This is a genomic window from Candidatus Omnitrophota bacterium (assembly GCA_021735655.1).
Classification (GTDB): Bacteria; Omnitrophota; Gorgyraeia; order Duberdicusellales; family 4484-171; genus JAHKAJ01.
Genome location: JAIPGM010000001.1, coordinates 57,672 through 115,342, shown reverse-complemented (window position 1 = coordinate 115,342; position 57,671 = coordinate 57,672). Strand labels below are relative to the sequence as shown.

Genomic DNA, 57,671 nt, shown 5'->3' with positions numbered 1-57,671 from the left:
ATCGCTAATTACTCCCGATACCCTATGAACAATTCCAGCAGACTCCCGATTAACGGTAATAACCTTGGTATAAGTCAAGCCATGTTGATTAGCAAAAGAAACAAACACGGCTTTTCCTTCGGCATCATCATCTAATTCATCAAGTAAAATAGTTATATCAACCATTTCATAATAAAAAGTTTCGGCTGGCATGGCGTTGCGATAATCCTCAGGTGAGTTAGCCAAAACCGCATCAGCTAAGAGCGGATCAACCGCAATGCTTTCTGATATTTCAACTGGTTGCAAAAATTCCCGGGCCTTTTGGTTTCGTTCAATAACTTCTTGAATCAATCTTTTTTCTTGATCGGTTCTCTGTCTTGTGCTTGGTAAATCTTGCACATCAATGCGTCGAACGAGGCGATTGCGCCATGTTCGCTTCGGCCTTATGCCTAAAGAATTATTTTCAAGGAAACGAAGATGGCTAATTAATAATCTTGGTTGGTTAACTGCGGTTGGAGTTGAAACTAAATACTCAATAGTTTTATTTGTAGCGACATTCTCATCATCACCATCTAAATGATATGCTTCATGCTGCTCAAAAATTATTTTAAGTTGTGAATCATACTGCGGTGGCCCCCGAATAACATTAGGATTAATTAATAAATACTTCTTGGGTTGTTCTCTTAGAATGTCAACCTCAGCAACCCATTCTAATCTCGGAGCAATTCTTACAATCAAATCTGCTTGATCAAATACATTTCTTCCGCCAAAAAGTGCGATAATTCTTCCACGTTCTTCATCGTCTGGTTCACGTTCGTCTTGATCAGCAGTTGGTGCGTAGGCCGGGTAATGATAACGGCCGGGTTTTAAATTTACGGATAAATCTACGATGGTCTTCTCTCTACCGTTATCTAACGGTCTTTTTCGATCATTCTCAGTATCTGATTGTTCTAATCTTCGTTTGAGCTCTTCACGTCTAGGGTCATCCTGCCTATCTCCTTGCCTTCTACTATCAAAAGACTGATTGTTCATAAAAGAAATTAATTCAATAATTGAATAGTAAAGACTAAAAATCACAGCTAGGGCGGATATTCCTATTGCAAAGTAAGTAAAAAATCTTTCTACTCCAACTAAAAATGATAAAGCCACTGCCACCGCAATGATAATTGTCGGTGTTATACATGCTCTATTAGATCTGAACGTCCGTTGATTGTCTAAAGTTTGTTTACCATTATCCAAAGGACTTTGATTCTTAGTTAAACCATCTTGAGTTAAGGTATAACTTCCTGGTTCGGTTACATTGTATCTTAAGCCACCATCTCTGATTAACTGATAACCTCTGATCAGTTCGTTATCTCCGATAGCTGGGTTACTTAGTTCCTCAAGGCTTAAATTTCTAAAGCGCCAGGTACCAACAGTCTCAAAAGACCCGTCTACGAGTATAGTTACTCCTTCACCAGCATGGATAGTTAAAGTTCCGTTTAGTTCTAGGTGGTTAAAGTTTACTCGTCCCTCACCTTCAACGACCAAAGTTGATTCTTCGCTGAGTGAACCACCGTTACGGAAGGCTTCGACTACTGAGGCCAGAGTCGGATACATAAACGGATCAAGATAGATCTTGGCTCCGTCCTGGTAGGGTACGCCTTGAGATTGAGTTTGGTGGCCATTAACATTTACTTGTAAACCGGCAACTGCAAGAGCAATTCGATTATTACGATAGAAGTCAGCTTCAGCTGAAGCCATGGTCTCAGAAGGAATACCTTTAGCTACAGCTTGCCTACCTAATTCTTGGCTATTTTTGGCAGCTGAGAAGATCCAGGTTCCATCTTCAAATTGGATTACTCTTACCGGACCTTTATCACCCATAATCTCAGCAATATCCTGCATATTATTTTCAGCTCGAGCTTCTGATTTAAGTTTATGAGCTGTTGAGCCATCAGGCAAGGTGATTACTTTTAAAGCTTCTAGATCACGCTCAGGGTCTTTCGGATTGATTAATTCTGGTACTAAGCCATGAGCTTCTTCAAGAGCTTGATGATAAGGCTCAAGAGCTAAGACTAGACCGTTTAAGTTACCCGGGAATGGAGTAAATTCACTACCTTTGGCGGCTACATCCATATCACCTAAAAGCATATATTCAACGTTCATTACGGTTTCATCGCCAGTTTGCTTATGCGTTAATTTAGCTAAAGCTCCGACTGCTGAACCAGGGTGACGCGGTGAAGCAATAAAGCTTAAAACATAACCTTCTCTTTCAGTTATGGCTAAAGTAGGTAGAAGAGCTCTGAATATCGGTAAGTTAGTATCTTGATAGAAGACGATATATTTTCTTCCCCGATCGAGGGCATGTTTAGCAACCTCTTGTTGATGAAAAACCATATGGATATCACCATGGCCATGAGCTTTTTCAACTAAACGATAAGGATAAGCATCGTCTTCAACCGCAAAATGACCTTCGTAGGTGTTTACAGCAAAGACTAATGGTTGTGGATGTAGGTTAACTGAATCGGGTTTAGCGCCAAAGTAATTATGTTGTTCATAAAGACGACGTAGATCTTCATGGTTATCTTCTGAACTCATGATTGAATTAATTAGGTCTAATTGCCCTCCTTGAGATTGATTGGCTAATCTCTGCCAACCCATAATCTGACGAGTCTGGAAGCTGGCAAATTGAGAGTTTTGACTGATTAAAGCAATAAGAAGAGCTGGTTTAATGCCTCGATAAGGTATTGGTTGTTCTTTGCTGAGACGTTCACCTCTACCACCGGCAGGTTCAGCCCAAACTACCTGATTAGCTAAGCTTAAACCTTCAGCTTCTAGAGCTAGATAAGCAGCTACCGCTTGTGGGATTAATTCTCCTTCTTTAGTTACTAGACTTGATATTTCAGTTGTCTCTGGAGTGCCTACTTCGTAGTCATCGAATCTTCCTTTACCAGCATAATAACCTTCAAGTAGTTTTCTTGAGTTATCAGCCAAGGCTTTTAGGTTTCCTGGGTATTGCTTACTACGACGACGGATCTGACCCAACACCTGAAGCTTCTGATTATCATGTATCCCTGGTTGATCCCAACCAACAAAGATATGGCTTTGGCCGATAGCAAACATATCAGCTACTACGGTTAAGTCTTTTTGGGTAGTAACTACATTTTGTTCAATATTTAAAGCTAGATTTTCCAAACCAAGCTCGCGAGCTCGGGCAGCTAAATCAGCCGGGTTTTGATAGCCGTTGTCGAGGGGGGTGTTCTGCGTGAAATCGAATTTATTAACTGCTACTAATTCCCAAACGAATTGACTACCAGAATCTAGAAATCCTTGATAGTCACTGACGCTATCAGTTATAACGATAAACTGTAAAGCCGGAGTATTGTGATTAAAATTACTTCTTAAGAAATCTGCTATAGACTTATAACCAAATGATTCTGGGCTATCTAGGCCTGATTTAATAATTAAAGGAACGAATACTGATTTTTGACTCTGGAATTGATTTACTATTCTATCAAGAGTTTGGCCTAACTCTCTTCCGGCTGTAGTTTTTGGATTAAAAGTAATTACTTCAGCTACTCTCTCAGCAAAGCTTGTAGGGCTAAAACTTTGAGCGAATGCTTCTGGGTTAAAATGTAACACTATGCTTTGAGTGCTGGCTGAATGAGGAAATCTATCCATTTGTCCTAAAATATGTTCTGCCCTTGAGACATCTTTGCCATTATCCAAAGGCTTAGAAGTAAAATTCGCTTCCGGAATGCTCGCCTCCTGCAATGGTGAGATTCCAGCATCTTCAATTTGTTCAAGTGAAAGCATCTGTCTAAAGGGGAAAACTTCTTTCCACAGCTGTAAGCTTTCCTGCTCATTACCCAATCTGATAAACTCGCTAACGAATCCAGCTTCATGAAAATATTTCATATAATCATAAACACTAGCGTAAGGATAAACTTGCCGCATCTCGTCTTCTACCGGATAACGATCATCCCAGGCTCGTTGTTGTATGAATTTAATTTTGGTTAAAATTTTAGCTAAGTCTCCGAATCTTAACACTACCTCATCCTCATCAAATCCCAGAAAAAGAGGTATTGGCCAGTTAAAATTAGCGATAAAATAAAGGAAGGCTTTTTCATACTGTTCCGATACCGCAACCCGAACATAGGTGTTTCCGTTGTGCGGATACAATCCATCTCGAAAGACTATTCTTCCGTTTGGCTTTAAAAACTCATTAGCCAATCGTAAAGTTTCTCTGACGCCTTCTTCACCGCAGAAGGCAAAAAGTTCATGTAAAACATTATTAAGGTAAATTACATCAAATTGGCCCTGATATCTTTTACGTACCTCAGGATCTAGCTTTGAAAGATCGCATTGAACATAATCATCATCGGGGTTAAGAACCTTAGATCGATCTATACTTCTCGGATCAATTTCAAACTGGGTAATTTTAGGAGTTACTCCTTGTATTCTCATTAAGGTTCTATTCTGATAAATCGCTAAACCATCGCCTGAGCCCAAAGATCCGATTCTTAACTCTTGATCACCTTGATTGCTATGCTGATGCTCTAAGGCAGCGTTAGCAAACCATTCAAAAGAATAAGAACAGTAACCTTCGCCCTTGATTGTATTAGGCATAAATTTACTCCAGGCAGAAATTGTAAGGAATGCTTCGCGCTTTTCAGCCGGATTAAGAACTTCAGAAGCTACGATACCTTCTACTAGATAAAAGAATTCAGCAGCATCATTAGTCTCGATAGCGGCTCTTACGATCGGAAAAAGATCGGCTAACGGCCGGTTAAAGTCTACTTGACGAGCTGAAAGTTCTGCCGGAGCTCCGGTATAATCACCTTCAAGTACCGACCCGATGATCCGACTTGAAAATGGCCTTAATTCAATAGGCTCAACCTGTAAATCTTGAGCTTGGCTTGATTTAGTTACCGTCATAAAAACAAACTGAAAAGGTAAACTATCGTTACGTTGCGGTAAATTTGGAACAACTGGAACCGCCGGAAACCATAGCTTAACTATCTGGCCTCCAGTAAACTCTAAATCCGGAACAATGAAATCAGCCCCAGCCTCTTTTAACTCTTGACGTTTCTCAGGGCTGCTGGCAATACCGACTGAAACAAACTTAGATCCTTCCGGTAGAGACGGATGTCTTGCTGCTGCAACATCACCTGCCGAATCACCGACAATAGCAATCTGACTGCTGGAAATTTCTAGCTCAGTCTCTATTTGTACTAAAATATCTGCCTTTCCATTAACAAAAGGATAGGGACTATCAACTGGTACACCATATATACGTCTAAAATAATTATCAAGGCGTAAGTTTATAGCTATAGCTTCAGCTACCCTTTGCGGTGTACCCGTAGCAATATAAAGTAATACTCCCTGTTGATTAGCGTTATGTATTAATGCAAAAGCTCCTGGAAATAAGGCTGGCGGATTATGTTCAACCTCATCTAATAATACCGCCTCGTAAATCTTAGCAAAACTAAAAACTAATTCATCAGCCTGATTCATTGCTGGAGCTTGATAGCGTTGGCCTAGCTCTTGTGCGACCTGAGCTAGCTGAGCCTGAGAAACATGATCCTGTTGAGCTTGAGCTATAACATCAACTAAATGATCAGTTAAGGCCTTCCAAGGCTTATGCTCGAAATAATCTTGAGCTATTTGGGATTGTGACTGTTGTGGTTCAATCGAACTGGCCGTCCTGATCCAATATATTACCTTTCCGAAACTCTCTAACACCTGTGGCATGGTATTGACTAAGGTGCCATCTAAATCCCAAAGTATTGCTCTGGGATGAGGATAAGAAGACACGCTAGGTTCTGTGCCGTTGTCGAGAGGGGTGGGTCTTCTTTGTTCCCTGCTTGCACTATCATCTAATAATCGATCCAACCTAGTAGCTACTTCTGCTATCTCCTGTTCAAGCTGCAAATACCTTGGATTCACTACCCTTTTCATTTTTGAGTGAACCCAATCACCAATTTCTTGACCATATTTATAGTCGAAGTCTCCACACCAAACTAATTCACTATCTAAGTCATATACAAGAGTAGTAGTTAGGGTTGAGGTTAACTCTTTTTGCAATTGGTCTAATCTTAACCTTAATGCTGCTTCTTCCCAAGAAGTCAACATACCTTCCAATTTAGATATTTGTTTAGTTATGAGTTCTTCCCTTTCCCTTAATCCCTTTATCCTGGAATCTAAATCTTCACGTTTAGGATTAGGAACTAATATTTGTTCCATGTGGCCTTCGATAATTGTAACCCCATTTACATCAGACTGATAAGCAAAATCCTCTACAAAAGTAGACTCGGAAACCAGTTCGGGAAGACGCTCTTTACGATTGTGCACTTTATTTATTTTTTTATCAATTTTTTTAAGCTCTGCCCTGAAGTTGGCTAAAATATTTTGTACAAGCTTTATAGCTTTATCCCGATCTAAACGAACAAAAAACTCATGAATCTGCATCTTAGCCTCTACCTTCTCCAATCGTCGCAACCACCAACTTACTGAAAAGAATATGCGCCAGATGGCTAAGAATAAACCAATGCTAACCGCTACTAGCACCGTGGCAACTAATAAGCCAACAATAATAGAATGAGCACTTACTAATTCCTTAACTCCCTCCAAAGCAGTCCCTATTTGTTCTAATACATGTTCTGCTCTTTCGACATCCTTACCATTATCCAAAGGTTTAGAAGCAGGACCAGTCACGGCCACGTCATGACTAGCCCTTCCTCTTACCTGATCCCTTAACAGGGATCCATCTATATCGCTGGGAGGCGATTGTCTATTTTGTTTTCCGTTATTTAAAGGTTTTCTATTTGCTCTGGTTTTATCTTGATGTCTTGATGCTACTGTCACAGTCATTAGTTTACCTTCTTCAATTAAAAAACTAGTTTGAATGTCAGCAACAACTATTCCGGCTTGGGCTAAACCAGCGATGAATTGTGATTGTTGATTTAACCATTGAGCGAAGTTAAGGTTTTCTCCACTAGGAGTTGATAAGAGGAATTTACTACCACTTAGGATACTTCTTTCGATAAAGGTTTTTATTACTGCATGGTTAAGCTTTTCAGCTACTGCCAAAGATTGACGGTCACTTAAACTAACGACTACCCTGGCTGGTACTTGATCCTCATCAGCTGGGACATCAATCCAAGCATAGCCAACCACACCATCAGAATCAGATACGGTTATTAATAATCCGGAAGGACTATCAAACAATTCTTGAATACCCTCCGGTACTGAATTAGTTTTTATGTAGAAGCTACTTAAGCCTTCTAAGGCCCGCGTTCTTGATCCACCCGATAATTGATTTAAGTCGGTCCCTGAAACGCTGAGGGAGGATTGATTATCTCTTCCATTATCAAGCGGAGTTAAAGTAACTCCGGCAAGATTTAATTCACCGACTATTCGGAAAATTCTTCGTGAAGTTATCTGGCCTACGCCATTAACATTAACCAGTAGTTCTCCGGCAGTTAAAGGAGCTGTTCTTGTTCCGGCATCGATTTCTTGATCAACTCCTACTATATAAAGCACTACGGCTATTCGTGCATCTTGCCTAAGGCCATTTACCCGATCAACGCGATTCATTAAATCGCTCCATTCGGTCTTTCCTGGTCGACCATTATCCAAAGGCTTAGAAGCAGGACCAGCCACAGCCACGTTATGGCTAGCCCTTCCTCCTAATCTATCATCGCTGGGAGGCGATTGTCTATTTTGTTTACCATTATCAAGAGGCATATGGGTATAAACGATTAAAGAACTAGCCCTCTCAGGCCCAGGTTTATCCACTATAACATTACCAAAACGTAAATCACCCACATCTAAACGAACGGTCATCCCTTGATCCACTATTCCGGCCTTAATTAATCCCTCTTTTTGAGCAATAGTGGCAGCTTCTCTTACAGTGACACCAACCTTACCAGATTTACCATTAACTACTATCTCCTTCACCAATCCATCACTTGTAACTCCAATAATATGAAAAGGATAAACATTTTCTCTAAGCTTTATAGTAATTACACCTCTTCTTTGATCAATAGAATAGTCATCAGGTAAGTATCCGGCTTCAAACAACCTAGCTTCTAATAACTCTGCTGGTATATTGATTAATCTTACCCGATCTTGGCCATCGGCACTTCTGCTAAAAACGGTGCTTGTTAAATTAAAATCCTGAACAGTTTTTGGATTTTGTGAATCGTAATAGTCGATTACACGCTGGGCATTTTCAGATAGAAGTTGATCAGCCATAAAAAATATGGCTCCGCTCATCAAACCCTTGGGTAAAGTTCCTGGAAAGTCATCTGAGCTGAATCGTGGCATCGCAAATAAATGTTTGATATCATCAAAGAAATATAACTGGGATCCCGGATTAACAACACCTTGTTTATTTAAAACTAACTGGATAACCGTAGCATAGCGTATATCTTCTTCTTTCCCATTAATCAACACTCTGACTTCATTTTGATCAAAATCAGTAAACTCGAAACTAACACTTTCCTCGATAGTTACTGCACCGTCAGCCCAAATTACAAGCATAGGATAATTACGATTCTCTATGTCAACGCCGACAGCATGGTAAGCTTTATTGGCTATAACTGTAACTATCGGCTTGTTATAGAAAAGGTTTTCGTTACCAGTAATAATCTCTATTCGTGAATCTGGATGAAGATCCTGGAATCTTTCAATTAAACTAGTAACCGTAGATACTTTTAGGCGTGATTCAGGAAAGCTATCTAGACGCTCGCCAGTCTCATGATCATAATACAATACATAGTTAGAGCGACGATCAACCGAATGCAACTTACCTTCCAACTCACTGGAAACTAAAATATGCGGCTGTAAAATTGACGGATCTATCTGAGCAACAGCAACTTTTACTCCTGGCCTATACTTATAAACTTTAAGCTCAATTCCGTTATCCAAAGAAACTGATTTCTGGCTCAAAGCCTCTAACCATTCCTGATCAGCTACAAGACCAATAGAATTATTCTCTAAGAAAGCAATGTGGCTCTCAAGTAAACCATTCGCTAAAAGATAGTCGATGGTATATTGTCTGGCTTGAATTTCATCCATTCCTAAAAAATGAGCTAATTCATGGCCTTCAAATATCACTCTTAGCTGTTCTGGTGGACCTCTTAAAGTATTAGGATTTATATATAGAACTCCGCCTCTTACTTCAGCTGGAGCTGAAAGAGCCGGACTCATTACTAGATTTTGATCATTCAACTCTATACCATTAGTTGCCAAGGCATCGCTTCCGCCAAAAGCTAAAATAACTTTTTCTTTTTCACTTTCAGTAAGCGAACGATCTAATTTATTAGTTATTGGCATAGTTGCCGGGTAAGGTAATGCTTGGTTACGTTTTAATCTCTTCTCTTTAGCCTTTCTTGGTAAATCCTGAGCAACTATTCCATTAACAAACGAACCCACTGCAATCGCAGCAAATATAGTAAGGGTATTTATCACTATTGGTACCCCTAATGTTGTTAGTAGCAAACCTAAACCACCCATAATAACAAACCAAGCCGGTACTGTAGGATGAGTTTGCATACGTCTCGGTAAAGCAATAATTACAATTGCTGCGACTGCAAGGACCAATAAGACTGCAGCAACCCAAGGGCCAATCGGACTAGCTAACAAAGCTGGTAACCAGCTAAACCAGCCAACTACTAAAGCCTTAAGCGCTAAACCCCACTTCAACCCAGCAAGAATAATTCCAGCTAAAGTTAAAGCCGCTACTGCCTCACTTACTCCCTGATGAGAACGGGCAGCGATCAAATTATAAAAGTAACTTCCAATGTAAAGAAGGACTCGAGCAATAACTATAGCCGCAACTATTGCCGCAGCCATCGGTGAAGCTTCAATGATGTTGCCCAATTGAGGTAATTTATCAACCAACATATTGGCTAAGTAAACCACACCAAACACCGCACCAATCAAATTAATAGCCCAGGTCGAGATTACATGGCCTCGGTCAGAAAATTGAGAATTTAACCAACGGCCTACGGTAACCGGTAACTTAATAAAGAGAGCTATAAAACCACCGACTATTAATAATACAGGAAATAATATTGCTCCGTGAAGCACTACGTCTAATTTCTTACCTTCCCAAAGAGGATTATCAGAAGCTATGGTTTTGCGCCATAAAGAAAGATCAGATTTATATATCTCAAGCCATCTACCGACAGTAACGCCTATCGGTAATGCTCCCGGGTTAGACATATTAGGATAAAAGTAAGCCGCAAAAGGAAGCAAGATAAATAAGGCTGACCAAAGAATCGGCGGACTCTGCCAGATAACTATACCGGCTATAATAAATACCATATTAACAATCATCATTTTCGAAAGCTGTTTTCCTTCTAAAAATCCATATAAGCTTAACTTAAAATTAGGATAGAAAATCGGAGTATGATGTAACATCGGTCCACGACCACTTCCTAAGTATCCAGCAATACCGGCCTGAGCTTCAGAAAACCCAAAAGCATTGGTATAAACATGAGCCATATAAAAAGGAACATTTCCAGTAGCCATCATCGCGATTAAATCAGAAGTTCCTCGGATTACGCCCTTGCGCAATATCAATTCAAACCAACCGGTAGCCACAATACCCTGAGAAGCTAAAACACCCAAGACTCCAAGAAAAGCTTCTAAAGGAAAAGAAACAAAACCACTTAAACCCATAAAGATTAAGGTAAAGATGTAACCCTGGACAGCTAAGACAACAGCCGGCTTCCTGATATAAAAACCAATTGAGCTGATCAAGAAAAACATTCCTTTGGTGAAACCAAAGTTCTGACATTCATAAAGTTCATATAACATAAAATCATGAGCTTGTTCACCAGAACCACGTCCGAATTTCTGAAATAAAATTACTGAAGTCGCGAATTTAACCTCACGGGCCTTACCGACTCGGCGATATTCAATAAACTTAATTCGTTTACCGTAGCGTATTGCCCGATATCCAGCAAAGATATCTTCGTTCAATTTGCTTGAAGAAGCTGTCCAGCCCATACGTTTAGCAAATCGTTTACGGAAACTATCCGGGTGACCATAATGCATACGTGTACCGCCCATAGCAATTACCCTCTGAACCATGTTCGCAAAGGTGCTATCAGAGAAGGCAAGCAGTTTCCCCTCATTACCAAAGCTAGCAGTAAAAATATGCTCAGGAATACCAACAATAGCAACATCAGGGCTATGCTCCTGTAAGACTAACGGATGCTTTAAAGCTTCTTCAAAGTAATCATCCTGGTTCATATCCACTGTATCAACATGATCATAATTACCGCCGTCGTGATCAACCCAGATTGAAAGAACTTTTTGATGTTCAGGTTTACCTTGAGTAACTTCAGGACCTAACCAAAAGAAATCCTTCTCATTTTTGCTGCCTATTTCTTCGCCGCCTTGCATGCAAATTGATATTCCGTCTTTAGTTAAGTTAGCAACGAATATATCAGGGAAAAGTTCCATTATTTTTTTGACGCCTTCTACGCGAGATCTAGCTGCAATTCGTTCTGAAAGTTTCTTCTCTGGATTTACCATATCCGCTTGTTGTCGAGCATAGCTTTGGTATCCAAGCACAAACCGAAACTTCTTATTAACTTCCTCTCTGATTTGCTCATCAGTATAGCCAAGCCCCCTGAAATAAACACTATTAGCAATCAACTTTAAAGCATCTCGACGATATTCAATTCCCCGAACAGTTCGAATAAGCGGCTGGAACCTATAAGAGGCCCAAAGACGAACTTCGTCCTGCAAAGCTTTACTTAGCCTCTTTCTTCCATCCTTTAACTTTAATTTATAAGTAAGGTCTCCGTTAACAACTGCATCGTATATGTTCTGTAACTCCTGAATTTCAGTATTCCTGAATTTTCCTGAGGCCTGCATTCGGCGTTTAAAATTTAACCACTGGTTAGAATAAAGATAAATCTCATAACACAAGAATGTTTTCTGTACACCGGGAAGAGAATCATCGTCAGGATCTACCCTTGCTTCTTCATTTAAACTAGTAATTGTCCCTTCAAAATTATAAAAGACATCTTCATCATTAGCCGGATCAACAACAGCATGGGAACGTAAGTCTGCCCAGGTCTTGGGCATACGCGGTGTATGCATGAACATGGAAGTTGCAAAAAAGATAATTCGATCGAAAGCCTCATCCTCTTCCGGTGCTTTTATGAGATTGGGACCACCATCAGCCGTGTAAGAATATCGATCCCTTTCTTCCTCGAAAAGTCTATCCTCCTTAAAAACATGCTCTATTATTCCATTCCAAATCTCCTCAACTATTGAGTCTCTTTCTTCTTTAGTTAGGCGTGACCCATCAGCCTTGCGAATTCCCCGATGAGCATAATTAGCCCTAATGGCCTGTTTTAAATGAGGAAAATTAGCCACTAATTGCGGCCAATTCCTTATTCGGTTTAAACCAAGGTAGCTGCCACGCAAGTATCCGGCTATACCCTCTAAAATATAGAAAACAAAGAAAGTATCCAGTATATAAAAAGCAGCAAAAGGAAGCCAAAGGACAATTACTAAAAATACTTGCCCATAGAAATAAAGCAACAAAGGCAAGCCAATTAAACTAAACCACTTAAAGGCAAATCCTATCCAATCGCCAATGTCGCCTCTTCCTAAAGATCTGATATCACTCCATACTGTTGCCATAACTGAACCCGTATCCGACTTTCTAACTGCATTAAGCTTTCTAACATAAGCAACAAGTTTTAAAGATTTGATATCACTCCATACTGTTGCCATAACTTTACCCGTATCTGACTTTCTAACTGCATTAAGCTTTCTAATATAAGCAACAAGTTTTACAGTAATTACAATAACAATTACAATAGCCATTATAGCCAAATATGTTTTAAAAGCCCAAGCTGGCGGAGCATAAGAGCTCGCCAAATAACTGCTAGTTGGAACCATTACAAATTTAAAAGTAAAGTAGTTTAGGACAAATTTTATACCAAAGGTAAGCAACATCATTCCACCAGAAAAAACAATTTCACTAAACCACTTTGCGTCTCTCAAAGGTGCATAGCCGAACTCTTTCTTGGTTGGGTTATATTTAACTGAAATCATATTATCCAAAAAGCCAAATATCCCAAACAAAGCAACTAGCATCAATATAAAGCTTAATACATAAGGATCACTTAAGGAAACTGCTTTTAAACTACCTAAAGCTGCCTCAGAAAAAGAAGCTAACCCAGTTACACCACTGAAAGCTGCCGCATCATTCATTAATACTCCACCGGCAAATATGGCAGCTATGCTTAAAGTATAGGCATTCAACACGCTTCTAACAATTGAAGCAACTAAAACAAAAGGATAAGCTAATGCTCTTGAGGCCGGACCCATATGACTTACCTTGTCGTAATTTCTTCTTAAATAAGTATATATTCCTAAGCTAAGGGCAATAGCAATTAAAGCTAAGATAATCCAAGGATTACTAAAAAGGAAGGCTACAATTTTTGCTAACGGTAAGTATTTAGCTAAGAATACAAAGAAACTTATAGCAAATATCGAGCCTTGTCTGAAAAGTATTCGAGCAATGCCCAACCAACCAAATAATCCTGAAGGTCCACCGTCAAGGGTGCGAAATGTTTTCCAAAGTATTGCTTCGCTAGGTAATCCAAACTCAGAATGTCGACCCCTATACTTTAATGAATTAATTAAACTGCCACTATAGTGGATTATTTCAAGTAGCTGACGGCGCGATAAGTTGATAGCGCCAAGATCGCTGTTTAATAAATCAACATACTTTCGGTAAGGGTCAAGATTTCCACTTTCTCTGTATTGTTCATAACGATCAATGAACTTACGGGTTCTGAACAAATTACCAAGATCGTCATAATGAAAACGATGCTGCATGGTAACTGTACCCTTGCTTTTTTTTGTAAAGTTCTGGTTGGCTACAATAATATCAAACCAGATGTCTTTATGCTCCTCCATTTCAGCTTCAGTTGCCCCCATCCTCTTTCTCCAAACAAGATACAATACAAAATCAGGGGCGTCTTTAAGTTTAACTGAGAACTCATACATCTCCTCAAACAATTTAGTAATCTCGGCTTCAGTGGTATCAGTAGTGTCGGGGTTGTTAATGCCTTCAGTAAATTTCTCGTCGGTTTTTCCGCTAATAGCTAGCCAAACCTTATAAGCATGAACATAAGGATTAGACTCCTTTAAGCCAAACGGCCAAAGCCAACGTCTAAAGAAATCTCCGGTACTGCTGCTTCCGTATTTCCATATTTTATAAAGATGAGGAATTAAAAGTATCGGTCTAATGACGACATCAAAGATTAATCCTAAAAGCTGCAAGGCCCTTCTTAGAGTAAAGCCGACCTTAGATAAAATAAAACCTAAAAGCACAATTGCCGCAAGCACAAGCGGCATAAAAGCTATATATTTTGCACTAGCTTTTAAATCAGCCTTCCACTCATCAGTTATGTTTACGCGATATTTAGTTATTGCTTTGTCACCGATGAATTTTGACTCTTGCCAAAATCTAGTATGGATTGCTGAACCTTCACTCTCTAAAGCAACAATATAGGTAATCTGTTTACCTTCTTCTATTTCGTAGCGTACGCTATATTGATCTTTAACCACAACCCTAACCGCCGGCTTAATGCCTTTATCGGTTTGAATCAACACTGTTTCGCCAGGCGGAGTAATCCAATGTTGATCATCGATCATCTCAGGAATTATAATTTTATTAGCTAGCTCTTGTTCAACTGTTAACACTGATCTGACCGGGCTGCGTAAAGATGAGTTGGGATTAAAAAACAAAGTCTCAACCGCTGGTTTGTTTAAAGTTGAGGTTCCTAAAATCTCCTTAGCCGGCCTGCCAGTTACAAAAGCATAACGCTCGCCTAAAAGTTGAGCCTGTGAAGAATAAATTACATTACGTACAACAGCGGAATTAAATACTTCATATTCGTAAGCCTGCAGGCCACTATATAAATTCAAACCTGATTCAGCATTTAATTCTTCGCCGCTAATTGATTGCTTGAAGCGGCTAAACTCATAACCGCTATATTTACCATTTTCATATTTAATAGTTATGCTGGCCGGCAAAACTCCTAACGGGGCATCGGTGCCCTTAAGCCCCCACATATTAATAACCCAGTTATACCCTTCTTCGGTAATAAATCTAGTTGCCAATGTCCGGCCTTGCGGATCATTAGGCACAAAAAGCATCTCAATCTGTTTAGTTGAATCACGATATTGCGGATCAATCTCAACCCTACCGTTATTTTCAATAAGCGGTGAAGTAAAGCTGGTTGAACCAATATTACCACTATGCGGATATTCATAAAGTACGCTGCGAGTAATCATGGTTGACGGAACAATTCCCATTTTACCCATCGCTTCCCAGAGATCTCCGGTAACCGTTACCCCATGTTTCTCTTTCAAGCTAGCGGCAAATTCCTGAAATGCCCGAGCAGTCTCCGGAATATCCTGTTCAAAGATAACTTTAGCTTCAGAGCTATCAGCTTCATCAGAAATTTCACCATCACGCTCGGCCATCGGAGTTTGGCCCCAAGCAATTACTTGTGAGCCAACCTGACGGTCTGAATGCTCGCTTTTTGAAAGCTTAAAGGTTTGAACTGGATCACCTCGGTTATTAAACGCTACATTAACTGCCAATTCCTGACCTTGTTCAAAAGCAATTAGCCTGGCTAAACGATCTTCTTTAAAACGATACTCACGCATAATATTCCCATTGAGCTGTAAAACCAAACTAGGGGTAATAGTCAACGCTGCTACTCCGCCGCGTGGCATCTGTCGGCCTAAACCTTGGCTAATCACCTTAAGTCTATTATCAATCTTAGCGCGGGCTATCGGATCATTACCAACAGAACCAATGATATCGCTAATTGTTCGTGGTTTTTCCGCAAGTACAATTTTATGCAATTGACCAAGCTTATAGTATTTTTTAGCCACAAAATCAGCCTGAAAACTTATTCGCGAAATCAACTGAGATACTAGCTCTCTTTCGCCATCGGTAATCGGCACTGCCCTTAGATCTCTTTCTAAAATATCGTTAGCAACAACAATTATTTTCTGCTTTTCACTATCCGATACATTAAATGAATCAATACCATTTATGTCAATATATTGAGCAATCCTAAGTATGGCCTCATCGGGGACAAGACCGGTTTCCGGTTTAAAAATAGCAGCTATATTACCGCTTTCTGGATCCTTAACAATAGTTGCCAATTCAACATGATCAATATGTACGCGGGCGATTTCAAAATTACCTTTTCTATCAACCTCAATGGTATATTTAAGATCCTTACCATTTACCTGGCGTAACTCTTTTCCACCAACAACGATAGCATGGTCAACTTCGATAACATAGCCTTGCAACCAAGAATCAGCCCTACCGCCGGGCTGACGTACTTCATCGTATTTATTACCGTCTTGCTTATAGAAGTGACGATGGACTATCGCTGCATCCGGAGCAATTGGTCCATATTTATCAGTAAGAGTCTGCTGTAATCCAACTGGCAAATCTTTAAAGGTTTGACCTTCGTCAACGGTCATCATCCCTGAAACAGTTAAAAGGTCTTTTCGGCTAGGATCTAATAGTTTTCTTTCCTGAGTGTAGGGATAAAAACGAGCCTCAACTTTACCTTCAAACTCAGAAACTTTAGAAGTTTCGGTATTGGAAATTACTTCGTATAAAGGTAATAACCCGGGAATATATATCCGGTTCAATACTGCCGGGGTTCCCTTAAAAATAATATCTTGGCTGACGATTAAAGCGACTAAACCAGTATCGGGAGTATTATCAAGAAAATCTTTTACTTCTTTAAAGGTGGTGGCTTCTCTTATCTTTGCCTCAAAAGCCTTAGCGTCAACTGCTCGTTCTTTTAAATAATGCATTTCCGATCCATCAACGATTACAGTTTGTGAAGCATCCTCTCCCCAAAGAACTCTGATGGTTCCATCTCTTACTCTAAACGGTAGCGGCTGATCAGTTGCCGTAGGACCGACCTCTTCGAGTAAACCTCGAGATAGCTTTCCTTCGCTGTCAAAAGCAAACAAAATTATATGCTCATTGTCATGAAATACCTTTCCAATTGTACCAGTTACCTCTCCGAGTAAAGCTTTACTCTCCGGATCACGTAAAGCCTTAGCAACTTTTTCTAACGACTCAGGAGAGCTTAAGTTAATTTTAAAAACTTTACGAAAACCATCTTTGTCGGCATTTTCCTCTGCATCAAGCAACATTAATGCGCTTGAGTCTTTACCGGTAACAATATAAGTTTGACTGTCGCCATTTATATGGATTTCGCTGCTAAGGCGCTTTCCGGTTTCATTAAATACGTCAAACCAGATAGCGCTATCGCTTCTTTCACGGACCATAATAGTTACGCCTGATTTTTCTAAGGTATCAATTTTGCCAGTTAAAATCGCCTTGGCAACTTCACCAAAATTATCTTTATCAACAGCCACAGTAGCAATATGGCGATTGCCAAAATCAGCCCGATCTACTGACCAAAGGTCTTCTAGGGTTATTTTATCGTCTTTTAGATATAGTTTTTTCGGCTTAGAGCCAGCTTCAATTAAATGGATTTCACTTGATTCTGGTTGGCCGGTAAATGTTTTGGTAGTAGCATCATAATTCTTAGCCTCATAAACTTCAAACCAAACGGCTTTGGTAGTAACACCATCCACCCCAACTACCCCTCTAATCTTAAGTATTACCTTGGCCCCTCTAGCTTTATCGGCCTCAACAGTATCTGGATCAATCGGATAGATTGGGATAATCTGGCCTGGCCTTGCATTCAATAACTCTGTGCCATATAAAAATAAATCGCCGTTTTTATCCATCTCTCCATAACCATCACTTCTAACCTCACCGAGAGCATCTAAGGTATTAAGCTCATTTCCGTTTACTAAAATAACTATTCGGTTAGAATGGTCAGTAGCCACTACTTTTGCACTTACCGGTGTGCTATTTACATTTTGATCAATCTTTCTTCCAGTTAAAGGATCGCCAACGTTAACTAAAGTTAAATCTTGCATTGAGAATAAAAACATTCCAAATCTATTTTGATGACCCCAATAGATTTTTCGGCCTGAAGATTTGTCTAATGAAACAAGCTTATCGCCAATTGGATTAATTACTACCTCTGAACCATTAGAAGCAACTACAGTTATTGTTTCAGTATCAAGTGTGCCTACCTTTTTATCAATCTTGGTAGTAGTTAAAGTTCCTGGTCCTCGAAGAGCTTGGAATGTTTCAATCAAATCAAATAGATAAAGGCTATCATCACTCAAATCTTTATAACCGTAGCGTACTTTTCTACCATTATCCTTGCTTATAACATTAAGAGTTTTTGAATTTTCATAGTCAGGAGCTGGTCGATCAATTAAGATTACCGCCACCTTATCATTAGCAGCAACTACTGGTACTTCTTTAGTTTCAAGCGTGCCTATCTTTTTGTCAATCTTAGTGGTAGTTAAGCTTTGATCGGCCTGGACAGCTTTAAGTGCTTCAATTGAATCAAACAACCAAAGACTATTATCATCTAACTCTTTATAGCCGTAGCGAGTGACTAAACCGGTTTCTCTATTTATAAGATTAAGAGTTTTAGTATTTGGATAACCCGGCGCTTCTTTGTCGATCAGAATGACGACTTCCGCATCATTAGAGGCAACTACTGGTAATGTTTCAGTACTAAGCGTATTGACTTTTTCATCAATTTTAATAGTAGTTAAGCTTTGACCAGCTTGAACAACCTTGATCTTTTCAACTAAATCAAATAAATAAAGACTATCATCGGCTAAGTCTTTATAGCCGTAGCGTGCTTTTCTACCAGTAGCCTTGCTTAAAGCATTAAGTGTGTGTGAATTCTCAATGCCCGGGGCTTCTTTCTCAATTAAGATAACGGCAATTGTTTTATCTGCAGCAACTACTGGTACTTTTTCAACTATCTCTTCTCCGGTGGCCGGATCTTTAACCGGTTTAAGGTTCTGATCAACTTGTTTGGTCTCTAAAAATCGACCGGCTTCGATTGCCTTAAGCACATCAATTGATGCATAAAGGTAGAATTTTTTATCTTTAACATAGCCGTAGGCAGTTTCTTTACCTTTCTTTCGGTCTAAAACGACTAGTTCATCACCGTTAACCAGGATTGCTACTTCTTTATCATTAGCAGCAACAATCGGAGCAAATTGGGTGCTCGGTTTCTTAGTAGCTTGATCAATTACTATATTAATATCTGAATCAATCTCAGTAGAAATAAGCTCATAGCCGATAGTTACGACTTTTGTATCCTTTAAATCAACCGGTGATTTCTTCAAATAATATTTACCATCGTCTTTTATCTCATAAATCATATATAAATACAGTTTTCCATCTTTAGGATTTTTCTGGCCATAACCGATCGTTTTCCCGTCATCTCGATTTAAAACATTAAGCTTATTATCTTTAACTAAAATTACTACCCAATCATCATTGGCAGCAATAATCGGAGCAATTTGAGTGTATGGTGTCTTGGTGTCTAGATCAATAAGCGGTTTCATTTCTTCATCAATCGCCGTAGAAACAAGCTTAAAACCAACAGTTATCGTAACAATATCTTGTAACTTAACACTCGATTTATTTAAAGAGTAGCTTCCGTCATCGTTACGAGTATAACCAGTAAAGATATACAATCTCCCATCTTCCTTATCTTTAAGACCGTAACCGATCCTCTCCCCATTTTTGCGAGCTAAAACATTAAGCTCATTGTCGCCAAATATGATAACTACTGCCTGGCTATTGGCCGCGACTACAGTTACGGTTTGGGTAAAAGGTTTTTTGGTGGTCTGATCAATAACTGGATTGAGTTTCTCATCTACCTGAATTGATAGCAGTTTATTATTGCCATCTTCGGTTGTAACTGTTTTTAAATTTCCGCGGTACAACCAATATTTACCCTCTTTATCAATATAACCATATTCCAAGGCCTTAGCGCTAAAGACATATTCTTCATCATTTTCGGTTTTTGACTGAACCTCTATTGAATATTCTCCATTACTATCCATTATAATGTAACGACGGTCTTTACCCACTTCAACGATCTTAATCCGTGTGTCAGTTTTCTCACCCAGCTCGCTATAATCATTATTAGTAACTGCTCTCTTTAAGGCTTCAGCTAAATCTTTAATCTGATTGGCATTATCAACCTCTAACCTTCTAACTGGACGCCAACCATCTTTGTCAGCTTCTGTTTCCGGCAGAGAAATCATTAATACTGACTTACCTTGATCATAGCTGGTAACCTTAAACGATATAAGGCTTTTAGACATATTAATAAACCAGTAATAATCATTAGTTTCATCTTTGCCATCTTTCCCTTGACGCAATTTAGCTTCAGTAGTCTCAGCCTGGAGTACACCTTCAGCCAAAGAATCTTTCATAATTCTTCCTTGATCATCTAACTCAAACCTGAAAAGTAAAGTATGAGTTACTTTAACTTCCTGGCCCTGGTCATCTAAAATAGCTTTTCCATCACCATCTCGTAAGGTAACTTCAGTCTGATAAGCTCGGAAACCAGTTTCCCGGCCTCTAATATTTCTTAATGATCCATTCTGACGGAAAGCTGAGACTATATCGCCAGCCTCAGCATCAACCACATACCAAAGCCCAGGAACATTAGGATCCTCGCGATTAACAATTATGATGCGTCCAGAATCTAACGGTATAGCACCTTCAAAATCAAACGGTTTTGGCTCTCTGACATCGCGGACAAACCAGTAATAATCATCATCAGTAATTCTCTGGCCCTTTTGACGTTTTTCAAGGCTATCCGGACGCAATCTATCAGTATTAGGATCCTCAGTTTGAACAATTCCTTCAATTAACTTTTTAGTTTCTAAATCAAAGCGTAAGAATAAGCTACGAGTAACTTCTTGGGTTGTGCGACGCCCTTGAGCGTCAACTACAATCACATTTACTTCTTTTTGTAAGGCTCTTAACCCACTATCAACGCCGTTTATTCCGGAAAGTGTGCCATTTTCAGTAAAAGCAGCAATAATTTGCCTAAGAGTTACATCTTCAACGATATAAAGCCCAAACCAGTTTGCGTCAGTCTTATCAGTTATTAGTCTTGCCACATCGCTGCTTCGACCAGTTCGCGGGTCAAGTTTTTCCTCAAAGGTAAAGGTCTTGTGTGATTCAGTTTTACCGAAAAGTCGCGAGGCTGCTTTTAAGCCTTTTGCTGATTTCTCAATTGCTCCCTCAATCGGGTCTCCGGTATTCTTATCAAGACGAATAAGTAAAGAATACTTACCCTTGGTAACGATACGTAAGCCAGTGTCAACTCCCTCTATAGCCTTCTTAGTTAAAGTAGCTTCAACTAATTTGGCCATATCTTCAGCAGTCTCAACCTTAACGTCTTTTATTTTTCTTAAACCGGGATATACCGGATCAACCTCAGCCATCACCCGATAAGTATTAGGCCCAACTCGCTCAAAATTAATTTCAACTAAAGGCACCTCACCAAAAAGATATTTCGAACTTGCGCCGTCACGCTTAACTAAATTATTGAATTTCTCTTTCCAGTCGAGCTTGGCCTCGCCACCTTCCGGCGGAGTAACGCCAACTAAAATCTTAATCGATACTTCACCACGATCACGATCGTGAAGCATTACCATAGTTACTGCCTCACCCTTAGAAACTAACTTCTCGCCCAAAAATGTTAAATTATCACCGTACCAAGGAATCTCGGCACTTAAAATATCCATTCCTTTTTCAGGGCTTTCACCAACTATTCTTGCTCCTGAAAAATTAATATTCCGTAAGGCCCATCTCAAATCCGATACTGAAGGCAACTCAACTAACTTACCTTCCAAGTTAAATTGAACTCTTCCGCTAGGGGTAAATCTTAAATCATAATTACCAAGTATTTTTGCTTGAAGATTAGCGTCAGTCGCAGTATCGGAAAGGAATATTACTTGTCCGCGTGATCCGGCTCTAGTAATAATTGCAAAACCCTGGATTGGATTAGGTAAGCCAACTTCCCAGTAATTCATGCCAGTATGTCTTCTTAAATCCCAATCAAGCCAATTGGCTCGTAACTCACGATTATGGGCTGCGCGACTACCCCGTTGTTTTGATATTCGATGAAACTTGCCATCATGTATTAATTGTAACAACTTATCCAGCATATCCTCAGCCGGTTTCATATCTGTAGCGGTGACGGCTTCAGTGCTTTCTGCAGTGGCAGTTAAACGACTAATTACCGTTGACCAAGTTAGAGGAACCTGTTTACCGCTATTAATTCTCGTGTAATCAATAATTATATTTTTATTGGCAGAATCAATCTCAACACGAACAAACTCTACATCAGTAGTTCCCCCAACGGATCTAGCTAAGTTATACTGAGGGAAATTTCCTCTTATGGCTAGCCATTCATCAATATTACGTATATTTAAATTCTCTAAATGCAGATATTCAGATTTGTCAGCATCAAAAATATAGTACCCATTAGTTACAAAACCTTCAGCTGTTTTAACCTGTTCAAGCATTACAAAGCTTCCATCTCTTTCAGTCTTTTCATTTACTAGCTTGCCATTTTTAACTACTCTGCTCTGATCGCTAATTTTCCAACCCGATTCAGTAATAAGCCTTGCAATAACTTTTCCGTCAAGTAATACTCTCGCCTCAAACAAACCTTCTTTAAGATTATCAGCACCGAAATCTCTAATAAGTTGCGGATCATCCCCAAAGAATACTCTTCCAATGCCAGAAAGACTACTTGCTATGACCTTTGGATCAAGACGAGCAACCCCTTTAGTCAATAAAACAACTGTTGGCTCTTTAGGATTGTCTTTAGAATATTGGATTGCTTGAGACTCACGAGAAATTTCAACGACAGCCGCAGCATCAAGTGGCCTGGTTATTTCGGCTTCCGGTATTTCGTGGCTTCGGTCAACCTTAGCCTTTGGCTTAGCGGTAAATTCAGGAACCACTACCTGCTCAACTGCCAACCCTTGGACCATGCGTTGCAAAAGATCATTTATCTTTGCAAGTTCAAAAGCAAACGGTTTTACTCTTACAGTTAAAGGATCTGAAGCGTCAACAACTTCGGTAAATGACAACCCTGGCTCAGCTGGATCTAAGGTGGCCTGCCAACCTTGTTCGTAAGCACCACTATAGACGATCGCACCAACTATAACTTTCGGAAATTGAGTTCGATCAGCATATTTAGGATCACTATTTCCGGCAACAAATGGTAGAATTCCCTGATAAAAAGTTCGGGCAAAAAGAGCCTGACCAACTTCACCAATTCCTATAGCTTTAGCAATGCCGGCTAAATATGAAGACTCGCCCCACTCTGAAATTATTACTGGAACTCTTAAACTTGCTGCTGCTTGCATGCTACCAATGATTCCACGGCTATAGTTTATCGAACTAAATAATTGATCGGTTTCACGTGAGCCGCCAAATTGAGGATCCCAGTTAGGATAAAGGTTTAAGGCCAACCCTTTGAAATTTGAAAGATTATCTTTTAAGAATGGCTCATCTTCAAAACCAGGAACATCTAACCTTCCTAAGCTTAAGAAAACTTTATCCTTATTAAACAATACTGCTATTTCCTCGTTTAAAAATTTATATAACTGATGAGGAAACAAATTGACCATTTGGTTTGGATTTATCTTTGCAAGATCAAGAACCGGACCATTCTTATCATAGTAGTTAATTTCATTAGCAATCTTTACAAAAACGCCAACTTGATTGGCCCATTCGGCAACCATCTTTGCCTGATCGACAATATACTTTTTATTTTCAGCGGTAGGATTATAAAGAGTAAATAGACCTGATTCAATCTGCATGATATCGGTGAGTTTCTCGGTAGCCTCAAAGCCTAAGCGTCCTCTAAACTCTGCTTGCTTAGCTACCGGCAAACTTTGCCAAAGATTGATAAATAAAAGCGTATCTATCTGGTCTATACTTAACTTGGCCGCTTCGCTGATACCAATCTGGGCTCTAAGCTCTTTTTGCCGAGCCGCTGGTATTTGACTCCAGCTTTCAAGCATTAAAAGATTTTGAATCTGTATTTCATTTACAGTTTCAGTAGCAGCGATACCCAATTGGGCCTTTAATTGATTTTGCTTAACTTGAGTAAGCTTATTCCAATCCTCAACCGGCCTTAAGTTAAACTCAGTCAAATCTCTCTCGGCCGGAATATTTAAAGCCTGCTTAATTTCAGCTTCTAAAGAAATGTTCTTAGTATGCTGACCAGCCCAATAGGTAACCATAGTTTCAACACCCCTTGCTCTTGCCTTTGTTACTATCCCTTCTAGTATCTTTAACTGCTCAGCAGTAGGGTTAGTCATCAGGTAGAAGTGCTGAAAGTTTAATCCGATTTGATCTAAAACACTAGTCAGATTTTTCCCATCTTCAGTTTTTACTCTGTCAGTATCGTGTAAGTTACGATAAGGTAACTCTGGCTTATTTTCACCATAGGCTGAAGGTGGGTTAGCCCCTTCGGCGACCTGGATAGATGCTCCAAATATAACAGTTTCTTTTCCATCTTTACCTACAGCAACCCAATCGCCATTAGGCTTTTCGATAATCGCTATGGTATTTCCTGGTTTAAGTTTAACAACTTCTCGAGATACCGGATCCATCTCTAAAGCAATTTCAGGAACTTTTCCTTCAGCTACCAAGAACTTATACTCCATAGCTTTATTTTGAGCATGAGTTCTTTTAGCGAAAGCTCCAATTTCATGGACTAGGGTAAGAGTTAACTCTGAAGAATCATCTAAGGTATCTTCAGATAGATATAATTTGCCATTATAGACTGATCCGGTAAATCGATCATAATCACCTACTCTAATCTTACCAGGTTGTCTGAAATACTCGGCAAAACTATCCGAAGCAGCCTTTAGACCTTGGGTCTGGTAAAATCCTCGAGCTTTATCCAGTTCACCGCCGCGGTTAATCCGTTCAAAATCAACTGCTTCACTCGGAGTTGATTCAACTTCAGCTTTAATCCTTGCTTCATTCAGTGCGCTTCCGTCTCGACTACGGCTATAATCAACTACCGTCCCTAATGAGTCAACTTCCTGGACTTGAACTGCAACTGCTTGATTTTGATTTTCTAAATAGCTAGCTAAAGAGTACTCAGTTATCGGTGAAAAAGCAATATGCAAACTTAATAAGACCGGAGCTACTTTGCGGAAAATTCCTCTATTTAAACGAGTTAATAGACCTTCCTTTGATTCCTCAGGTGGCGCTCTGGACTGTTTGACCTCTCTTGTATCTGAAGCCTTAGCCTCTGAACTATCTTCAACCGTAGAACCCTCTGCCTGGTTTGGTGAAACCGAATCTACCTTTTCTGAATCAACAACCGGTCTTTCGCTTGGCTTTCCATTGTCTAACGGAGCAGCTACTACTTTTGGTTCTGATCCAACCACATCAGCGTCCCCATCAACCACAACTTCTATTTCGCTACCCAAGGAACTGCTGCCACCAAATTGACCCATTGAAAATACTCTACCTAAAATACTACCGGTGACCCTAGCTGCAACAATCTCTACTGCTAAATCAAGTTTTAGCTTTCCATCTTGATCATACACATTATCGTGCGCTTCTTTACTAGCAGCAGCTTGATAAAGGAGACTGCGAGCATGGACTCTTACCGATTCTTCTAATTCATTCCGTTCTGCCTCAAAGGAAAACATTTGCTCTAGGGCATCAGCATTCTTCAAAACTTCTGCATTCGCTCTAGAATGTATTCTTTTAAAATCTTTAGACGACTCTATTGTGTCAATTTGAATCTTGAGTTGGTTGCTTTGTTGCCAAGCTACAACATCAGTTTCACCACCTAAAGCATTATGGGCAACCTGAGCCAAGCTTATGCCTAAAGAAGATTCTACTAATCCTAAAATATGGCCACCCCAAGAAATTGCTCCATTTTTACCTTCTAAGAGATGAGCAATCTGACCTATTTCTTGACCACCAACATGCTTTAAAACTTGATGTCCGGCAAGATAATCGCCGCTATCGACAACTGCTTCAATCTCAGCTGATATTATCCACATATGCCCAAAACTTACCCAATACTCGCGGCCCTGCATAAGCCATAAAGAATAATAAGGATGCGCTACACTGAAATCATTGTTTAAATTCTTAAGTACTCTTCTATGTAAAAAATACAATAAACCGGATATCGGCGAAGAAATAACGACTAGAAAAGTTATTGCATCGGGAATAAGGTAATAAAAGAACTGATGGAATAACTTCCCGGAAACTGAAGGATTAACAACGTTTATGCCTTCAGTTCCAAGCATTTCGCGTAATAGCGCCTTAGCTGCCGGAATTCCTGAAGGATTAATTAAACCCCGCTCAAGCGCTAGCTTTATTGAATCTTTATCTACTCTATCAAAATTCTTAATTAAGTACCCAGCGCTCAAAGAACCTAATTTGATATCCTTACCATTGGCTAGTCGGTTATTTTGAATATTATTCCTAAGCTGAGAAAATCTACGGCTAAAAATCTTAAGCAACATTACAATTATGCCAGTTCTTATTAAGCCACCGATTGTATGTGAAAGACTCAAGCTGGCAGCGCCATCTTTAACGCCATCATAACCAATTAGGTTGAGCAAAGAAAATTCAGCCCCAACTCCAAAAATATTTAATAACCATTGATCAACAAAAGGAAGAACTCCTAGAGCTATTACTGAACCCCAGAAAACTAACTGTAACCTACCTATCAAAAATTTAGCTGGTCCGGTTAAGGCTGGAAGTCTTACTGATCCTATTATCCAAAAGCTCTTTAGCCTAAACCAAACTCTTTCAAAATTATTTGCCTTAGCTAAACCATCCTCAAAAAGCTTAACTAACCTATCTAGTTCGTTCAAATTATTAGTTGAAAGTGTTCTAGCTTTATAACCTTCGGCTATTTTTTGCAGGTAATCATCCTTCTGAGCATGATCCCAGAAAAAATTCCATAACACATTAAACAAATAAGGAGCAAAGACTCCAAAAAGAGCACCTTGCAATACAGCTAGACTGAAGAAACTTGCTCCGCCAGTTAACGGTACCGAAATTCCTAATAAAACAAAAGCTACTACTAAAACTGGATTAGTAACTACTCGAGAGACTGAATCAATTAAGCTTCTATCGGCAAACCCAACCCTTTGGCTTTGAACACCACGGGCTGAAACAAATGTGCCAATGGCTAAACTTTCAGCTTGAGTCAGTAAAACCCGAGATTCATAGAAAAGTTTAATTGGCTGACTATCCCTTAAGGAATTTAAATCTTTCCATAGGTAAAAAACAGCAACCAAGACCACGAGAGCTGGAACAAATACATTAAATAAACTACCGAAACCAGTTATCCAAACTAATTTAGTAGCACCGATTAGTAATCCAAGATGAATTAAAACTTTTATTCCTTTAGCCAAGAAATCTTTTGCTTGAGCAGAATAAGCACCAAGCTCATCTTTTCCATCACGATGGGCTTGTTCATGAACCTGGTTAATGGAATGTCTTAGAGCTAAAGGCATAATTGATTCAGGAATTTTTCTTGAAACATTACTGCCCGGAGTAGCAATAGGTTCAGTTAAAGCAGTAGGGCCTCTTATGCCGCCATGAACAACATTAGCTATGGCAATTCTTAAGCCTTGTGACAAAAACATTACTGAGATATAGGCAAAAGGAAGCGATAGGATTCCTGCTGCCGCAATTACTGCGATTACTACTACTGCGGTCGTTGTTGTTATTGCCGGCGGAAGTACAACTACTAAAGCTAAGGCGCCCGCCACCAACCCAACAACTGGAAGTGCAGCGACTAATCCGGCAATTAGAGAGCCTAAGGTATTAGCCGCTAATTCAGACTGTCCTTTTGGGCCATTATCAAGAGGAATCTGTAAATCACTCTCTTTACCATTATCTAACGGTCTTTTATCTTCTGATAAGCGTAAATGAAATCTAAATTCTGCCTGCCTATGCGACAACCAATAATCACTAGATGTTACGCTAATATCTGTTGCGGTCATCCCCTGTCCGGAACCTGCCGGATCTGGCGTATATTGACGGGTATTTGAAGAAATAACTTCAAAGCCTTTGTCTCTGGCCAACTGCTCTAACTCATTAATGCGCTCGGTACCACTAGGTAATACTCCGACTAGACCAGCTGCGGCGACTTGTTGATCCCAAGTCATAGCTGAACTATAAACTGGCCCTCGACCATCCCCCATATAATCCGAAGTTCTAAACAACCTTCTATTAAAAGTAATTGCATCGTAACCAAATCCATCTAAACGTTCTTCCCAACCAAAAGCAATTCTTAAGCTATCTTGATCAAAACCATTTCTGGAGTCGGTAAAATAATCCAACACTCTAATAAGCTGCCAATAAGCAGTATCGGCCGTTCCCTGTCTTGGAAATATATGGGCATGAGCAATAACCGATCCGTCTTCTAATTCAATAATCGTGAATTCACCCTCAGCGACTTCTACTTTAACTATTCTTTGAGACCTATCTGAAGATTCCGATCTTTCTACAGTTCGTACATACCTAGGATCTGTACTTTCTCCTAATGAATCGCTACTATCTTCAATACCTGCTATATAAAAAGACTCTCCCTCTGAAAAATAACCATCCCAAGCCTCAACTCTCTTAGCCCAAATAGTCACAGCAGAACAATTACCATGGCCATCAGCATCAATCCTTGTGGCTCTTTGTCTAAACATTACTCCGAATATTCCATTATCCAAAGGTTTAGAAGAAGTAGGGCTAGCAGCCACGGATGAGCTAGCCCCATCAACTTCTAATCTATCGCTGGGAGACGATTGTCTAGTTTGTTTACCGTTATCAAGTGGTGTTTTTTTAGATTTAACACCATTTATTTTAGTTAATTCGTTATTACAAGACTTACAAAATTGTTTCGTCCGGGCCACTTCTTCGGTTGAGTCAGCTTGATGCATAATACAGGTTTTACAGCCACACTCATGATTTATTCCAAAAAGATGGCCGAGTTCATGTAATATGTTATTGCGATTATTTCTATCTGATAGACCTTGGTTTGAACTGCGGAATTTCCAAGTAGTGGCCAGTGCTATATTCTGCCAAGCATAGGTCCTGCCCATAAGGCTATTATTTGTTGATCGTTTTCCAGAATCATCTTCAGATGTTCCGCCCAAATCAGCATCAGTAATAACTAAGGTAGGTACGTTAGCTTTAGTTTTTAAATTTGGCCAAGGAAGGATATACTGACCAACGCTAGAATCTCTGGTTGCGCCTAAATGACTTTGGTTATATTTATCTAATTTAGTTAAGACTACTGTTTCTTCAATTACAACATCAAAAGGTAATCCATCAATTAAATCCTGCCTAATACGCTCGACTAAAGCCTTTAATGCGGCTATGTTACCTGCGCTAGCCCAAGCTATTACAATTCTTAAAACTGGTGGTGCACGAGTTTCTCGAGATGTTCTACTAGCAGAGCTAGAAGCTGAAGAGCTATCTGCTGTTCCACCGAAAAGAGATCTTAAAGAAAATCTGCTTCGTTTTTCTCCAGAGTTGTTGTCAAGAGGTCGATGAGGCTCATCCCTATGGCTAGAAGAAGTAGGGCTAGCAGCCACGGATGAACTAGCCCCATCAACTTCTAATCTATCATCCCCTATCGGGGAGGTTTCACTCTCGCTGGGAGGCGATTGCCTGGTTAATTTACCAAAATAATAATCCCAATCTATAGCAAATAAGAATACAACAGCTGCTACAGCTAAAGGTATAGCAACTATTAAAAATAAAGCAAATAGCGGATTATCTGAATTAGTTGCTTGCCCTTTTTCGGCAGCCGAAGCAATATTTGTTAAACCCAAAGTTAAAATTCCAGCTAAAAATACCGGTATAGACAATCCTCTATGACTACTTCCGTTGTCTAAAGGAACTGCTGCTGTCGAAGTCTCTTCTATACTTACCTTAAGGTGTTTCTTGGCCTTCGCAGCTAAAGCATCAGTAAAAGTAGCAGTATAACTACGTGCCGGAGCCTTTCCTGAACGAGCAAGTTCTGATCTGTGCTTCTCAGTACCAAAGATTTGAGCTGAACGACGACCATTCATCTCGACGAGAACCGGCTTTCCGGTTGTTTCATCGATAATCATATCGGTCGTAATCCAAGCCTGACTGACACCACGTGGATTAACCGTTGAGGCAACTGCAGTAACTGCATCAATGAATAACTGCTCAATGCTGCTGCGTAAGCTTTCCGGATCCATACCCCACATAGCAGCAACTTCTTCAAGTGTATAACCGTGGTACTTATCAGCAGTCAAGGTATGACGGGTAGCGTTAACTACAATACTATCGGCTCCGCCGATCGGCATATGTCCTGGATCAAATCTGATGGCAAAAACAACTGGTTTCCCAGTTACCGGATCAATCATACCGAAGGCTCGTACCAAGTGTCTAGTTTTTCCGATACCATATAAACCATCGATTGATCTTGCTAATTGTGTTTCCTGGAGAATAAGACTTTCGCCTTTAAGCAAACGAGCCATAATCATATCAGTAATAGCATCGATGGTTGCTTCGGTTCCAGTATAAGGGATTGCTTCAACGCCTTCACTACGTGAACGGTTAGCCGGCTTAACAATAGCGCCAGTGGTGAATTCTGAAAGTTCACTTACGCGTTGACGTATCCTTACTCGAACAGCAGCTTTTCTTCTACGTAAATCATTCTTAGATACAATAACTGTATCGGGGTCGTCGCGTAATAGAGCTGGCCCTCTGTTACTACCCGGCAAGAAAGCAAGTGTTTTCGGCATTGATACGCCAGCTTGACGTAAAATATAAGCAGTAGCTGCCTTATGATGCATATAAAATTCAACACGTGTATTCCAAGTACGTGGTGTTATGCCTAATCTACGTAATTGTTTATTGCTGACAGTGCCAGCAGCATGCACCATACCTACAGCAATAGGTGCTGCATAGTGTACTGCTTCTAATTTGCCCTCGCGATAGCGAACGCCATCCTGAACATATAATACACCTTTCCGACGACGAAGCTCACCAGACCAACGAACCCAAACAAAAGCAACTGCAGGATCACTCTCAGTCGCTGCTTGTAAAATAGCCAAGGCCTGAGAATCAACATAGCCTCCGATAAGAACAACCGCTGCATCATATTCGGCTTCATCAACTGCAATATCTTCAGAAACAGCCAAACCATTGCCATCTTGCACAGCGGTAGTCATAAGATGTTCAAGGTATGCTGCCCCTTCTTTCCCTTCAAGGCGTTGACGATAGGCGCGGGCACGAGCGGCTATGGTTTCAGCATATTCTTTGATAGCTAAACCCCTTTCGGTTGTTTGACGACCCTTACTGCTATAACTACTGTTATAGTATTCATCAAGATGCCAAAAACCACCTGAATTGGTACCATTGCCTTCAATAATCTTAGGATGGAACTGCTTAACGCCGTTAGCATCTTCAATTTCAACAACAATTATATCGGCACTTGCAAAATCTTGTTGGCTACGTTCTGTTTCTTCATAAAGAGCATCATTATCAGCCTGTGCATCTAAAGCCTTAAACATTGCTAAAGCTGCTGACTCAATAGCTTCACGCTTACGAGCATGCTCATCGCTAGTCAAACCAAGCATCGCGTAGCTTTCTGTTTCAAAACTTATAGTTTCGGCACCCTGACTAATGTTAACTGGATCATTCGAAAAAGGACCAGTACGGACCACAATTTTGGTTACAACTGGCTTTCCGTTTTTGCGAGATATAAAGACACGATAATTTGAATCCTGGCCACTAACCGCAACATTAACCGGTATTTCACGTTCTTGAAGCATAACACTGTGACCTTCACTAAGAAAACCCTGGATAGTTTGAACGGCATCATCGATAAAATCTAACTCGTTATCGTATTCTTCGACACCGAACATTGCTATACCTACACCCTGTGAGCCATCGGCGATTTTGACAACAACTGGTTTAGCTGTTCCGTCTTCGGCCCGATGAGTAGCAACGAAATTCTCAACCGCAGCTCTGATACGGGCTTGTCGACCTGCGCCCTGAACAAACATAACATAGGTCCCCGGAGCTACTTCATACCATTGGATACCCGAACCGGGTGGACCTCGAATAGTCCAAGGCTTACGTGCGCTCTTAATCCATGGCGTATCTTCATGACCATCTTGGACAAACGAAAAGCTATCCGGAACAGCGACGTGTGCATCAACTAAAACTAAATTGGCGGCAATTTTATGTTTTGCAATCCATTCATAACCAAGCTTACGCGATAAAGGTATTATGGTATGCTGAATATTTTTAGTGTTAGTCGGTCGTCCCAAACGAATTACTCCATAATGAACTTCAAGTGGTTGATCAAAATCCAAAACGACCATACGAATACGATTACCATCGCGACCTACTAACTTCACTGCGCGATGGATAAAAGTTCTACCATCTTCATCTGTAGTAATCCAATCAGAAGATGTCCCTAAAATTAAGAACGCATTAACCTCTTCTATCTGACCAAGAGCATTCATCAAGGAAACTGAGTTATGAACAATTCGCCTACTTGACTGGATTATAACAGCATTGACTGTATCCTCGCCATCCTGCACGTAAGCTTCTGGATCAGAAGCACTGGTAATAATAACAATACTGTTACGATGAGTAAGATAACTGTTTATGCCACGAATATTGTTTATAGTAACATCATCGAAGTCATCAACTTCGCCCTCAAGGGCTGCCATTTCAGTCCCATCTTCACTTTCCCAAAGAGTCTCTAATTCCGCTGCTTGGCCGTATGAACTCACCGGTACCATACCGACACTAGCCGGATTATTACTAATGCTTCGTTCAGCGGTAATAATCAACTGATTGGTTCGTGGGTTATAGTAAATATAGAAACTTCCTTCCTCAGTAGCAATAAATATCGGAAGATTTGCTAAATCAAAAATCTCATCCAATAGAGCTTTCTTGGTACCCTGCTTACTAGCAATAATAATACGTACCTGTCTGCCTAAAGGACTTAATTCAGCTTTTACTTTTATATCTGAAAGTGCTGACTGCGAACTATCTTTCCGGCCTTTTGAAGTGGCAATTCCAGAACCCATTTCACCGTCCTCACTATCACCATCTTCATGTACAACAGAATCAGACTCTTCAGTTACTTCTGGCCCAACTTTTTTCTTTCCTTTCTTGCGACTAGAAGGGGCTTGATCTGCTTGAGGTTGGATTGGTTGGGATTGTTCAGTCTTATCTTTATTACCAAACAACCAATAGAATAAAGCTACTGTAGCTTCTCCTAATGCATAACCAGTTCCAAAACCAGTAACTCCACCAGTAGTATTCTGTAAAGTCATGTAGCTCTCTACAGCCATAGTTGCTAAGCTGACGTCTGCAGCAGAAGCCTTATCAGCCAAAGCTAAGCTTAATCCAACAGCAATAAGAGCTATAACAACTTTTTTTCCTCGTCCAGGAATGATTGAAAGTCCCTTTCGACGACGTATAGCAGCCCATATTCCGAAAAGATATCCGGGGGTTAAAAGTAAGAAGAAAAACCAAAATGGATGATTCTCATAAAAGGATCCTACTTCAGGCCCTTTAGGCTGACCGCTCCCTTCTTCTTCAGAAAGAGCCTTTTTGTACGCCTCAATGGCCTCTTTTGCTTCTTTTGCTCTTTGTTCCAATTCTTGAGCCCGGTCAACTAACTCTTGAGCTCTTTGAGCTATTTTTTCTACTTGTTTGCGCCATTGGGTAGCTGCCTGTTCAAGTTCTTTAGCTCTTTCTAAATATTTTTCAGCTTGTTCCCTTTGCGCTTTTGCTTGATTATAATTAGCTTCAGCTTCTTGGGTAGCCGTTGAAGCAACTTCAACCTCTCCTTTAGCAGTCTCAACTTCCACATCACTTGTCTTTCTTGCTTCAGCTTTATCAGCTGCGGCTTTCTCTAAATCAGTTGTATCTACGGCTACTAGTGTTTCTACGTAAATTTCTGCAGGGTAGAAACCTTGACGGTAAGTTTGTCTGCCGCAACGACGTGAATGTCCATCTTGCACCCAACCACGAACAAATCTTGGACGATCAATAAAAAATCTTACTAAACAACAACGCGGCTTATTAATATTTACCCTTACGGTCTGGGTAGTGGTAACTTTCTCAGTTTTACCTTGAGCTTCGGTTAATTCTTCCTTAGCCTTATCTTCTTCAGCTAAAGCTTGTTTGGCTTTAGCTTCTTTGACCTTTAATTCTGCTTCAGCTTTTTCTTGAGCCTTTTTAGCTTCTTCGGCTTGTCTTTGGGCTTCCTCTTCAGCGGCTTTTACCTCAGCCAGTTTCCTCTCAGCATCTTCTCTTAAACTAATAGCATAGGCTTCAATTTTCTTAGCTGAATCAACCAAGCCTTCGGCTATTTTTACTTCATTATCCGCTTCGGTTGAAAGACTTCTAGCAACTTCAGCTACCTGATCAACCAAGTCAATAGCTTGATCAAGATCTTTAATCCTATCCTCTAACGGAGCATCTTTGGCCTCTATAACTTTTTTAACTATATCTTGCGCCTCTATAGACAAATCTACTGCTTTAGCGGTTTCGCTTTTTAGTTCAGCAGCTTTGGCTTGTCTTTGTTTTAAGTTTTCTTTTAATCTTTCAATCTCAGCTTGTTTAGTTTTTAATTCTTCATCAGTTTCAGCTGTCTTTCCAGTTAACTCCTCCTTAGCTTTCTTGAGGGCTTCTAATTCGCCTTCGGCTTTTTCTAACTCTTCCTGTAAATCTTTGGCTGATCGCTCGCTAGCTTGAGCTTCTGATCCAGCCACGAATTCACCTTCAGGTTTATATTTTCCAAAAATATCATTAATTTCGCCACGAGAACTAGTGTAAGGTTCACCCCAATCTAAGCTTATTTCTCCATCTTTGTCGGAACTAACTTGGCCAACCCTAATGATTAAGCTATCACTTGTTCCAAAAGGCTCAACTTGATTACCCTCTAAGTCAAAATATTGATCATTATAATCGATACCGCGTCTACGGCTGGCATCAACATATATTAAAACTCTTTTATTAAAATCATTTTTATCTACAGCAAAGATCAAAACTACTGTACCAGCACCACGCGCTTCACTACCACGATGAACTACTGAAGTATCAACATAAGCAGCGGCTTCTTTGCCTTCACCGACAACCTCATGAATTCCTTTACGAAAATCTTCTTCTGGTTGATCATAAGCTACTGATGGAACTGTGCGAGTCTGGCTATGAAATCTATTTTTATTATATTTACCCCTAGAATTATGGCTATATTTACCAAACCTCTCCTTGGCAGCCTGTTCCCAATCTTCACTTATTTCTGGAGGAGTAAGAGCTTTTTCTAATCTTTCCTCTTGCTCGGCTATTGATTTCTGTTTCTGGCTTACTTCGGCTTCCTTAGCCTTTACCTGACCATCGTTGTCAACAACCTGATCATCTTGATTATCCCTAGCTAAAACTAACTGAGCAAACTCTCCAGCTAGTTTATTAAGTTTATCTTCAGCTTCTTTGCTGGTAGCTTCGGAATAAGCATTAGCAGCATCATTTGAAGCATTAGCAGCATCAACCAATTTCTCCATTGCTTGGCTAACTGCTTCTTCTGCTTTAGCTAGTGGCTGATCTTCAACCTTTGGTTCCGCAGCTGGCGGAGCGCGAATACCCCTAGCTCCATCATTTTGGGTTTTTGGTTTAGCGGCAGCCTCATCAGCTAATTTCTTAGCAGCAGCTTCATCAGCAATCTTTTTGTCAGCAGCAGCTTTTTCAGCATCAGCTACTTTCTTGGCTTCAGCAGCTTTTTCAGCAGCAAGTTTTTCAGCATCAGCTACTTTCTTAGCTTCAGCAGCTTTCTCAGCATCAGCTACTTTCTTGGCTTCAGCAGCTTTTTCAGCAGCAAGTTTTTCAGCATCAGCTACTTTCTTGGCTTCGGCAGCTTTTTCAGCATCAGCGACTTTCTTGGCTTCAGCAGCTTTTTCAGCATCAGCTACTTTCTTGGCTTCAGCAGCTTTTTCAGCAGCAAGTTTTTCAGCATCAGCTACTTTCTTGGCTTCAGCAGCTTTTTCAGCATCAGCTACTTTCTTGGCTTCAGCAGCTTTTTCAGCATCAGCTACTTTCTTGGCTTCAGCAGCTTTTTCAGCAGCAAGTTTTTCAGCATCAGCTACTTTCTTGGCTTCAGCAGCTTTTTCAGCAGCAAGTTTTTCAGCGTCAGCGGCTTTCTTAACTTCAGCAGCTTTTTCAGCAGCTTGGTCATCAGCAAGTTTCTTGGCTTTTTGCTCTTCAACCGAACGAACTTCTTCAGTAAAACTTACATCGAAACCTTTTCTTTCGCCAGCAGCTGCATAAATAACCGCTATAGTTTTATTATCCTTTCTCTGCCAAAAACCTATTTGTTCCTCTTGAGAGTTAAAAATAGATCCCTTCGTAATTCCTCTCTGCATCTGTTCATAAGCATGCCTGCCTATTGTATCGAGCAATCCTTCTTCAGCTGGATTTACCTTAATTTTAGAGGCCGTTTGATCACGTGCATCAATAAGTTTACTTACTGTCCCGTCAGCCTTAAATTCATAAACATCACCCAAATGTGTCTGCCAGAGAAAACTCTTATCTCCACCAACCTCTCTTACCTTTATTAAACTGCCAGCAGTAAGAGATCCCTGCTCTTGGCGCTCAGATATCTTCTTAGTGCTATAACTAACAACATCTTCATTACTTAATTTGCCTTTAACAGAAAAATTCTTATCTGTATCGCCAGTAACAACAAACGCTTCTTCAGGTACATTATTGCCAACAACTGCTTTTGCGAATGCTTGCTGCAACTGCTCGCCCTCTTGTTTATCCTTTAAATTCAATCCTCGAGCTGAAGAATAAACCTGAGCATCTACAGATTGATCACCATCAGCCTTCTTGACCTCTTCTTTAGGTAACTCTTGGTCTGATACTTCGGGCTCTACGCTGTCAGACTCTTGAACTTTTCCAACAACAACGGCTAACTCAACCACTGACTGCTTAGCTCTCTCTCTCAAACCTCTAGGCTGATCTTTTAAGCTTTCGTCATTAACCCCTAATTTTTTAGCTACTCTAGGTACATATTTATCCCAAAGCAACGGATTATTATCAAAAGCCATTTTATCTCTATATTCATTAGAAATACTAACAATTTCTTCCCAGGAGCCTTCTCCAATATTTGCTGAAATAAAACTGGTATCTCCTAATAAGTATCCTTTGGCTACCATATCGTAAGCTTGAGCTAAGCTTACTCCGGCAACTTTACTTATTTCTGCCTCTAAGGCATAAATAACTGCCTTTTGCGGTTCATATAGATCGTGAGATACTTTAAAATTATTTTGCTTTGCTAATATATCAGTTGTATGTTGGATAAATCCTTCGTTAATCTGATCGCTGCCTAAACCAGAATTTTTAACTAAATGAAGATTCTCATGAATAACTACGATAGCTAAAGAATTTTCATTAGGATTAGCAGCTTCGATATTTGAACCAGCTGGTTCAAGGGCGACTAGGCTTCGTCCCTGAGACCTTCCTTGCGGTCTAACCTTCTGCTTAACTTCAAATTTATCAGATAGAATAACTGTATCCGGAGATAAAATATAAACTGCGCCCAAGCGACCATCAAGTAATTTTTCCGAAACCATTACATAGCGCGGCTGATTAAACTCTATGCCAAATCTTGTTAAGAATTGCTTAAGAACATTTTCGGCTCTATGTATTTCTGTTTGTTGAGCTTGAACAATTGGTTTTTGGTTAGCTTCGAACCAAGCCTTTATATCGTCTTCGGCAATAACAACAAGTTTCTTAAAAAGATCCGGATGATTTTTCTTTAAATAATCTAACTTGTTTTTGTTTGCCTCATAAACTTTTTTCTCTTCCGGAGAAAGTTGAGATTTAATCTTAGCATCTACCAATTCTGTCAATTGCTCAATACCGACCTTTGAATAATCTGTGGACGCTTCTGCTTCTTCAGTAGCTGGTTTATCAGTTGGTGGCGCTCTTATTGAATCAGTCTCTTGACCAACTGTGGCTTTTCTTGCTGTGAGCTCGCCAATAGCTCTATCTACTTTTTGTTGAAGTTTTGTTTCTAATTCCTCTGGGAGTAAATTCTTACCTTTACTTTCTTTAAGTACTTTCAAGGCAAAATCAATCTTGTCTGTCCTGTCTGCAACGTGGATAGCCGTCAATACACTCTCTAAGTGTTGAGCTTGAATATTAATAGCATCGGTAATTGCTCTAGTTAAACCATCAGTAGATGTTTCTACATAAACATTACCGATTTCATTCATGGCTTTATTGTAATTTGAAGCTTCAATTGCTCTTTGCATTTTGAGCTCAGCAAAAGTAACAGCTTTTACTCTCTGAACTAACAAACTTATAGCTTTTTCTTGTTCAGCCTTAAGTGCTCTATAAGATTCATCAGACAAGCTACCTTCTTCAATCTTATATGTTCTTAACTTAACTAACGCTTCGTTAATAGTCGCTGAGGATGTTTGTTTTAAACCTTGGTCTATAACTTGCTGTAAGCTCTCATTTTCAGGAGCTACCTTATCATCTCCAACAGCAGTGGTTTTAATATTCTGATCGGAATCGCCTACTTCAATTTTCTGCTTAGCAACAGCCAACTTTGTTTTTGCGATTGCTTCTAAAGCTCCCTTAGCTAAATCCGAATTTAAAACTTCCTCATAAAGCTCAGCAGCCTCTCTGTAATCACCGCTGCTAAAAGCTTGATCAGCCTTATTTTTCTTTTCAGTTAATTCTTTTTCAGCTACAAGTTTTTTCTCTATCTCATCAATCCTTCTTTCGGCCAAATCTTTAGAATCCGCTTCCCCTGAAGGAACTGAAAAATGACCACTACTTGCTTCGCCCTCAGAAGCTTCCTTGGCCGGCTTATCGCTTTCTGTTTCAGCTTTAGCCAAACCAGCTAAGTATGGCCTGAGGCTAGCCTCTATCTGATTTTTACTCTTTTTACCTACCAAAGCTTCTCTTCGTTCCCAATTTCCATTTTTAGGATTATGGACCAAAACGTGTATCTGAGGAACTAATTCTTTGCCAGTTACCTTATCCACTACCTTAAATTTATTAAAAATTTCAGGGTTGTCATCAATGTCAATTTTCAATAACCTAATATTATCATCAGACTCAGCAATTTCTTCTAAAAGTGGAGCCACGTCTCTACAAGGTCCACACCAAGTAGCCCAAAAATCTAACACAACAACCTTATCTTTAGCTCCACTAAGCTCTCTATTAAAATGTGCTGTGTCGGCTATATCAACCCCAGCTTGATCTGACAAAGAATCAATAACTGAAGAAGGATCAAAAACTACTTCATCAGTTGTTAATGTTTCTGTGTTCGGTAAAACAGCTCCCATTGAATGATCCATGTCTATATCCTGATCATCCATATCTGAATTATGGTCCATAGCCAAACCATCTGCCGACTGACCAAAGGTAGATCCTGCAAAACTGGTAGCCGGAGATGCAATAACCATTATGCCAAATGTAGCTACCACGGCTACCTTAGCAATTTGACCAGCTAATCTGAGTGTTCTACCAACTACAGTTTTTGGCTGAGGAGCTTCTTCTAAATCACCATCTGCTGCATAAGGTACATTTAATTCATGAGCTCTTTCAAAAGCACGAATATCTCCAGCAATTTCTTCTTCTAAAACTCTTAATCGTTCTTGTGCTTCAAGTAGTTCTCTTCTTAATTCATCTCTATAGCCCTCTAAGCTAACTAACTGATCTTGGGACCAACTTGAACTATTACTTTCTTCAATGTTCCTAATTTGAGCTTCTACTACATCAAGCTCTCCTTCTATTTCGTTTTCACTAACCTGGCCTTTACTGTTTAGATTTCCAATAAGTTCTTCAGGGGTTCCGGCTTCTCTTAAAGCTTTGCTTCCACCTAACTCTCTAACCCGATCCCTTAACTCATTAATTTCATCTCGGCCGCCAATATTGGCACTACGAATCATACTATAAACTACAAAACCAAACATATATGCAAAAGCTAGCCCCATAACAATCATAGCAACTACACCCCAAAAAGGCACTGTTGCTGAGCCGGCAGCGACTGCTCCTGAAGCAAAGGCTGTTTTAGTTGAACCTAAAACAACTAAGGTAACAATTACTGATAAGGTTCTAGGTATTACCCTTCTTGAACGGCCATTGTCGAGCGGAGTTGCTCTACTATCAGTCTGATCATCATCAGCGACAACCTCAACTGAAGCCATAATTCTTTTCATTAATTTGAGATAATCATCTGAGTTAAGGGTTTTCTTAGCTAGTCTAACAGCCTTTTCCTCTTGTTCAAAAGTCTCAGCTAACATTATGGCTCGGAAAAAACGGTCAATTCTGTTGCCTCTTGTTTCATAAACCGTCTGCAAACTAGGCATTCTTTTCCATACTCGAGTAGGTTTCTTTCCATTATCAAGCGCAAATGCTAAACCAAGAGTTGTATTCGGTGTACCTAATAATATAACTCTTGCTAAAGATGCTAGCTCTCTCAATTGAAATAGCCTCAAGCTAAGTAAATTTCTAATAAAACGAATTAAAGCAATTCCTCGTAGGGCCATTGAACTGATATTTAATACCTCTACCTCTTGTCCATCATGAGAATAGCCATCTTGAACTTCTCCCCAATGATTTCTCAGGTAAGATTCCCAAGCGGTTGACGGTGAAACTACCTCTCTAATTATTACGTTTTCGCTCATACGAGCAGCTTTGGTAGCGATCTCCTCACCGATCGCTCCGCCATCAATTAAATTAGCTCTAGCTAAAAATGCATGCATGGCTTCATGAGGTAGAATGCTCAACCAAGGATAGAAACTTCCCAAATGAGAACGAGTTTTACGATGATTGGAATAGTATACTCTTCCAACATTCTCTTGATACCCGCTTACCCAAGCTGGATACCTACTATTTTCGTCTCGATAAGATATCATATAGACGGCTGCAGCGAAAAGATCGAAAGCAAAACCATCGCCTAAAAATAACATCTCTAAAGCTGTTCTTATTCCCTGAACTCTTTCTTTATCTAAATCCCTAGCTTCAAGCGACGCAGTAACTTTATCAATAATAACCTCAGCTTGGCCTATACTATCTATATGAGGAATGCTAATTCCAGCCTCTCTAGCTATTGCATAGACTGCATCCTGAAATTCTACATAGTTCCTTGCCTTAATTAGACTTTGTTCAGCTTGTGGTGCTCGACTGATTAAAAGATAATATTCAATCCTATTAAGAAGGTTAATAAAATTAATAGAAAAGAAAACTGCCGCAGAAGCGAGCAATGCATAAAGAATGATAGTTCCACCGAGCGGTATTGATAAATACATTAACGCGTAAATCGGATAGGTCACTGTTGCTGCTACGGCTAATAAAAGCAAACCTAGCGTTATTATTGTAAATAGTTTACTTTCATGAAAACCATTAGGACTAAAACCTATTAATGGTTCATTTTTCACTCGACCATTATCAAGTGGTCTCTGTATTTTATTTTCAGCTTGTCTTAAAGTAGCCTGAGCTTCTCTCTCTAAGACTTTAGCTCGAGCTCTTAATCTAGCTACATTCAATGAGATGGCGATTTCAATTAAGGTTGTAGCATTATCAATGGCTGCTCCGGCTAAGCTAGCAGCTTGACGAGCTCTAGCACGAATGGCACGAGCTGATAGTCTTTGGTTACTGTCTAATAGTTCTTTAGCTTGCTTTGAATTAGCTTCAGCCTCTTCAAGGGCAGCTTCTAATTCTGCGTTGTAGCTACCAATAATTGATGTTAAGCGTTGATATATGCTATGTTCTATGATTCGCTGAGTATTGAGGTTCCCACGATATAAATCGACAATTACATTATCGCTTACAATAGAATCAACTACATAATCGCGTGGTAAACTTTGTCTTCGAACAACGCCATCGGTAGCAATGACTATGAAATCAACTCTATCCTCGCTAAAACCATAAATTATTCTTACGGTTCCGGTTCCGCTCACAGTTACATCCCACAATCTCAACTCTACATCTGGTTTCTGGTTAGCTCTTAATTTTTCTATTTCAGAAGCACTAAGTCTTCTATATGGGTCACCCTGAGGTGCTATTAGAACCTTTATCATCGCATTTTCTCGAGCGACTTGAGCTAACCTGAGAGCTTCTTGTTTTAACTCTTCAATTATTGCTCTGATTCTAGTAATTCTTGCGCTATCTTGGATTCCAGTTTTAGATTCAATATCTTTGATCCTCTGTCCGGCATAAATTCTAAAACTGATTCCTGCTAAAACTGCTGCTACCGCAAAAACAACTGCTAAAACTAACCCCACATTTACTTCGCTATCACTTGCCTGACCTGCTTCAGCTGCCTGAACAACATTAGCTGAACCTAAAACAGCTAAAGCAGTAATTATTGACAAAGCTCGAGATGCTAATCTTTTAGCTCGGCCATTATCGAGTGGTCTACCACGGACCCCCTTAGAAAATTGTCCTGCCACGGACCCTCTCTCAGCGCTAGCTAACGCTAATGTTCTTTGCCCGATAGATCGGAATCGTCTGAGGAACTCCGATAAGGTTCTTAATCCATCCTGCCTCATCCGATCTAACCGGTTCAAAACGCGTGTTAACCTGGCGCTTAACATCTCCAAAACGGCTGACGATGTAGTTCTCAATGCGGTCAAAGCTGTCTCTAGCTGATGCAAAAATCGTTCCATCGGTTGCCACAACCAAGTGTTGAAACCTGAGCGATCTGATGTTACTGACCATCTTGCACCCCCTTGTTCTGTTTTACTGCTACTATTACTACTTACCCCTCTATTAAGACTAGTTCCAGAAAGCCCAACAACCAATTTAGAAGTTGGAGAGGCAACCTTATCGGTGTGGATTGAGCTACTGGAACTATTATTACGGGACCCACTTGCCAGGAAGGTTGATGGAGAGGCAACTTCGACAGTAGGATGGGTCCATTGATTTAAATCAAAAGCCGCTCTCAAGGACCCACCGGCCACGTTTGGTAGAATCCGAGAAAGCGGCAATATTGCTAATAAACCTAAAGCTATTAATATGGATATTGGTAAAAGTTGAGGAATTTTTAAGCCTAAAAAGATAAAACCTAAAGCAAGTACAGTTATTGGGTGGGTATAGAAAATTAAACTTGCTTGTTTTCTTGAATTTGCAGGCGGAGCCTGAGCCTTTGAGGCATTATGGCCAACTACTACTGGTCTGAAGGATTCATGAAGACGTCGTAAATCTAAAATTACAGGTAGTTCGATCTCTATAGACGAACCGCCTAAAGTTCCTTGACCACCATTTTGTGAACCACTGCCATTACCACCCAAGCCAATCTCTTCAGCTTGAGTTTCTTCAGCATCCCTACTATTAGGTATGCTATCTACTCCTGCTATAAGCTTACTCTCAGCTCTTCTTAACGGTCTGCGGCCATCTTCAGGGTTAGCTTTGACTTCTAAATCCTTTCCGTTGTCTAAAGCTACTCCGGCCTGGCTTCCGTTTCTAGATACACTCCTAGCGCTTCCAGATACACCTCTTTCGCTTTCAGAAGTGGCATTTCTGCCTATTTTTCCTAATAAAGAGCTGATTCTTTTTTCAAATTGGTCAAATTTATGACCAAAATTTGTAAATCCAACTGCTATTTTGCCCTCTGTAAAATTGATCCATCGCCGTACAAAGGCAATTACGGCATGGACCACCGTCTTGCCGGGCGAATTCGCTGATCTTCCAAAGCTTATATCACTCTCATCGTCAATCTTAGCTGTTAAAGCATCTATTTGTCTTCTACTGTCACTCGGCACAGCGCCTACTTCAGCAGCTATAGCCGGTGATAAACCCAGATAACCCCTTAAATTTGTAATAAAAGTTGATGTCCTTCTAATAATAGATAAAGGCGAAAGTCCTTTTGGGCCAAGCGGAGTCTGAACAGGATTAGGTAAGCCAACTGGTGAAGAAGAGCCCGGTATCATAGGTATGCGATTAGAAGGAACAAACGGGCTATCATTAGTCTGGCTATCTGACGGCTCTTGATCAACTCCAGCTTCAACTGCTAAAACACGGCTAGGCTTCATGCCCATATCACTAGCCTCAAAAGATAAATCATTTAACCTCTTGTGAGCTTTAGCTAAACCTTCACTGGTTGTTGCTCTTTCAAGGTCTTCACGAGCATGCCTTAACTCTACAAACTTCTCATATTCAGCCAAAGGATCCTTCCCCGGCAAAATACCTTGACTAATAAGACCATCAATAGCCTCGCCAATAACCTGATCATGGATAGCTCGTGCGGCTTCAGGAGTGAGCTTACTATAATATTCCTCAATATCCGTCCGGCTAGTAGCTGATAAATCAAGGTCAGCCATTGCCTGTAAATGCCGCTGCATTTCACCGAGCTCATGTGAATAGTCAGAATAGTAAGTTAAGTATATAGAAGGTCTTCCGTCATAAAAACCAACATGGCTTGCTCTTAAACCTTCAATATAAAACACTGTTACTGGAACTGAAACTTCCTGGCCATCACTAAGACGAACTATCATTTCGATCTGCTTAATCTTTTGATGTTTTGACCATTTGCCAGCTATACTTAGGTTTTCAGATCCATTGTCACCTTCTCCAATACTACTAATCGCCGGACCAGAACCATCCCATTTAGGACCTTTTTTAGCAGATTCCCAAAGACCAGCCGCCACACCATCATCAATTAATTGACCCCAAGCTTCTCTAGCGTCGGGATCGCCAGCCATTGCATCATCTCTGATGGCCTCTAAGCTAGCTAAAATACCATCTTTATCAGCTTCTTTCTTAAATCCAGGTTTATCAGTTGCCTCTTCTGCTTCAGGTAAAACATCTTTCCAATCTTCAACCAAACTACGAGGACCAACATCCGATAAATCATCACTACCAGAAACATCAATGGCATAAGGCCTTATGGTTAGCTGATGTCCGCCCATCTTGCGATGAATAATTGTAATATCATATCCTCGAGCCTGACTAGGATATATAAGGTAAAGGCTATCGTTTCTAGCTATTTCTGCAAGTGTCACTGAGATCTCTTCTTCTTTACCATCAACATCAACCTTTAAAGACAGCTGAACATTGTGCTCAGTTAGCTTGCTTTCTTTTCCTGCTTTAGTAACTACAATGGCAGCATTATTTTTAGCTCGAGAAAATTTGATAGTTTCAGAGCCCACTGTCACTTCTAGAGATCTACTACCTATAACAGAAAAATCAATAGGTTCGTCAATCGCTTCTCCTGAATCAGATGTTCCCTCTAACTGATATAAGCTATCATCGATTTGAGTTAAGGTTAGTCCTTTGCCAATGGGCCATTGACGACGAGTATCTACGCCCGGAACACTAATAAAATCAGGTTCAAAAACCTTAGCAACTTTAATTTGTTTATTTTTACGGGCAATAACAGGGTCATCATCAAGATCACCCCAATGCTGGCTCATTTCCATAACTATTGGTGGATAAGGGTCATCACTATGACCTAAAGCCTTTCTTAAAGTTTTCAATCCACTATTATCCGTTGCCTTATAAAAAGCCCACTCAAGCAATTTATCAGCCTTAAGGTCATACCTGAAAATGAAATCTTGCAACTTATCACCAGCCCGCCATTCAACCCAGCGCATTGGAGTATCAAAATCTCTTCCATTACGTCCGACCAAAGCATAAGCTATATCTTTGGTTGGGTCTAGCGGCTTAACTACAATTTTACCTTCAGCATCAAACTCAGTCTTAAATCCATCCACGTAGAATTCAGCTAATTTAAGTTCCCGATTCCAGGCAGCTAATTGCAACAATCGTAATGGTGACAGGCGACCATAAGAATCTAAACCAGAGTTAGCTTTCTGGGCCCAGAAGCGACGATTAGCATCGCGCCTTAAATAACGGCTATAATAAGGTAAGACACCTTGCAAAGCAATCGTAGTTTGGCTGCTGCTCTCGCCTTGGCCGAATTGACTATCTTGATAATCACTAATCCTTTGAACTAAATCTATACGTGCACTGTCAGATCTAAATTGAGCCTTATGCATATAGAACTCAGTCCGATTCATTGCTGATCGGAAAGAATGATAAAAAGACCATAGCCCATGCGGTAAATCTCTATAGCGACTACCTAATCTATCAAAAGCATCACCAACTATCTTTCTTCTTAGCTGACTCGGCCTTCCAGCCATAGCTCGAGTTAAACCTTCCTGGAGAAAATCAATTTTTAACTGACCGACTGCTTCTCCAGAAATAAGTGTTGATAGCTGATCATTGTTAAGGGTCTCAATTAAAGACTGTTGAGCAGCCAGACGGCGCGCGTTATCTTGTGAATAACGGGCTCTATTGATTAACTCATCCGTATTAACACTGCCTTGAACATTAACCAGACGTTCCCTTAAAATCTCTAATTCCATTAAATTGTCAGCAGTCAAGACTATTTGACCACTGCCAGTGTTAAGCTTTACCTCAGCAGCCTTATCTCGAATAACCGCTCTCTTGACAAAACCAATTAAACCATCTAAAGTGGTGACTCTTTCCTTGTCACTGCTTAGTGACCAAATCCCATTAATTGCGGCTGTAGCTGGAGCTTTTATTCCCTTCATCTTTATTGGTCTATCGCCAACCTCAACAACAATATCAGCTACCGGCGTTGCAAAAAGACCAAAATTACTTCTCGGTGCTACGGCTCCATCAGAAACAACCCCATCATGGATTGTTCTTGCCACAGTTGGATTACTATCTAACCAAGTATTATAATCCTCTAATGAAACACCCTTTCTAGATGCGTTTTCCCTGTGCGCCCTAAACTCAGCCGCAGCATGTTGTGCGGCTACTCCACCTTGATCGGTAAGAGCTATCCTTCCAGTAGAAGCATCATATTTTCCTAAGGAAGCATCAATGCCAATTTCGCCGGTAACCGGATTAACAAAGTCAGCTTGACCAGTTTGCCTAGTTAATCCACGAACTAAAACTATTTTTGCTGAGTCTGAAGTGCCAGCTGGAGTTCCTGATGAAGGCAAGCTAAGATCAGCCAAAGTTGCAAAACTTCCCGGACCAGTTTGTATATCAACTGTACTTGGATCATGATAACCAGTATAATCTGCCTCAGCTGTAAGTAACTCTGTGGCTAATTCACGGCCGTTATTTAAAGGGCTGGTTCCACTACCGTAAACAGCTGAACTAGTCGGACTACCTGGCGATTGAAGAGCTTGAGTGGGAATATTTAAATTAAGATTAGCCGCGACACTAGCAAACGAAACCCCCTTACCGTCAAATGATTCCTCAATCCATTCCATTGCCTGCTGATAAACTGATTGAGCCCTAAAATAGTCAGCATTAGAAGCATAATCCATTCTTCTCGGAGGAGCTAAAAACCCGCCGATCTGAACAAAGGCCTGTCTAAATGCTAGATTAGTGACAACTTCTCGTAAATTTTCTTCAACGCCGAATTCAATAACCCTACCAACAGCGTTAACAACTGGCTTTCCGATATATGGTATACTGTCTATACCAACTTTCCTCATCGTATCGCCAATAAAAGCTCCATCACCAAAGAAATCTTGAACTAACGACTGAAACTCACCTAAGCCTGGCATTTTACTAAGACCGGGGTTTAAAATCGGTCTTATAAAATGCATGGTCGGACCAAAGTACATAGCAGTTATTGCACCTTGCCATGAATAATTTGACATCACATTAAGCTTGTACTCAAACGGTGTTGCTTGTTCAAAGTTTTTAATCTGTTGCAAGATGTGCTCACGCTCTGGGCCAGTTGTAATATCAAGCTGATTTCTTAACTGTTCAACTCCAATATTTTTTTGCAAATCCCAAAGCGAAGTATTTGGAGCATTAGGATCAAGGCCTAATTCCATTGCCTGCCGGGCGATACCATGACTAGAAATTTTTCTAGCAGTTAACATATCTTCAGTATAAGTAGATATCACTAACTCTCTTATCTCGCGATTTTTATTAGCTAAAGAAGACTTATTAATTAAATCGATCTTATTTCTTAAGGCTTCACGGGTAGCTGAATCTTTAATGTTTTCCTTTATAAAGGTATCTACCTTAGATGGATCTTTTTTTAGGGCCTCAATGGCAGCAACGACATCTCGGGAAACTTCAGACGGCATTTTCTGGATATCAAACATCTCACCAAGAAGCGTATCAGTAAAATTCCAACCACTACTATTTTCATAAAGATAATTCTGAACATGCGGCAAAAGCGGCATCATGATCGAGAGATCTTTAACTAGACGAGCTGATTCAGCGACCATCTTGGCTGTAAGATTCATTGGCGTAAGCAATACTTGCTTTCCACCCTGCTCTTCCATAAACCACGATCTAGAAAGATTGCGCGTATCGCGTAATCCCGGAACAATTAGTTTTGTGCCTATTGTGACTATACTTAAAGTGCGATAAAAATCACGGCCAAACCAAGAATCTTTAGAATTCCAAGACGCATCTGAACCAAGGTAATTTTTATAAAAAGTAGGATAACCAGTAGCAAAGGCAGCGGTTAAACCCCACTCAAGAGAATTAAGACCTTTAATCGGCAAGAAATCACCCCTAGCAGTAAAACGCTTAATAGAACCTTCTTTAAGATTCTTAAATCCTTCCGACCATGAATGTTTGCCTGCACCACGAGCTTGAGCAAAACTACTAGAAAGAGTCCATAAGGCAACGACATTGTTAATGTTACGTACGGTATTAGCGGTTAAATCACCGATCATGAATTCTTTGCCAATATCATAGCCGCCCAGCTTACCTCTATTAAGAACCTCAGTAGTGAGATCAGTAACCGCCCAAAGCGCTGGCCAACCTTGATAAGCCCATTGTTTGACGCCGCCAACCATATTCTTAATACCTGCTGCCTCAGCCTTAGCATACTCTGCCGGATTTAGCTTGCTCAACTTTTGATTCCAATTGAATACAGCTTTGCCAAAATTACTAGCAGCTCCGGCTGCTAAACTACCAATGAAGGCATCTTGAACAAAGGTATAAACCGAATAATTGCTTTCATTAGTGACCCAAGCATTAAATGCTCCGGCTCCGCCAGTAGCCAAGGCACCAGTAAAAGGAACATTGTTGCGATATAAACTTTTACCAACTGTCCTAGCTGTAGCTTGAGCTAAACGAACCGGGATGCTTGACTTAATCGCATTTCCAGCATCATTAAGCTTTGGTGCTCCGGCACGTCTTATGCCTTTTCCAGCTAACTTTATTAATGGTGAAACCTGCCCAATAGCAGCAGCTGCAAGAGTTTGAGTCCAAAACTCCTCACTACCAGGGTTATCACCATAAAGAACAGCTCTTCCGGCACCCAATGATCCATAACCAACAGCACGGCCAAGCATTCCAATCGGAATTTTAGCAAGGTTGGGCAGATGTTTATAAACATCTGCTACTTTTGATAAGCCAGTTGATTTGGCAACCTTCGATAGCGCAGCACCTCCGGCACCCATAGCAACCGTAATAACAAAAGCCGTACGTCCGGCATCTTTATAAGCATCTACAAGAGCCAAAGGATTGCTATGTTCACCAGAGCCAAGCAGTGACTCACCATGGACCACCCAGTTCTTCGCCTCAGCATACCCAGCCATAATTCCTCCGGCGATATTATAGGCATACAAACCATTTCTTATTGTTCTCATCACCTTGACGGTGCGTATTGTTGCCTTAGAAGCATCTGCGCCCAACTTGAAACCACTCCAAATCGTTGACGCGCCTTTTAATGCGGCACCACCTGAAGCTACCTCATCAGGAAGACCAGGTGTAGCAAAGAAAAGTACTGCGGTTAAAACAACCTCGCCAGCTATCTCAGCTGAGCCCCAAGTTACAGCATCAACATAATCATTGGCAGCCATGGTAGTTGAAACAAGATCAAGTACGTTAGGATTACCCGGATCATTATGCCACAACTCCATAAAATAAGGTTCAAGCGACTTACCATCAACATAAAAAGCTTCATTGTTTCCTAAAATTGCAAAATTATTTGCATTTAAACCACTCCAAGACTCATTTATAAAATCAAGGTTACCGGTAGGCTGCATAGCATCTTCAGCTGCATCTTCTACATTACTATCCATCCAGGTTCCGCCATCAGCAAACTGTGTTCTAATTACTTCACTGTTAGAATTAAGATCAAATAACTCAACATTATCTGATTCCCGGTCAAACATTCCTCCATCCCTGGTGTCAAAAATATTATCACTTTTAAAAAGTAAAGGAACAACTGTAACCTCTCTAACCTCTTTGCCGTCTTCGTCTTGCACCTCTATTACTTTTTTGTTGTCAGCAACAAATCCATCCCACTTTTCTTTAGAAACTTCGCCATAATAGCCACCTTTAAAATGTTCGGTAGCATCATTCACTGAAAGCCATCTTACCTGGTAAGGCCGGCCTGAAGATTCACCTGAGCTTCCAGTATCAATTGAAGCAATGGCAGTATCATCTAGACTAAAATCATAGCCTTTAGTATAACGCCCAACCGCTTCGGTATACAGTTTGTTATCAAAAGCCCAATGTTGATTTTCAGCATTAGTTTCAAGAGCGGTTTCAAAATGACTTTGACCCGCCCCGAAGAACCACCCGCGGTCAGTACCAATCTTTAATTTCATTCTATTAGCCGTCTCTCCGGTAATGCCGTCGCTGCCTTCCGGTACGATTTGTGAACCTTTGACCACTAAACGATAGGCAATGATTTCACCATCCTTTTTGACTGCAAATGGCGCAAGCTTTTTCATGCCGCCGGTCCATGGATCCTTTTTTTCAAAATCAATGATATCTTGAGCATTAATCTGAAGTACGAATAAAACATCGCTAGTACGGGTTTCCTCTAAGGCTTGCTCAAAACTAGTATCCCAAAAACTAAAAGGATTTTTGGCATCCCAAGGAATTAAATATTTTGTTCCATCGCCATCAACAAATAAAGCATTATCTCTTACGCCATTACCATTAGCATCACTCAAAGCCCTCGCCAAAGCCGCATCACCTTTAGGAGCAAGTTTTAAATGATTTACATCTACATCAAACGGTATAAATTTCGTTGTTCCTTTAGGGTCACGATCACCTAAAGCATTCCGCTTGACATAACCTTGGCCAGTGAGTGCGGCATAAGCATTTTCATCGTTTGGTGAAAATTCACCATACATCTCTTGAACTGCATCCAATTCTAACTTACCACTTGTTCTTTCATTAGACCCTTTGTAGCCTTGATAGAAATCCTCGATAGTATCTTCTAAATTTGAATCATCAGAGCCACCATCGATCCACTTAGTAATTGCTTTACCATTCTCATCGATAAAAAGAACCTTAACATCATCATTACCAGGTCCCCATGTTCCTACACGTCCTCTTTCATCTTTTAAAAGCGCCTCATCAACCGGCAGGCGATAATACTTGACACCATCACGATAAACCGCTCTGCGCTCCAAAGCATCCCGACTTGCCTTGGTAGCGCCGTTAGCTTCATTTTCAACAAAAGCTAACTGATCAACTCCGTATTTACCTGTCGCCTGAACCAAGCCTTCTTTTAAATCTTTCTTTGAAAAATCACCCTGCCAGTTTTTCGGTAAAGCGCTCTTCTCAACTTCAGTTTTGTTACGACGAACAATAAGTTTATTGTTCTTATCCTTATAATAATCTATAACCACAGCGTTAAAGCCGGTTCGAACAGTATGCGAGGTAGTAAACGATCCGCCAAAACTCATCTGACTAGTAGTCACTGTTTTCGGACCAAACTCTGAAGCATGAACTAAAGTCCATTTCCCATCTTTACTTATAGCTATCGCTAGATTACCTTTTTTACTCCATCTTGGAGCAGATTCATACCAACCAACGACTTCCTTACCATTTATGTCGCGGGTATGAGCTGGGGCCCAATTAAGCATTTTCTCTTTTAAACGTGAAACCGTAGTTGCATCATTAATTGCTTTTTTATAAGCCTTCGCAGTGAGAACTAAACCCCCCTTCTTGGGAAGCATGTGGATATATTCAAGCTTTTGGGTTGTAGGATTTCGATAAGGCAAATAAACAGCAGTAAAATTGGCAGTTTCAGTCTGCCGCATAAGCGTTAGCTTACTTAATAAATCATAGGTTGCTGCTTGTTTGGGATTAAGCCAAATCTCATTACCTTCTACCCCAATAGTATGTGAAAGATTTATACCATCATAGCTTACACCATGGTGTCTTAAGAAATGAGTTCCATCAAGAGTAACATCGTAGAAACCTTCACGACCAGATGCATCCCTTAAGCTAGTTAGAGTAGCTTGTTGGTTAATCCCCAAACGTTCGGTATTGTTTAAAGATTCGCCTTTAAGCACTTTAGCGGTAGCATCAAGCACTCCCCCATTTTCAAGAGCCTTTACCCGCATTATAATCGTGCTGATTTTTGGCTTCTCCAAGCCAAGGATATTTATGCTTTTAAGTATTCCCGGCTCAGCGATACCTTCCATATTAAACTTGCCCTTGAGTACTAATCCTTCGGATTTAATACCAGTTCCTTTATGATTCATTGGATCATATTCATAAGTTGCGCCCCAACCGATTACTTCCGGACCTTCGCTCCATTTATTATAGTCAGTGTTATTTGCCTTATAGAACCTTCCCCCATCAACCCAAACAGTAGCCTCAGTTCCTAAAAATCTAGTATGATCAGCTGAAGCCATTTTAATTCCTTGATAAGAAAGCGCCCCGACTATTGTTTTCGGATCAATCTTATCGTATTCTTTTCCTCTAATAGTTTCCTTATGTAATCCGTATTTACCTAAACGATAGTTTTTAGCCAGACCTCCTTGATCACCGTTACCAAAATTAAGTTCACCAGCTTCTTTATGAAAAGTTATATTCTTGCCAATCCCGTGATACTCTGATTTAATTTTACCAGTTTGAGAATCATAACTAAAACGCAAGGTAGGATGTGGGTCAGTATCATGGTTGGTCATTGGGTCAGTGTCATGGTCAGCATCATAGAAAAATACAAAAGAATTCTCAGCAAGATAAACTTTATCTGAATGAATCAGCTTGGTGCTAGTAAATAAATCGTTCGAGCTAAAGTATAAAACTGAAGGATTAACTTTTTCTTTAGAATCTAGTTTTCCATTATTATTAGAATCTTCCCAGCCTACGCCTCTGGTATAAAGATTAGGTATCAAAAGAGCATTGTTAAGGGCAAATACTAATTGTCTAGGAGTATTAAGTTGAGCATCAAGTTTTAAAGACGCCTTTGACGTGCTCTTTGAAGTGTCATATAAGGTGCCGCCAAAGAAATCAGCTGCTCCAAAGATATTACGTGAAGAAGCCCGAGCATAAGTAGGAATTTCTGAAGCTTTAGTGTAGCTTGGGGCCTTTGGATCAGTTATAATCTCAACATCAAAGGGTGATTTGTGACTCCAAAATTGACCGTCGCCGATTAAGGCTGATGACTTGAGCGATCCGGGAATCACTGCACTCTTAAGTGCACCGCTATTAACCAATGGCGTTGGTGAATCATAGCTATTTGGGCTAGCATTGTTCTTAGCTTCCGGCATTTTAATATTGCCTAATAGTACTGAAAAAGTTTTAGATTCACCATTAGAGTCGCCAGTTACGAAAGAAGAAGAAACTGTTTGCGCTATCTGGCCTAAAGCATCGGCCTTTCCTTGCGGAAGCACCCAATCACCACCCATCTGCTTGAACCAATTAGCGCTGGCACCATCGCCTGGTCGCTCGCCACGAGCAGTTACCGCGTAGGTCATATCTCTTTTTTCATCAAAAATAATAGACACTGGAGTGGCCTCGTCATAAACTTCACTCCAATTCTTAGCTTGGGTAAGCAAGTCTTTTTGTTGTTCTAATATAGTTAAATTTATATTCTGCGGTGTTTGATCTTCTAAAAGAAAAGCTCTAACATTAGTTAGGGCTTGCTTTAATTCATCTCCTTTTAAACCACTCAAATCAATTGGAAGGTTGTTTGCCTTTTCTTTAGCAATGACTATATCTCTTTCTAAATTCTTTATAGTTCGTTCGAACACTCCTCTAAAAAAATTGTTGTCGGAACCATCCATCTTTGCTTTCAATTGGGCTAATTGAGCCTCAAGACCCGCTAGATATTCTTTTCCTCGATATTCTGATGAAAGCGAATTTAAAATTCCATCTCTAAGAATAGCAATGTCAGCATCGCTCCAATTACGAAGCTCATTCCCGGTACCGCTAAGAAAATCAGCTATTTTGTTATACTCAGTATTTAGATAGTACCAAACTTTTCGGTAAGAAGGTTCATTTGCGGCGCGTTGAGCATAGACAAAATCACGTAAAGCCTCAGGGCTCTTAAATATATCAATTAAAATCTGTTTGTTAGGTCTATCCATCCCCTTAACAAATTTGATTGTAGATATTAAGGTATTAACATTACTCAACCCCTTATCAATATCAGCAACAGTAACAACATGTTTCCCGGCCATCTCAAAATCCTTAATTATCTGCTTTGCTTCAAATTGAGAGAATCTTACATAGTCTGAATGCTCAGAAGGACGAGCGTAAAACTGACCAAGGGTTGTTTGTTCAGCTTTGGTAAGTTGAAATTTATCGCTAAGAATATCCGGATAAGTAACTGTTTTATCAAGCATTCCGGTTCCTTTATCCATAAGAATGCCATAATTAATCGGATTACCCTTTTTATCAACCTTATCTGAATCCAGATCAATATTGATTGCCCCATCAAAGAAAGTCTTACTACTTCCATTCATTAACTTATCCGGACCAGCCAAATCAAGATCAGTAAAGGTGAGGCCATTGGCAATTATCTGCTGATGGACTGCCTCGCTATGGATTAAATAGTTATCGAAAACTGTTGGGTGATTGGCCCGTAAATCAGCCACTGAGGTATTCTCATCAATCGGTTTTCCACCATTTTGTTTGTTGTAATTTCTTAAATAATTCTGTAGGTCTACTTTTTCAAAGGGGGCATTTTCTAAACCACTTTCGACTGTAATCCGAGTTCCTTTCATGCCTAGAGTACTCAATAAAGTTTCTGCATCAACTTGGGAAGCATAAGTAACTTTACGTAATAGACCAGTTTTTTCGTCAGTACCAGTAACATCAAATTTAGCTAAATCTCCCCTGCCAGATATTACTTGACCAAGCTCAGCATTTACTATATTGTTATAATTCTCAAAATCAGGATCAAGGCCGCTACTTAAAGCCTGTGCAATCTTTTCTCGATTGGCCTCCATGACCTCTGTAACTTTTTCTCTAAATTTAGCAACGTTAACTGTACCAGTAGGATCTAAAATTTCTGAAAATTGCTCTCTAAGCTTATCAGCACTATCTGCACTAGAAAAATCATAGTCTTTAGCATTAAGCATCATGAGCGGATCATTGTTTGGTTCAGAACCAAATCTAACCACTCTGGCAAGCCGAGCCCTAGTTATTAAGTCATTAACCAAGGCTTCCTCAGGGCTTTGATTAAGTGCTTCGTTAGCTGACTCGGGATTAGCTTTAAGTCCGGCAATAACTCTATCAGCTCCTTCAGCATCAAGGCCAAAACGACTAGGGTTAATACCTAATTCACTCAAGCTCTTATTTGCCATAGCAATATCAGTTACGCCGTCAGCTCGTAGCTTTGAAATGTAAGTTCTCATAAAACTTGCACTCGGGTTATGAAAGACATTACGCATATATAAAGGTATGTAGTCGTTACTGCCAGATTCATTAACTATTGCACCACCCCAAGAGTGTTTAAGGCCGATTTCATTGTCCCAAGATGTTTTCTGATAGGCTAATCCCTTATAATCAGTGTCGGGATTGCTTAGGCTGCGGAAAAATAGCGGACCAGCAGCAATATTGTTATTATCAATTGTATCCTGAGTTGGCTGCCAAGTACCCACTTCAGCCGAAAGGGTTGCGCTATTGGCCACGATCAACTCTTTTATACTCTCATTACTAAGACTAATCTTTGCATCAATCAAGGCATCACTAATGCTTTCACCTCGTTTCACCACAAAATTCTTACCATCATATTGTAAGGTAATTTCGCGATTGAAAGGAGTTCTCGGGCCAATGGTGTGCGTCCGATCGAACACAGCCTGATTACCGTAGACAACCATGGTGTCAGTTGGCATAACTTTTCCTTCAAAGGAAGCTTTATTGGAGTTAATTACCTCAAGCGTTGAAACTTTATTAGCTTTAGCAAATTCAGCCAAAGTGATATTATCGCCAACAATTACTTCCTTGCCGCCGATATTTAATTTTTCGCCGGCAGCTAGCTTCATAAAAGGATTATATTCATAAGACTTCTTTTGGCTAAGCTCGGCGAATACCGGCTTCATTTGAGAACCTTCCGAATAACCTATCACTCTTTGTCCATCGGCAGTTATTGCTTGGGTGATTTTTGAACCATCAGAAAATTCACGTAAGCCCGGCCCAATACCTAAAGAAACAAACTCACCGTCAGAGCTCTTAATGAGATAATTTTTATAGTTAAAAAGACCTTGAGGAACATTTCCGTTTACCGAGGAAAGACCTTTCTCAGTGCTAAAGCGGCTAAAAAGATTCATCTTATCCCCAGAGCTATCCTTAACCGTTGAAACTTCTACTTGGCCATCAATTAAAGGCAAAACCTTATCGCTCTTACCAGCCTGGCCCTTTGAAAAATAAGGATAATTATTAAGAGTAAGATTTATCTGGCCCTGATTAATATCAACCTTGGAAAGTTCTAATTGTCCAGTGTTTTGCTTGGGAGTTTTTACGGTAGAACCATCTTGAAGCGCAGTCTCAGTAAAGCCAACTGTCTCTTTAAATCCTTGAGCTCCAGGAAGCTTGGCTACGTCAACTTGACTTAAATCAATAGTATAATCTCCGGTTTTTTTATCACGAGTTACTGGTAAACCTGAACCTTGCAGTCCAGTAAGAGTAAAATCTATGTCGCGCTTAGCGCCAGTTCCATCGACATAAGCTAATTTAAAAGATCCATCTGACTCAATAGTACGAAAACCAACCACCTTACCTTGGCCAGAAGCCTTAAATACTCCATATTCAGGAATATCTCTTACTCCATCAACAAACAACTTAACCGCTAATTGAGCGTATTGTTCAGGGGTGTATTTAGTAGTATCGACCCCTAACAGCTTAAGGTATTCAGGGCTGAATTGCGGATTTTGCAGTTTACTTAACTCTTTAATTCCGGCAACTGCAGCATAATCACCGGCTTGGACCTTAGCCCAGTTTTCTTTTGTAAGTACTGCCTGGGTAATCGCTTTAAACTCTTTTTCAGTAAATCCCACGCCGCGAGTCATCATCATAATATCTTCACGACTACGTATCTCAGGAACTGAATCAAAACTAACTTTAGCCGGGTCTACCCTAAAAGGACTGTCTACACCTTTTATACTTAAATCTCCCTTATTGTCATAGCTAAGCTTTATTCCTGATTCACCTTCAGTATTCCCAATGACTGCCCAGTTTAATCCATCAACTATAGAAACCGATACGTAACGATTCAACTCACCGTCCGGCACATAAGCGGCCCCTGTCCATTCGCCGTTCTTTACGGTTTTTAGGCCTCCTTCAGCAATCTTTGGTAAAACTATTTCAGCTGTAGTGTCAGTCCAACCAAGCACAGCCTTACCCTCGTTACCAATCCAGCCAAACTTACCATTATCGCCAAAAGAAACCACAGTCTTAGCTAAATGTTGCAACTGACCATCGCTATCCTTCACATCTAAAGATTGAGCAGTATACTTTCCAG

1 protein-coding gene (only partly in view) is annotated in these 57,671 nt (G+C 40.2%); it reads right to left on the bottom strand.

The whole window is internal to a 4-alpha-glucanotransferase gene (locus K9L86_00250) on the bottom strand: the coding sequence, 137,664 nt in all, runs 75,696 nt past the left edge and 4,297 nt past the right edge, and what appears here is coding positions 4,298–61,968 (codon 1,433, partial, through codon 20,656, complete); reading right to left, the first codon wholly in view occupies positions 57,667–57,669. Both the start codon and the stop codon lie outside the window.